55 protein-coding genes and 2 tRNA genes (1 of these 57 only partly in view) are annotated in these 55,974 nt (G+C 62.7%); 32 read left to right on the forward strand and 25 right to left on the reverse strand.

What is annotated here, in order from left to right; translation table 11 throughout:
* A partial coding sequence (locus tag ACZ6YA_RS21480; protein ID WP_465899247.1) for a hypothetical protein occupies positions 1-844 on the forward strand: 844 nt, incomplete at its 5' end.
* Complete coding sequence (locus ACZ6YA_RS21485; RefSeq protein ID WP_465899249.1) at positions 841-1,215, forward strand: hypothetical protein; 375 nt, start codon at positions 841-843, stop codon at positions 1,213-1,215. The genes ACZ6YA_RS21480 and ACZ6YA_RS21485, both read left to right, overlap by 4 nt.
* Before the next feature lie 453 nt (positions 1,216-1,668).
* Here the strand turns inward: ACZ6YA_RS21485 and ACZ6YA_RS21490 are convergent, their stop codons facing one another.
* Positions 1,669-2,010 carry a hypothetical protein gene (locus tag ACZ6YA_RS21490; RefSeq protein ID WP_465899251.1) on the reverse strand — a complete coding sequence of 114 codons (342 nt, stop codon included), beginning with the start codon at positions 2,008-2,010 and terminating at the stop codon, positions 1,669-1,671.
* Positions 2,011-2,302: 292 nt separating this feature from the next.
* Here ACZ6YA_RS21490 and ACZ6YA_RS21495 point away from each other — a divergent pair, with 292 nt between their 5' ends.
* From ACZ6YA_RS21495 to ACZ6YA_RS21535, 9 genes are all read left to right on the forward strand, one after another.
* Positions 2,303-4,024 carry a tetratricopeptide repeat protein gene (locus tag ACZ6YA_RS21495; RefSeq protein ID WP_465899253.1) on the forward strand — a complete coding sequence of 574 codons (1,722 nt, stop codon included), beginning with the start codon at positions 2,303-2,305 and terminating at the stop codon, positions 4,022-4,024.
* 4 nt (positions 4,025-4,028) lie between these two features.
* The gene (gene lolB / locus ACZ6YA_RS21500) at positions 4,029-4,646 is read left to right on the forward strand and encodes a lipoprotein insertase outer membrane protein LolB (RefSeq protein WP_465899255.1); all 618 of its coding nucleotides are present in this window, start codon (positions 4,029-4,031) and stop codon (positions 4,644-4,646) included.
* 3 nt (positions 4,647-4,649) lie between these two features.
* Entirely contained in the window at positions 4,650-5,510 is an 861-nt protein-coding gene (gene ispE, locus ACZ6YA_RS21505) for a 4-(cytidine 5'-diphospho)-2-C-methyl-D-erythritol kinase (RefSeq protein ID WP_465899257.1), read from the forward strand.
* Positions 5,511-5,529: 19 nt separating this feature from the next.
* Positions 5,530-5,604, forward strand: a tRNA-Gln gene (locus ACZ6YA_RS21510).
* A 48-nt stretch (positions 5,605-5,652) separates the two neighbouring features.
* Positions 5,653-6,594, forward strand: a complete 942-nt coding sequence (locus ACZ6YA_RS21515) for a ribose-phosphate pyrophosphokinase (protein ID WP_003247410.1) — start codon at positions 5,653-5,655, stop codon at positions 6,592-6,594.
* A 118-nt stretch (positions 6,595-6,712) separates the two neighbouring features.
* Positions 6,713-7,309: a 50S ribosomal protein L25/general stress protein Ctc gene (locus ACZ6YA_RS21520; protein ID WP_465899259.1), complete on the forward strand. Its 597-nt coding sequence runs from the start codon at positions 6,713-6,715 to the stop codon at positions 7,307-7,309.
* A gap of 76 nt (positions 7,310-7,385) precedes the next feature.
* A complete protein-coding gene (gene pth, locus ACZ6YA_RS21525) occupies positions 7,386-7,970 on the forward strand; it encodes an aminoacyl-tRNA hydrolase (RefSeq protein WP_028631692.1) in 585 nt (194 codons plus the stop codon).
* A 22-nt stretch (positions 7,971-7,992) separates the two neighbouring features.
* Positions 7,993-9,093, forward strand: coding sequence for a redox-regulated ATPase YchF (ychF, locus tag ACZ6YA_RS21530; protein ID WP_465899261.1), 1,101 nt, complete (start codon positions 7,993-7,995; stop codon positions 9,091-9,093).
* A 209-nt stretch (positions 9,094-9,302) separates the two neighbouring features.
* Positions 9,303-10,535, forward strand: a complete 1,233-nt coding sequence (locus tag ACZ6YA_RS21535) for an MFS transporter (RefSeq protein ID WP_465899263.1) — start codon at positions 9,303-9,305, stop codon at positions 10,533-10,535.
* Between the two features lie 116 nt (positions 10,536-10,651).
* Here ACZ6YA_RS21535 and ppk2 read toward each other — a convergent pair whose 3' ends face one another.
* From ppk2 to ACZ6YA_RS21550, 3 genes are all read right to left on the reverse strand, one after another.
* On the reverse strand, positions 10,652-11,470 hold the full coding sequence (ppk2, locus tag ACZ6YA_RS21540; protein ID WP_465899265.1) for a polyphosphate kinase 2: 819 nt from the start codon (positions 11,468-11,470) through the stop codon (positions 10,652-10,654).
* Positions 11,471-11,521: 51 nt separating this feature from the next.
* Positions 11,522-12,142: an isochorismate family cysteine hydrolase YcaC gene (gene ycaC / locus ACZ6YA_RS21545; RefSeq protein WP_465899267.1), complete on the reverse strand. Its 621-nt coding sequence runs from the start codon at positions 12,140-12,142 to the stop codon at positions 11,522-11,524.
* A gap of 185 nt (positions 12,143-12,327) precedes the next feature.
* Complete coding sequence (locus ACZ6YA_RS21550; RefSeq protein ID WP_465899269.1) at positions 12,328-14,088, reverse strand: autotransporter domain-containing protein; 1,761 nt, start codon at positions 14,086-14,088, stop codon at positions 12,328-12,330.
* A 229-nt stretch (positions 14,089-14,317) separates the two neighbouring features.
* On the opposite strand from ACZ6YA_RS21550, the gene ACZ6YA_RS21555 reads away from it, so the two are divergent.
* The 5 genes from ACZ6YA_RS21555 (at position 14,318) to ACZ6YA_RS21575 (ending at position 19,992) form a co-directional block, all read left to right on the forward strand.
* Positions 14,318-15,004, forward strand: coding sequence for a response regulator transcription factor (locus ACZ6YA_RS21555; RefSeq protein WP_465899271.1), 687 nt, complete (start codon positions 14,318-14,320; stop codon positions 15,002-15,004).
* A 108-nt stretch (positions 15,005-15,112) separates the two neighbouring features.
* Positions 15,113-15,502, forward strand: a complete 390-nt coding sequence (locus tag ACZ6YA_RS21560) for a YybH family protein (RefSeq protein WP_465899273.1) — start codon at positions 15,113-15,115, stop codon at positions 15,500-15,502.
* A 92-nt stretch (positions 15,503-15,594) separates the two neighbouring features.
* Positions 15,595-17,097 carry a purine-cytosine permease family protein gene (locus tag ACZ6YA_RS21565; RefSeq protein WP_465899274.1) on the forward strand — a complete coding sequence of 501 codons (1,503 nt, stop codon included), beginning with the start codon at positions 15,595-15,597 and terminating at the stop codon, positions 17,095-17,097.
* A 13-nt stretch (positions 17,098-17,110) separates the two neighbouring features.
* Positions 17,111-18,541 (forward strand): aldehyde dehydrogenase family protein, encoded by a 1,431-nt coding sequence (locus ACZ6YA_RS21570; protein ID WP_465899276.1) that lies wholly within the window; start codon positions 17,111-17,113, stop codon positions 18,539-18,541.
* A 233-nt stretch (positions 18,542-18,774) separates the two neighbouring features.
* Entirely contained in the window at positions 18,775-19,992 is a 1,218-nt protein-coding gene (locus tag ACZ6YA_RS21575; protein WP_465899278.1) for a DUF3422 domain-containing protein, read from the forward strand.
* 27 nt (positions 19,993-20,019) lie between these two features.
* Here the strand turns inward: ACZ6YA_RS21575 and ACZ6YA_RS21580 are convergent, their stop codons facing one another.
* The 3 genes from ACZ6YA_RS21580 to ACZ6YA_RS21590 all read right to left on the reverse strand — a co-directional run bounded on the left by ACZ6YA_RS21580 (position 20,020) and on the right by ACZ6YA_RS21590 (position 24,304).
* Positions 20,020-22,419 (reverse strand): DUF3772 domain-containing protein, encoded by a 2,400-nt coding sequence (locus tag ACZ6YA_RS21580; protein WP_465899280.1) that lies wholly within the window; start codon positions 22,417-22,419, stop codon positions 20,020-20,022.
* A gap of 56 nt (positions 22,420-22,475) precedes the next feature.
* Positions 22,476-23,525 (reverse strand): bifunctional DNA-binding transcriptional regulator/O6-methylguanine-DNA methyltransferase Ada, encoded by a 1,050-nt coding sequence (ada, locus tag ACZ6YA_RS21585; RefSeq protein ID WP_465899281.1) that lies wholly within the window; start codon positions 23,523-23,525, stop codon positions 22,476-22,478.
* A gap of 152 nt (positions 23,526-23,677) precedes the next feature.
* Complete coding sequence (locus ACZ6YA_RS21590) at positions 23,678-24,304, reverse strand: DNA-3-methyladenine glycosylase family protein (RefSeq protein WP_465899283.1); 627 nt, start codon at positions 24,302-24,304, stop codon at positions 23,678-23,680.
* A 174-nt stretch (positions 24,305-24,478) separates the two neighbouring features.
* Here ACZ6YA_RS21590 and ACZ6YA_RS21595 point away from each other — a divergent pair, with 174 nt between their 5' ends.
* Both ACZ6YA_RS21595 and ACZ6YA_RS21600 read left to right on the forward strand, forming a co-directional pair.
* Positions 24,479-24,994: a sigma-70 family RNA polymerase sigma factor gene (locus ACZ6YA_RS21595; RefSeq protein WP_465899285.1), complete on the forward strand. Its 516-nt coding sequence runs from the start codon at positions 24,479-24,481 to the stop codon at positions 24,992-24,994.
* Complete coding sequence (locus ACZ6YA_RS21600; RefSeq protein ID WP_465899287.1) at positions 24,981-25,937, forward strand: FecR domain-containing protein; 957 nt, start codon at positions 24,981-24,983, stop codon at positions 25,935-25,937. The genes ACZ6YA_RS21595 and ACZ6YA_RS21600 overlap by 14 nt, the downstream gene beginning before the upstream one ends.
* Positions 25,938-25,943: 6 nt before the next feature.
* On the opposite strand, the gene ACZ6YA_RS21605 is transcribed toward ACZ6YA_RS21600, so the two are convergent.
* Complete coding sequence (locus ACZ6YA_RS21605) at positions 25,944-27,104, reverse strand: MFS transporter (protein ID WP_465899289.1); 1,161 nt, start codon at positions 27,102-27,104, stop codon at positions 25,944-25,946.
* A 329-nt stretch (positions 27,105-27,433) separates the two neighbouring features.
* A complete protein-coding gene (locus tag ACZ6YA_RS21610) occupies positions 27,434-28,645 on the reverse strand; it encodes an MFS transporter (protein WP_465899291.1) in 1,212 nt (403 codons plus the stop codon).
* Positions 28,646-28,822: 177 nt separating this feature from the next.
* On the opposite strand from ACZ6YA_RS21610, the gene ACZ6YA_RS21615 reads away from it, so the two are divergent.
* Together ACZ6YA_RS21615 and ACZ6YA_RS21620 are read left to right on the forward strand one after the other, a co-directional pair.
* The gene (locus tag ACZ6YA_RS21615; protein WP_465899293.1) at positions 28,823-29,755 is read left to right on the forward strand and encodes a FecR family protein; all 933 of its coding nucleotides are present in this window, start codon (positions 28,823-28,825) and stop codon (positions 29,753-29,755) included.
* A 95-nt stretch (positions 29,756-29,850) separates the two neighbouring features.
* Positions 29,851-29,927, forward strand: a tRNA-Met gene (locus ACZ6YA_RS21620).
* A gap of 54 nt (positions 29,928-29,981) precedes the next feature.
* Here ACZ6YA_RS21620 and ACZ6YA_RS21625 read toward each other — a convergent pair.
* A complete protein-coding gene (locus ACZ6YA_RS21625) occupies positions 29,982-30,593 on the reverse strand; it encodes a LysE family translocator (protein ID WP_465899295.1) in 612 nt (203 codons plus the stop codon).
* A gap of 118 nt (positions 30,594-30,711) precedes the next feature.
* Between ACZ6YA_RS21625 and ACZ6YA_RS21630 the strand changes: the two genes are divergently transcribed.
* The gene (locus ACZ6YA_RS21630) at positions 30,712-31,626 is read left to right on the forward strand and encodes a LysR substrate-binding domain-containing protein (RefSeq protein ID WP_465899297.1); all 915 of its coding nucleotides are present in this window, start codon (positions 30,712-30,714) and stop codon (positions 31,624-31,626) included.
* Here ACZ6YA_RS21630 and ACZ6YA_RS21635 read toward each other — a convergent pair.
* Entirely contained in the window at positions 31,566-32,147 is a 582-nt protein-coding gene (locus ACZ6YA_RS21635; protein WP_465899298.1) for a D-Ala-D-Ala carboxypeptidase family metallohydrolase, read from the reverse strand. The two genes, ACZ6YA_RS21630 and ACZ6YA_RS21635, sit on opposite strands and share 61 nt — an antisense overlap.
* A gap of 68 nt (positions 32,148-32,215) precedes the next feature.
* On the opposite strand from ACZ6YA_RS21635, the gene ACZ6YA_RS21640 reads away from it, so the two are divergent.
* Entirely contained in the window at positions 32,216-33,370 is a 1,155-nt protein-coding gene (locus ACZ6YA_RS21640) for a hypothetical protein (RefSeq protein ID WP_465899300.1), read from the forward strand.
* A 131-nt stretch (positions 33,371-33,501) separates the two neighbouring features.
* Here the strand turns inward: ACZ6YA_RS21640 and rimI are convergent, their stop codons facing one another.
* Together rimI and ACZ6YA_RS21650 are read right to left on the reverse strand one after the other, a co-directional pair.
* Positions 33,502-33,957, reverse strand: a complete 456-nt coding sequence (rimI, locus tag ACZ6YA_RS21645; protein ID WP_110996186.1) for a ribosomal protein S18-alanine N-acetyltransferase — start codon at positions 33,955-33,957, stop codon at positions 33,502-33,504.
* Positions 33,954-34,742: an energy transducer TonB gene (locus tag ACZ6YA_RS21650; RefSeq protein ID WP_465899415.1), complete on the reverse strand. Its 789-nt coding sequence runs from the start codon at positions 34,740-34,742 to the stop codon at positions 33,954-33,956. The genes rimI and ACZ6YA_RS21650 overlap by 4 nt, the downstream gene beginning before the upstream one ends.
* 292 nt (positions 34,743-35,034) lie before the next feature.
* Here ACZ6YA_RS21650 and mksB point away from each other — a divergent pair, with 292 nt between their 5' ends.
* Genes mksB through mksF form a run of 3 tightly spaced genes read left to right on the forward strand, consistent with a single transcriptional unit; the run spans position 35,035 to position 39,837 of the window.
* Complete coding sequence (mksB, locus tag ACZ6YA_RS21655) at positions 35,035-36,312, forward strand: Mks condensin complex protein MksB (protein ID WP_465899302.1); 1,278 nt, start codon at positions 35,035-35,037, stop codon at positions 36,310-36,312.
* The gene (mksE, locus tag ACZ6YA_RS21660) at positions 36,302-37,009 is read left to right on the forward strand and encodes an Mks condensin complex protein MksE (protein WP_465899304.1); all 708 of its coding nucleotides are present in this window, start codon (positions 36,302-36,304) and stop codon (positions 37,007-37,009) included. The genes mksB and mksE overlap by 11 nt, the downstream gene beginning before the upstream one ends.
* Positions 37,006-39,837 carry an Mks condensin complex protein MksF gene (gene mksF / locus ACZ6YA_RS21665; protein ID WP_465899306.1) on the forward strand — a complete coding sequence of 944 codons (2,832 nt, stop codon included), beginning with the start codon at positions 37,006-37,008 and terminating at the stop codon, positions 39,835-39,837. Before mksE ends, mksF begins: the two co-directional genes overlap by 4 nt.
* 141 nt (positions 39,838-39,978) lie before the next feature.
* Here the strand turns inward: mksF and ACZ6YA_RS21670 are convergent, their stop codons facing one another.
* The 5 genes from ACZ6YA_RS21670 to rplU form a co-directional block, all read right to left on the reverse strand.
* Entirely contained in the window at positions 39,979-40,440 is a 462-nt protein-coding gene (locus ACZ6YA_RS21670) for a CreA family protein (protein WP_465899308.1), read from the reverse strand.
* Positions 40,437-41,555, reverse strand: coding sequence for a glutamate 5-kinase (proB, locus tag ACZ6YA_RS21675; protein WP_465899310.1), 1,119 nt, complete (start codon positions 41,553-41,555; stop codon positions 40,437-40,439). The genes ACZ6YA_RS21670 and proB overlap by 4 nt, the downstream gene beginning before the upstream one ends.
* An 87-nt stretch (positions 41,556-41,642) precedes the next feature.
* Complete coding sequence (gene cgtA / locus ACZ6YA_RS21680) at positions 41,643-42,869, reverse strand: Obg family GTPase CgtA (protein WP_465899312.1); 1,227 nt, start codon at positions 42,867-42,869, stop codon at positions 41,643-41,645.
* A 188-nt stretch (positions 42,870-43,057) separates the two neighbouring features.
* Positions 43,058-43,315, reverse strand: a complete 258-nt coding sequence (rpmA, locus tag ACZ6YA_RS21685) for a 50S ribosomal protein L27 (protein WP_008092023.1) — start codon at positions 43,313-43,315, stop codon at positions 43,058-43,060.
* Positions 43,316-43,353: 38 nt separating this feature from the next.
* Positions 43,354-43,668 carry a 50S ribosomal protein L21 gene (rplU, locus tag ACZ6YA_RS21690; RefSeq protein ID WP_003247466.1) on the reverse strand — a complete coding sequence of 105 codons (315 nt, stop codon included), beginning with the start codon at positions 43,666-43,668 and terminating at the stop codon, positions 43,354-43,356.
* A gap of 245 nt (positions 43,669-43,913) precedes the next feature.
* On the opposite strand from rplU, the gene ACZ6YA_RS21695 reads away from it, so the two are divergent.
* From ACZ6YA_RS21695 to ACZ6YA_RS21705, 3 genes are all read left to right on the forward strand, one after another.
* Positions 43,914-44,882 (forward strand): polyprenyl synthetase family protein, encoded by a 969-nt coding sequence (locus ACZ6YA_RS21695; RefSeq protein WP_465899314.1) that lies wholly within the window; start codon positions 43,914-43,916, stop codon positions 44,880-44,882.
* A gap of 172 nt (positions 44,883-45,054) precedes the next feature.
* Entirely contained in the window at positions 45,055-45,396 is a 342-nt protein-coding gene (locus tag ACZ6YA_RS21700) for a zinc ribbon domain-containing protein YjdM (protein WP_400797914.1), read from the forward strand.
* A gap of 81 nt (positions 45,397-45,477) precedes the next feature.
* Positions 45,478-45,723, forward strand: coding sequence for a PA4570 family protein (locus ACZ6YA_RS21705; RefSeq protein ID WP_400797917.1), 246 nt, complete (start codon positions 45,478-45,480; stop codon positions 45,721-45,723).
* Between the two features lie 26 nt (positions 45,724-45,749).
* On the opposite strand, the gene ACZ6YA_RS21710 is transcribed toward ACZ6YA_RS21705, so the two are convergent.
* The 5 genes from ACZ6YA_RS21710 to ACZ6YA_RS21730 all read right to left on the reverse strand — a co-directional run bounded on the left by ACZ6YA_RS21710 (position 45,750) and on the right by ACZ6YA_RS21730 (position 50,501).
* Entirely contained in the window at positions 45,750-46,367 is a 618-nt protein-coding gene (locus tag ACZ6YA_RS21710; RefSeq protein WP_465899317.1) for an FKBP-type peptidyl-prolyl cis-trans isomerase, read from the reverse strand.
* An 85-nt stretch (positions 46,368-46,452) separates the two neighbouring features.
* On the reverse strand, positions 46,453-46,758 hold the full coding sequence (locus ACZ6YA_RS21715; protein WP_387528970.1) for a DUF6482 family protein: 306 nt from the start codon (positions 46,756-46,758) through the stop codon (positions 46,453-46,455).
* A 191-nt stretch (positions 46,759-46,949) separates the two neighbouring features.
* A complete protein-coding gene (locus tag ACZ6YA_RS21720; RefSeq protein ID WP_016501546.1) occupies positions 46,950-47,438 on the reverse strand; it encodes a TIGR00645 family protein in 489 nt (162 codons plus the stop codon).
* A 121-nt stretch (positions 47,439-47,559) separates the two neighbouring features.
* Positions 47,560-47,898, reverse strand: a complete 339-nt coding sequence (locus ACZ6YA_RS21725; protein ID WP_003247487.1) for a PA4575 family protein — start codon at positions 47,896-47,898, stop codon at positions 47,560-47,562.
* Positions 47,899-48,062: 164 nt separating this feature from the next.
* Positions 48,063-50,501 carry a Lon protease family protein gene (locus ACZ6YA_RS21730; RefSeq protein ID WP_465899319.1) on the reverse strand — a complete coding sequence of 813 codons (2,439 nt, stop codon included), beginning with the start codon at positions 50,499-50,501 and terminating at the stop codon, positions 48,063-48,065.
* A 252-nt stretch (positions 50,502-50,753) separates the two neighbouring features.
* Here ACZ6YA_RS21730 and ACZ6YA_RS21735 point away from each other — a divergent pair, with 252 nt between their 5' ends.
* From ACZ6YA_RS21735 to ACZ6YA_RS21750, 4 genes are all read left to right on the forward strand, one after another.
* Positions 50,754-51,242 (forward strand): DUF3015 domain-containing protein, encoded by a 489-nt coding sequence (locus tag ACZ6YA_RS21735; protein WP_465899321.1) that lies wholly within the window; start codon positions 50,754-50,756, stop codon positions 51,240-51,242.
* Positions 51,243-51,318: 76 nt separating this feature from the next.
* Positions 51,319-53,172: an Lnb N-terminal periplasmic domain-containing protein gene (locus ACZ6YA_RS21740; protein ID WP_465899323.1), complete on the forward strand. Its 1,854-nt coding sequence runs from the start codon at positions 51,319-51,321 to the stop codon at positions 53,170-53,172.
* 194 nt (positions 53,173-53,366) lie between these two features.
* Positions 53,367-53,723: a hypothetical protein gene (locus ACZ6YA_RS21745; RefSeq protein WP_465899324.1), complete on the forward strand. Its 357-nt coding sequence runs from the start codon at positions 53,367-53,369 to the stop codon at positions 53,721-53,723.
* 68 nt (positions 53,724-53,791) lie between these two features.
* On the forward strand, positions 53,792-54,289 hold the full coding sequence (locus ACZ6YA_RS21750) for a GreA/GreB family elongation factor (protein ID WP_465899325.1): 498 nt from the start codon (positions 53,792-53,794) through the stop codon (positions 54,287-54,289).
* Here the strand turns inward: ACZ6YA_RS21750 and gdhA are convergent.
* Both gdhA and ettA read right to left on the reverse strand, forming a co-directional pair.
* A complete protein-coding gene (gdhA, locus tag ACZ6YA_RS21755) occupies positions 54,286-55,626 on the reverse strand; it encodes an NADP-specific glutamate dehydrogenase (RefSeq protein WP_465899326.1) in 1,341 nt (446 codons plus the stop codon). The genes ACZ6YA_RS21750 and gdhA overlap by 4 nt on opposite strands.
* 320 nt (positions 55,627-55,946) lie before the next feature.
* Positions 55,947-55,974, reverse strand: partial view of an energy-dependent translational throttle protein EttA gene (gene ettA, locus ACZ6YA_RS21760; RefSeq protein WP_346614845.1) — the final stretch only. It continues 1,640 nt past the right edge of the window; only the last 28 of its 1,668 coding nucleotides appear in the window; the start codon falls outside the window, past its right edge — the gene reads right to left on this strand; the stop codon is at positions 55,947-55,949.

Here is a 55,974-nt window from a genome sequence, read left to right on the forward strand (position 1 = left end):
CAAAAGTGGTGAACTGGTGATCATGGGTGACTGGTCTACACCTTCCTGCACCAGCCAGGAGGCGTTTTTGATGTCGAAGGCTGCGGTTGCGCATATTGGTCTCATGCGCAGCGGGCAAGGGGCTGATGAGTTTTTTTTGGAGAATTTTGAGTTATTGAAGAGCCTGCTTGCCCATGCCTCTATGGGTGCAGGCGTGGTCAGCGATGGTTGGAGTAAATACCTGAAGGCGATTCAAGACACGTTACTTGAAATTGAACAGCTGCATCAGGAATACATGAGTGCAGGCACGATTAAAGCACGCGATCAATTCTATGCTAAGCGTGCGTCGCTCTTTGCTAGGCTGGATGAGCAGTTGAGCAAAATGGCAGCGTTTGGTGCCGGCTTGCGAAACAAAGGGTCTATAAAAAGGACTCTTGGCATCTCCACGAAAAGCTATTTGCATACAGGGGAAATTGCGGGGTATGCAGATAAGGTTGCCGGGGTGGGCAAAACTGCACGCCTGATCAAAAATGGCAGCTATATCGGCGTTGCACTCGGCGTGGCTGCTACGGGGCTGGAAATTCAGAGGGCCTGTACCTTGGGGCGAGAAGAGGAATGCAGCAAGGCGAAATTCGTCGAGGCCACGGCATTGGCGGGTGGATTAACGGGCGCCAGCGCTGGCGGCTTTGTTGGTGCGCTGATTGCGAAACCAGTGTGCGTAGCTCTCGGCATTCCCAGTGCTGGCACGGGCACACTTGTTTGCGCCGTTGTGGTAGGGGCCATAGCAGGTAAATACGCTGGTGATTACGGATCAGATAAAGGCAGGGAATACGGCGAAATACTATATCAAGAGAACCTTAAATGAATGCAATTGAACCCGAAACAATAGTTCTTTTTATTCTTGTCCCTATGGCAGTTACGCTCACCATTCAGTGCTACATCGCGCATAAGGACATTGAGCGCTTTGAATCTTATCTACCAAATTGCAAATATATAACGGACAACAAAAACATTTACAAAAATGCCGGCCTGCCAGGTAAGCTGATGCGAACAGGCTCGATTGCAATTGTTCTGGCGATTCCTAGATTATTTATATGGAGAGGGATCGCCCAAGCACAAGAAGTCAAAGACTTCCCACTGCGCGAGCGTTACATCCTGCTTTCCCTGCTGACCCTGCAGATCACGCTTTTCGTAGCACTTATGCTTTCGGATCTTCTCTCCAAACTTGGCCCCTAGCTCTTTCGCTTGAGGTGTAGCGGGCGAAGCCTTGGGAGATGCTAGTGGGAAAATTGGAAGCTGTGGAGACAAACACACCATCGATGGTAATTTCATCCATCATACTGTCCTCGCTATTCATGAGCACCGGCGGGCTTTGCAAAGCCTCATGGTTTTGCCGACTATGCCTGCGGCGGCGTAGAGTGAGCGGTTTCCTTGTACGAATTTGCAGTTTGTTAGCTGGGACTCGCAGGCTTTAGAACAACCACCGTTCGCTATCGTCGTGATCGGCAGGGCTCGGCACGGGATTTGCGCGCCCATGAAATCGAGCGCCACGCGCGGCGCATCGCGGATAAATCCGCTCCTTGTAGGTTGCAACGTGCCATGGCCTGATAGGCCATAGTTGTCGGCCTCGTCGGTACGGCGCGATTTCAAGGGCGCTATGCTTCCAGCAAGCACAACGCCCCCCCTTCGTCAAAGCTCGTTAGGCCCCACTCGCAGCGCCTTCAGACTAAGCTCAGCTCCCGCTTTCACAGCTTCAAACTGAGCAGTAACGGCATCCTTCACAATGGCTTCACCAAGATCGGTGAGTTCTTGCTTCTTCACATATTCCACGCTGAGGTACAGCAGGTGCATCGCAACATCCATTGAATTTTGGAAAGACAGCAAGGTGTTGTTCGCGCCTAACTCATCAACCACCTTGTCCCAGCGACGATCTGATTCGTCCTGCAGATTGAGAAATTCTTGCCTGGAAACCTTGTCATCCGCGTAGATTTCGTTCAGCAACTCTTCCAACGATTTTGAAATATTTACCACGATAGACCTCTTGTTGAATGGCGTTGGGGCCCTCACCTTAGCGAGGCCATGTGCATGAAGACATGGGCAGATGCTGCTATAGGTGCGCGATAATTTTCATACATCCACTTGAAAGTTGACTCCTCTATCGCGTTGCCGTAAGTCGATGCCTAGCTTTGCCCGAACCTCTCTTCCACCCCGCTGTCCGATCCATCGCCACCCACGCCGTAAACCACGACCTTCGCAGGTGGGTTTGCCCCCGCGCTTGTGTCATCATGCTCCGACCGCCGGTAAGCCTTCTAAGCCTCTTTATATGAACAGACCCTACGCACTGCTGCTTGCTTTCGCCCTGCTCCAGGGCTGCCAGAGCCTGGCCCCGCAAAGGGCCGAGTCTCCCGTTGCCGATGCCGCCAAGGCTGAGGCCGAGAAGCCCGTGGTGTATGGGTCGTTCAAACAGGACACGCTGTACAGCCTGCTGGTGGCAGAGCTGGCCGGCCAGCGCAACCGCTTCGACATCGCCCTGGCCAACTACGCCGACCAGGCCGAGAAAACCCAGGATCCCGGTGTATCCGAGCGTGCCTACCGCATTGCCGAATACCTCGGCGCCGACGAGCCGGCCCTGGACAGCGCGCTGATCTGGGCGCGCAACGACCCGCAGAACCTCGACGCCCAGCGTGCCGCCGCCATTCAACTGGCGCGTGCCGGCCGCTATGACGACTCCATGACCTACATGGAAAAGGTGCTGCAGGGCCAGGGTGACACGCACTTCGACTTCCTCGCTCTGTCGGCGGCCGAAACCGACCAGAGCACGCGCGACGGCCTGATGCAGAGCTTCGATCGGCTGCTGGTCAAGTATCCGGACAACAGCCAGTTGGTGTTTGGCAAGGCGCTGCTGCTGAACCAGGACGGCAAGGCCGAAGAAGCGCTTGAGCTGCTCGAAGCGCACCCGGCGCAAAACGGTGAGATTGCTCCGATTCTGCTTCGCGCCCGCCTGCTCCAGGCCCTGGACCGTGGCCCGGAAGCCTTGCCGCTGCTGCGCGGTGCCATCCGCGACAACCCGGACGACAAACGCCTGCGCCTGACCTACGCGCGCACCCTGGTCGAACAGGACCGCATCGCCGATGCCAAAAGCGAGTTCATCAGCCTGGTCCAGCAGCACCCCGACGACGACGAACTGCGTTACTCCCTGGCCCTGGTGTGCCTGGAGAACAAGGACTGGGACGAGGCTGAAAGCTACCTGCGCGAGCTGATCGAGCGTGACAGCAATGTCGACGCCGCGCACCTCAACCTCGGCCGTATCGCCGAAGAGCGCCACGACCCGGCCGGCGCCCTGCGCGAGTATGCGCTGGTCGGCCCAGGCCCCGACTACCTGCCAGCGCAGTTGCGCCAGGCCGATATCCTCATCGCCAACGGCCGTGGCACCGAAGCGTCGCGCATGCTTGCCGAAGCCCGCGAAGCGCAGCCGGATATCGCCATCCAGCTGTACCTGATCGAATCGGAAAGCTACAGCAACAACAACAAGGACGCCCAGGCCAACCAGGTGCTGCAGCAGGCCATCCAACGCTACCCGGATGACCTCAACCTGCTCTACACCCGCGCCATGCTGGCGGAAAAACGCGATGACCTGCCGCAGATGGAAAAAGACCTGCGCGCCATCATCGCCCGTGAGCCGGAAAATTCCATGGCCCTGAACGCCCTGGGTTACACCCTGGCCGACCGCACTACCCGCTACACCGAAGCCAAGGCGCTGATCGACAAGGCCTACCAGCTGACCCCGGACGACCCGGCAATACTCGACAGCAAGGGCTGGGTCGCCTATCGCCTGGGCAACCTGGACGAAGCCGAAAACTACCTGCGCCAGGCCCTGCAGCGCTTCCCTGACCATGAAGTGGCCGCCCACCTGGGTGAAGTCCTCTGGGCCAACGGTAAGCGCCGTGAAGCCCGCCAGGTCTGGGCCAAGGCCTTCGAAACCCAGCCCGACAGCCCTATCCTGCGCAAGACCGTCCTGCGCCTGACCGGATCCGAGACCCTTTAACGCCATGTTCCTGCGCCATTGCATCACCTTTACCCTGATTGCCCTGCTGGCCGGCTGTGCCGGCTTCGGTAGCCGCGAGGCCCTGCAGGGCCAAGGCGACCCACAGCAGTGGCGCGCCCATAAAGAGCAGTTGAGCAGCCTCGATGGCTGGCAGATCAACGGCAAGGTCGGCATCCGCGCCCCGCGCGACTCCGGCAGCGGCACGCTGTTCTGGCTGCAGCGCCAGGACTACTACGACATCCGCCTGGCCGGGCCATTGGGCCGCGGTGCCGCCCGCCTGACCGGCCGCCCCGGCGGCGTGGTGCTGGAAGTGGCCAACCAGGGCCGCTACGAAGCCACCAGCCCTGAATCCCTGCTGGAACAACAGCTGGGCTGGCAATTGCCGGTGTCGCACCTGGTCTGGTGGGTGCGCGGCCTGCCCGCCCCCGACAGCAAGAGCAAGCTGACCCTGGACGGCGACAGCCGCCTGGCCAGCCTCGACCAGGATGGCTGGCAGGTGCAGTACCTGAGTTACACCGAGCAGAACGGTTACTGGCTGCCCGAGCGTTTGAAGCTCCACGGCAAGGACCTCGACGTGACCCTGGTGGTCAAGGACTGGCAGCCACGCCAGCTGGGGCACTGATCGATGCAGACGCTCACCCTGCCAGCCCCGGCCAAGCTCAACCTGTGGCTACACATCATCGGCCGCCGCCCCGACGGCTACCACGAGCTGGAAACCGTGTTCCAGTTTCTTGAGCACGGCGACGAACTGACCTTTGCCCTGCGTGAAGACGGGGTGATCCGCCTGCACACCGACATCGCGGCAGTGCCCCACGACAGCAACCTGATCGTGCGCGCCGCCCGCAAGCTGCAGGAACAGTCCGGCACCGCGCTTGGCGCCGACATCTGGCTGACCAAGGTGCTGCCCATGGGCGGCGGCATCGGCGGCGGCAGTTCGGATGCCGCCACTACGTTGCTGGCACTGGCGCACTTGTGGCACCTGGACTGGGATGAAGATCGCCTGGCCGCATTGGGCCTGACCCTGGGTGCCGACGTGCCGGTGTTTGTCCGTGGCCATGCGGCGTTCGCCCAAGGTGTTGGCGAGCAACTGACCCCTGTCGACCCGGCCGAACCCTGGTATGTCGTACTGGTGCCGCAAGTGTCTGTCAGCACAGTAGAAATTTTTTCACATCCACAGTTGACACGTGATTCCCTCCCCCTTAAGATGCGCCCCGTTCCCGAGGGAAACAGTCGAAATGACTGCCAACGGGTGGTTGAGCAGAGTTACCCAGAAGTTCGCAACGCGCTGAATTCTCTAGGCAAATTCACTGAAGCTCGGCTAACCGGAACTGGAAGTTGTGTGTTTGGGGCCTTCCCAAGCAAAGCCGAAGCTGATAAAGTTCTGGCCCTTCTTTCAGCGACCCAAACAGGGTTTGTGGCGAAAGGAAGCAATGTTTCGATGTTGCATCGCAAGCTGCAAAGTCTGGTCAAGAAGTCGAGTGCATAGCGCTCGCAGCAACAGATACAGGGGCGTCGCCAAGCGGTAAGGCAGCAGGTTTTGATCCTGCCATGCGTTGGTTCGAATCCAGCCGCCCCTGCCATTTTCCTTATACTCATCCAGGTATACCCTCAGCCTCCAGGTACTGCGCGTGTCCAAGATGATGGTCTTTACGGGGAACGCTAACCCCGATCTGGCTCGGCGTGTCGTACGTCAGCTGCATATCCCTCTCGGTGACGTCTCTGTCGGTAAATTCTCCGACGGCGAGATCAGCACTGAGATCAATGAAAATGTCCGCGGTAAAGACGTCTTCATTATTCAGCCGACTTGTGCCCCGACCAACGATAACCTGATGGAACTGGTAGTGATGGCCGACGCCTTCCGCCGCTCCTCAGCCTCCCGAATCACCGCCGTGATTCCTTACTTCGGATACGCCCGCCAGGACCGCCGTCCGCGTTCGGCACGTGTAGCCATCAGCGCCAAAGTTGTCGCTGACATGCTCACTGTCGTGGGTATCGACCGTGTACTCACCGTCGACCTGCACGCTGACCAGATCCAGGGTTTCTTCGATATCCCGGTCGACAACATCTACGGTTCGCCCGTGCTGGTCGACGATATCGAAGACCAGCGTTTCGAGAACCTGATGATCGTCTCCCCGGACATCGGTGGTGTCGTGCGCGCACGTGCCGTCGCCAAGTCCCTGGGTGTCGACCTGGGTATCATCGACAAACGCCGTGAAAAGGCCAACCACTCCGAAGTGATGCACATCATCGGCGACGTCGAAGGGCGCACTTGCATCCTGGTAGACGACATGGTCGATACCGCCGGCACCCTGTGCCACGCGGCCAAGGCCCTGAAAGAACACGGCGCGGCCAAGGTGTATGCCTACTGCACGCACCCTGTCCTGTCGGGCCGTGCGATCGAGAACATCGAGAAGTCGGTACTGGACGAGCTGGTGGTGACCAACACCGTTCCGCTGTCCGCCGCTGCTCAGGCCTGTGACCGTATCCGTCAGCTGGATATCGCACCGGTCGTTGCCGAAGCGGTCCGCCGCATCAGCAATGAAGAATCGATCAGTGCGATGTTCCGCTAAGCGGAACGCGTATTGATGTGAAGCGCCCCGCCCCAACATGTGTTGGGGCGGGGCTTTTTTGCCATCCCCGTTGGCGCTGGTCGCAAACGCCCTCGGGGGGCTATTTTGGAGAAACAAAATGACTGATTTCATTCTGAACGCCCAAGCGCGTACTGACCTGGGGAAAGGTGCGAGCCGCCGCCTGCGTCACTCGCTGAGCATCCCAGCCGTTGTATACGGTGGCGATAAAGAAGCTCAATCCCTGACCATCGTGGCCAAGGAAATCGCCAAACTGTTCGAAAACGAAGCTGCCTTCAGCCACGTTATCGAACTGAACGTCGACGGCGCCAAGCAAAACGTCGTGGTCAAGGCCATGCAGCGTCACCCAGCCAAAGGCTTCATCATGCACGCCGACTTCGTTCGCGTCGTTGCTGGCCAGAAGCTGACCGCCAAGGTTCCAGTTCACTTCGTCGGCGAAGAAGCCCCGATCAAGAAAGGCGGCGAAATCTCGCACGTTGTTGCCGAGATCGAAGTTTCCTGCGAAGCCAAAGACCTGCCTGAGTTCATCGAAGTCGACCTGGCCAACGCTGAAATCGGCTCGATCATCCACCTGTCGGACCTCAAAGCTCCGAAAGGCGTAGAGTTCGTTGCTCTGGCCCACGGTGATGACAAAGCTGTTGCCAACGTTCACGCACCACGCGTTGCTCCAGAAGCTGAAGCAGGCGCCGCTGAGTAATCCACTCGCGCGCCGGTGTTGACCGGGTTACAGTGCCGCGCACCGTAACCCACCAACTCCAAGGAAGAGCCCCTACGTGACCGCCATCCAGTTGATCGTCGGCCTGGGTAACCCCGGCCCCGAATACGAACAGACCCGGCATAACGCAGGGGCTCTTTTCGTTGAACGCATTGCCAGCGCCCAGCGCGTTTCGCTGGCTGCTGACAAAAAATATTTCGGCCTGACGGCTAAATTCAGCCATCAGGGCAACGACGTTCGTCTGCTCATCCCCACCACCTACATGAACCGTAGCGGCCAGTCCGTGGCGGCCTTGGCCAATTTCTTCCGCATCAAGCCGGAAGCGATCCTGGTGGCACATGACGAACTCGACCTGCCTCCGGGCGTTGCCAAGCTCAAGCGCGGCGGCGGCCATGGTGGGCACAACGGCCTGCGCGACATCATCGCGCAGCTCGGCAACCAGAACGACTTCCACCGCCTGCGGCTTGGCATCGGCCACCCGGGTGACGCCAAACTGGTCTCCAACTTCGTCCTGGGTCGCGCGCCGCGCGCCGAGCAGGAGAAGCTCGACGCCAGCATCGATTTTGCCCTCGGCGTGCTGCCGGACGTGCTTGCCGGCGACTTCGCCAAGGCGATGCGCGAGCTGCACAGCCAAAAGGCCTGATTTCCTAGAGAGGGGAATACCCATGGGTTTCAATTGCGGCATCGTCGGCCTGCCCAACGTCGGCAAGTCCACCCTGTTCAACGCCCTGACCAAGTCTGGCATTGCGGCGGAAAACTTCCCCTTCTGCACCATCGAGCCGAACAGCGGCATCGTGCCGATGCCCGACGCGCGCCTGGCGGCGCTGGCGGAGATCGTCAAGCCTAACCGCATTCTGCCAACCACCATGGAATTCGTCGACATCGCAGGCCTGGTCGCTGGCGCCTCGAAAGGTGAAGGCCTGGGCAACAAGTTCCTCGCCAACATCCGCGAAACCGACGCCATCGCCCACGTGGTGCGCTGCTTCGAAGACGAGAACGTGATCCACGTTTCCAACAGCGTCGACCCCAAGCGCGACATCGAGATCATCGACCTCGAGCTGATCTTCGCCGACCTCGACAGCTGCGAGAAGCAACTGCAGAAAGTCACCCGTAACGCCAAGGGCGGCGACAAGGATGCCCTGGCGCAAAAGGCCATCCTTGAAAAACTGATCCCGCACTTCACCGAAGGCAAGCCGGCACGTAGCCTGATGAAGAACATGGCTGACGACGAAAAGGCCGTCATCCGTGGCTTCCACCTGCTGACCAGCAAGCCGGTGATGTACATCGCCAACGTCGCTGAAGACGGTTTCGACAACAACCCGCACCTGGATGTAGTCAAGGCCATCGCCGAGGAAGAAGGCGCGGTCGTGGTGCCGGTCTGCAACAAGATCGAAGCCGAAATCGCCGAGCTCGACGACGGTGAAGAGAAGGACATGTTCCTTGAGGCTCTGGGCCTGGAAGAGCCAGGCCTGAACCGCGTGATCCGCGCCGGTTACGAGCTGCTCCACCTGCAGACCTACTTCACCGCCGGCGTGCAGGAAGTACGTGCCTGGACCGTGCGCGTCGGCGCTACCGCGCCTCAGGCCGCTGGCGTGATCCACACCGACTTCGAAAAAGGCTTCATCCGCGCTGAAGTGGTGGCCTATGACGACTTCATTCAGTTCAAGGGTGAAAGTGGTGCGAAGGAAGCCGGTAAATGGCGTCTGGAAGGCAAGGATTACGTCGTCAAAGACGGCGATGTAATGCACTTCCGCTTCAACGTATAACTGCAGCAACTACGCGGCGCCCCCTTCGCGGGCAAGCCCGCTCCCACAGGTAGAGCGCCAAGCTGTGGGAGCGGGCTTGCCCGCGGAGGGGGCGCCGCTGTTTTTACGCTGGACACGCGGTCAGCACCACAACCCTACAAAGGCCTATAATCCCTCCTGATTCAAGCGGGATAACCGAAGCGCTGCCTCGAAACCCGATGGTCTGACCTATGCCGGTCAACCGTCGGGGCCTGCAGGTCCGGACCACGACCGGCCTGCGTTTCGGAGGCAACATGAACGCGCGTATCTGGCTTCTGGCCCTGGCGACCTTCGTCACGGGCATGGCAGAAAACATCACCGTTGGCATCCTGCCGACGCTTGCCCAAGGGTTGATCGTACCGCTCGGTATCGCCGGGCAACTGACGACGGCCTTCTCACTCGGGTTTGCCATTGCGGCCCCGTTCTGTTCCCTGCTCACTCGCCGTTATCCACTGCGCACGCTGCTGTGCACGGCGCTTGCGCTGTTCGCACTGTTCAACCTGATTGCCGCCCTGGCACCTGGCTATACGGTGTTGCTGGCGGCCCGCATTGGCATGGCCGCAACGAGTGCGCTGACCTGCCTGATCTGCACCTTGATGGCCACACGCATGGTGGAACCGGCGCTACGCGGCCGTGCCATTGGCGTGATTTTCATGGGTATCAGTGGTTCGCTGGTATTGGGTGTCCCGCTCGGAATGCTGCTGAACGACACGCTAGGCTGGCGTGGGGTGTTCACTGGACTGGTGTTGCTGGCCATAGCGGTTTTGTTCACCGCCCAGCACGCTCTGCCGCAACTGCAGGACAGCGAGCGCATCGCGCTCAATAGCTACCTGAATCATCTCCGGGACCGACGCCTGGTTTGCGCACAGCTGATTTCTGTCCTGATGATCGCAGGGCATTTCACCCTGTTCGCTTATCTGGCCCCGTACGCGCAGCACATCGCCCGGATACCCGAACAATGGCTGCCGTTGTTGTTCGCCGCCTTTGGTATTGCGGGGGTTGCTGGTGGATACCTCGGTGGCTGGCTAGCCGATCGGCTGGGCGCTCGCTGTGCGGTGCTGATCACCCCCCTGCTCTACCTCGCGACACTCCTGGGTGTTGCCTGGGGCAGCACGACAGCGACGCTGTTCCTGCCGATGATGATGGTCTGGGGCTGCGTCAGCTGGATGATTTCCCCGGTGGTACAAAGCTACCTCGCCACGCGCGGGGCGGATAGCGTGCAAGCGGGGATGAGTCTGAACCTGTCGGCAATGCACGTCGGGGTCGGTTTGGGGACGGGTGTCGGTGGATGGGTGATAGGCCTTGGGGCATTGAGTTCGACACCTTGGGCGGGTGCACTGCTGACCTTGATGGCAGTCGTCTTGGCTGTTTACTGTACCAGCGGCTCCAGGCCGTATTCATTGACTCCTCAATCCGAGGCTTAGCAAATACCCGTGGGAGCGGCTTGAGCCGCGATCAGGGGCACGCCGGTACCCTCCATCGCGTCGCTCGCTTCGCGGCTAAAGCCGCTCCCACGCGGATAAGCCATGCCGATACCCGATCAAAAGCGCTCTTCAACCACTTTGAAGGGATAGGCCACTGCCTTGTACTTGCCGATTTTGCCGCGCTTGGGCAGCTTCACCACTTCATCACGGGTAATGTCCTTGTACGGCACCCGCGTCAGCAAGTGGCTGATGATGTTCAGCCGGGCGCGTCGCTTGTCGTTGGAATGCGCCAGGAACCAGGGTGCCCAGGACGAATCCGAAGCGGTGAACATTTCGTCGCGGGCGCGAGTGTAATCATCCCAGCGGGTGTAGGACTTGAGGTCCATGGGCGAAAGTTTCCACAGCTTGCGGCCATCGTTGATGCGGTCCTGCAGGCGACGGGTCTGCTCGTCGGCGCTGACTTCCAGCCAGTACTTGATCAGGATGATTCCCGACTCGACCATCAACTTTTCCAGCAACGGCACCACTGTAAGGAACTTGCTGGCCTGCTCGTCCGTGCAGAATCCCATCACCCGCTCGACACCGGCGCGGTTGTACCAACTGCGGTCGAAGATCACCACTTCGCCGGCGGCTGGCAGGTGGTTGAGGTAGCGCTGGGCGTACATCTGGGTCTTTTCCCGCTCGGTCGGCGCCGGTAGCGCCACCACACGGAACACCCGCGGGCTGACCCGTTCGGTGATGGCCTTGATGGTGCCGCCCTTGCCGGCACCATCTCGGCCCTCGAACACGATGCATACCTTCAGGCCCTTTGCCACCACCCATTCCTGCAGTTTCACCAGCTCGACATGCAGGTGCTTGAGCGACTTCTCATAGGCCTTGCCGCCCAGTTTCTCCGCAGGTGCTTGCAGGTCTTTTTTCCGGGACGACTTGGCCATGACACGCTCCTGAAGGCGAAGAAACAGTCAGTATGGTCGAACCCTGAGGTTTTACTTCGCCAGCTTGTCGTAGCTGGTCATCAGATTGCGGTAGTCGGGAATGTGGTTGGAGAACAACGTGCCCAACCCTTCGACATCATTGCGCCAGTCGCGATGCAGTTCACAGGCCACGCCGAACCAGGTCATCAGTTGCGCCCCTGCGGCCTCCATGCGCCGCCAGGCCGAATCGCGGGTGAGTTCGTTAAAGGTGCCTGACGCATCGGTTACCACAAACACCTCAAAGCCTTCTTCCAGTGCCGAGAGCGCCGGGAAGGCCACGCAGACTTCAGTGACCACGCCAGCGATCAGCAACTGTTTCTTGCCGGTAGCCTTCACGGCCTTGACGAAGTCCTCGTTGTCCCAAGCGTTGATGTTGCCGGGGCGGGCAACATAGGGGGCGTCGGGGAACTGCGCCTTGAGCTCGGGCACCAGCGGGCCGTTGGGGCCGGTTTCGAAACTGGTGGTGAGGATGGTCGGCAGCTTGAAGTACTGGGCCAGGTCGGCGAGGGCCAGCACGTTGTTCTTGAAGCGATCAGGGTCTATATCACGCACCAGCGACAGCAGGCCGGTCTGGTGATCGACCAGCAGGACGGCAGCGTTGTTCTTGTCCAGACGCTTGTATTGGAAGGCCATGACAGATCTCCTTGCTTACGGGTAGGGAGTTTCAGCGTAGGCAAGGATGAGGGGTGAAAGAGACCGTCAGTCGGTTCGCTTGCTGAACGCCCAGCGCCCTGCTCGGAAGCGCAGTGGTTGCATTTACCCGCATGCAGCCAGCTGTGACACCAGGCCACAGATGGCTGCTGATCAAGGGATAGCAGTCAGAATTGGTAGCCGAGGGATAGGCTTGCCCCGTTGTTGGAGGCGCCCCCGCCTTGAGCACCCTGCACGTCGACGGTGGTCTTGAAAGCCCCTTGAGACGCGCTCAGCGCCAGGCCGGCGGTGAAGCTGTCGCGCGCGGCATTGGCTGAACGTTGCGCGAAGCGAACGCCTTGTAGCTCGGCCTGGGCGCGGGACGTAGCGCCTGTCAACGCACGGTTGTGCCCAAGTTCCAGCTCCGGCGTCAACAGCCAGTCACCGACCCGCAGGTTGCGCGAGGCCTTGCCCCCTGAAACCAGCGAGGTGCGTTTTTGGGTCTGCTCGTTCACATTCAAGGCCAAGTCACTGCCCCTCTCGCGCACTTGGCTCAACTTGGCCGTGGTCACGTTCAGCCCTATATGAGGCTCAAGTGCCCAACCATCGATGTTCCAGCGATAGCCCGTGCGCAGCGCGCTGCTGAACTGGTTGGCGGTGCCTTTGCCCTTCGCGGTGCCAAAGCCTGCCTGCTTGCGCTTGCCGGTAGTCTCGGCATGGCTACCGGTAAGGTTGACAGCCAGGTAGGGACCAGCGTCGAAGCGGTCGAAAGCGTGCTGAACGCCAACGCCCGCCTGCGCCATATCCAACAGCAACTGCCCCCCGGCACTGCCGATCTTCGCTTCGGTCATGGCCAGCGAGCCTGCGAGCTGGGTGTTTGCGGACAGCGCGTGGGTCAAACCCAGCACCAGGCCAGTGGTGCGCTCATTGCTACTTTGAATGCCCTGACGCTCATCGTTCTTCTGCGAAGACGACAAGCCGCTCACCCACACACTTGAGCTACCAGGGGCCACCCCGTGACCCAGTTCGCGGAACATCAGGCGATCAAGGGAAGTGGTTTGGCGGCTCAGGTACGACAGGCCATCGGCGTACACCTGGCCGCCCGCCGTACGTTCCAGGCCGCCCAGGTGGCCACGCTCCAGGCTTGCCTGCAACCAGTCGTTGTACGCGCCCGCACGCAACGCGATCGGCGTGTCACGCAGCGCGTTCAATGCCTGGGTGGTCTGCAGTGCATTGCCGTGCTGGCGCTCCTGGGTCGGCAGGTCGACCGAGGCCAGCGTCAATGCCACCCCCTGCGGGGAAAAACGCAGGTCGTGACGCAAGCCCTGCTCACGTAGCCCAGGCAGCTGCTGCAAGGCATCGTAACCGCCCTGCACGCGGGCCCCGTCAGTGGTCCGCAGAAGCCACTGGCCACCGGTGACAGGCCGGTCGTTCCTGCTCGTCAGCTCTAAGGTACCGCCCAACTGGCCGAATGCCTCAACGCCCCGAAGCCACAGGGTATGGCCCAGCCCTACTTCGGTACGGGTGGTGCTGCCACTGGCCAGTGTCAGCTCGCGGGTAAATACCGGTGCACCGAATATTCCGGTTTCCAGCGTACCCTCGATGTGGGTGGCGGCGTTGAGCACTCCCCAACCGCCCAGCAGGCCAGCCCTGCCAACCTGCAGCTGGGGCCCCGACAGGCTGCCAACGACTAACAATTGGCCACCGTTGACATGGCTGGCCAGCCCGAACGTGTTGTTCCCAGCCAACAGCAATCGGCCGTCCTCAACGGTGACCGTGGCAAAGCGGTGGTTGCCGGTCACCCCCAGAAAGCCGTTCCCGGTCTTGACCAGCTGACCATCGGCAGCGTTGGCCTCGGCAGCAAGAGCAGTCAGCGAGACCGCCATGCCAAGTGGCAGGATCCGTTTGCACCAGCGGTCTCGGCGCTGGGGCTGGTTGATCAAATTCATAAGCCTTCTCCTACATCGGTATCGGAAATGCGCCGCTGAACCCGTGGCGCTTTGACCGGAATACTTCCCAACGCAGCGAAAACACTTTCAGGGCAGGGCTACGCCTTCGGCCTGGAACACAACTTCTCGCCGCAAAAACTGGAAGTCTTCGGGCGTCCAAACCTACAAGCGAGCTTCTTAAAGGAAGGTTTAGGCAGCCTGGATGGCCGCCGGTGGGGAGGTACAGAGGATGACGCATCTTCACGTTTTGGTGGCGACCGCCGACCGAGCACTTGCAATGGCCCTTATCGACTATCTCGACACAGCAGGCATCAGCTGTGACTACGGGCACAACACCAGGACAAGCCTCGCACTACTCGGCGAGCTGAACTATGACGTCATCATCCTGGACGCCGCACTGCAGAGCCGGGGATGCTCGTACCTTTGCCAGCACCTGCGCAGTACTGGCGAACAACGCCCCATCCTGGTGCTCAGCCGGGATAACAACCTGTCGGAACGAATCGCACACTTTACCGCCGGGGCTGACGACTGCCAGCTCACCTCGTGTCCCCTCGAAGAACTCAAGATGCGCTTGATCGCACTCAGCCAGCGGAGGAGCGGCATAAGCCGTCGCCTCATAGTGGGTGAACTGGAGCTGAACCTCGACAGCCTGCAAGCCAGGTGCGCGGCCCGGTACCTGAAACTTTCACCCATCACTCGCATACTGCTTGAGACCCTGCTTCGTGCCGCACCTGCATGCGTGTCCCGGGAACGCCTGGAGCGTGCTGTTTGGGGTGACAGCCCTCCCGATGGCAACACGCTCAACGTTCATCTGCACTACTTGCGCAAAGCGATCGGCAGTGCGTGCAACCACTGTCTGATCGAGACAGTTCGTGGCAGCGGTTTTCGTCTGATCGATACTCACCCCAAAAACTAGATGGTTTTGAATTTTCTAAACTAATTATTTCCCCCTAGCGATTTTTCTCCCCGCCGCTCCCCACCAGAATCGCTTCACCACAATCACAATAACCGTGAGGCCACTCCCGTGGACCAGACACTCCAGGTACGGCAGGCTGCCGCCGACCTCGTCAAAGCCTTCGCCAGCAACGACACCGCCCGCTACTTCGCCTGTTTCAGCGAAGACGCCACCTTCCTCTTCCACACCCTGCCGCAACCGCTGCTGTCGCGCCGCGCCTATGAAAACCTGTGGTCACAGTGGCAGGCCGAAGGCTTTGCCGTGCTCGGCTGCGCGTCAAGCAATGTTCAGGTGAGCCTGCAGGGCGAGGTGGCGATCTTCATGCACGATGTCGCCACGCACATCCGTATCGCCGGTGAAGAACACCAGCTGGCCGAGCGCGAGACCATCGTCTTCCGCCGCCACGGCGAGCGCTGGCTGGCTTGCCACGAGCACCTGTCAGTGGTCACCGCAGCCTGATTTCCTTTACGCGGCCCTGCCGCCCTGCCATCGCACCCACAAGAGGGCCCGCGCACTGCGCCGGCCTACAACAACCGCGCTGGAGCATCACCATGAGCCACTCGACCGGTATCGAGACCAATGGCGTCGAACAGATCCCTGACGATCAACGCGACGCCGCCCCGCTGGACCTGTTCCGCCTGATCTTCGGCGGTGCCAACACTTTTGCCACCGCCGTGCTGGGCAGCTTCCCGGTATTGTTCGGGCTGTCGTTCCAGGCCGGGGTCTGGGCGATTCTGCTCGGCGTCGGCGTCGGCGCGCTGATCCTTGCCCCCATGGGCCTGTTCGGCGCGCTCAACGGCACCAACAACGCGGTATCGTCGGGCGCGCACTTTGGCGTGCACGGGCGCATCGTCGGCTCGTTCCTGTCGCTGCTGACGGCCGTGGCGTTCTTCTCCTTGTCGGTTTGGAGTTCGGGCGACGCCCTGGTCGGCGGTGCCAAGCGCCTGATCGGGCTGCCGGAAACCGACTTGACCCTGGGCCTGGCCTACGGCCTGTTCGCCATCCTGGTGCTGGTGGTGTGCATCTTCGGCTTTCGCTTCATGCTGTGGGTGAACAAAATCGCCGTATGGACGTCGAGCCTGCTGTTCCTGCTCGGCATCGTCGCCTTCGCCGGGCCGTTCGATGCGGGCTATGCCGGCAGTGTGAACCTGGGCCAGGCCGGCTTCTGGGCGGCGTTCGTCGGTGCGGCGATCCTGGCCATGAGCAACCCGGTGTCGTTCGGCGCCTTCCTCGGCGACTGGTCGCGCTACATCCCGCGGCAAACGCCGAAGGCGCGCATCATGCTGGCGGTGATCGCCGCCCAGGCCGCAACCCTGATCCCGTTCCTGTTCGGCCTGTGCACCGCCACCCTGGTCGCGACCCACGCGCCGGACTACATCGCCGCCAATAACTACGTCGGCGGCCTGCTGGCCGTGGCGCCGAGCTGGTTCTTCCTGCCGGTGTGCCTGATTGCGGTGATCGGCGGCATGTCCACCGGCACCACCGCGCTGTATGGCACGGGCCTGGATATGTCCAGCGTGTTCCCGCGCCTGCTCAGCCGCGCCGGGGCCACCCTGCTGATCGGCGTGATGGCGATTGCCTTCATCTTCATCGGCCGCTTCACCTTTAACCTAGTGCAGAGCGTGTCGACATTCGCTGTGCTGATCATCACCTGCACCAGCCCGTGGATGGTGATCATGATCCTCGGCCTGATCACCCGCCGCGGCTTCTACCACGCTGACGACCTGCAGGTGTTCACCCGTGGCCAACGCGGTGGCCACTACTGGTTCCTGCATGGCTGGAACTGGCGCGGCATGGGGGCGTGGGTCCCCAGCGCGGTGGTCGGCCTGTGCTTCGTCAACCTGCCGGGGCAGTTCGTCGGCCCACTGGGCGACCTGGCCGGCGGCATCGACCTGAGCCTGCCGGTCACCTTGGGCCTGGCTGGCGTGCTGTACCTGCTGCTGCTCAACCTGTTCCCTGAACCTGCTGGCGTGTATGGCCCCAACGGCCCGCGCTGGGTGCGCTGCAAAAGCACCCCGCACACGCCGGTGCTGACCCCTGCCGAAATGGCCTGACTGGATACCGACCATGACCTCTTCCCACTACATCGCCGGCCGCTGGGTCGAAGGCCAGGGCAGCGACTGCATCAGCGTCAACGACCCCGCATTGGGCGTGCCCTTCGCCGAACTGATGGCTGCCAGCGTGGCTCAAGTTGACCAGGCCGTGGCGGCGGCGCGTGAAGCCCTGCCCGCCTGGAAACAGACCAGCGCCAGCGAGCGAGCGGCCTACCTGCGCGGTTTCGCCGAGCAACTCGGGCAGCGCCGTGAAGCGTTGATCACTCTGCAGATGCGCAACAACGGCAAACCGCGTCACGAGGCCGAAATCGACCTCGTCGACGCCATCGCCACGTTCGGCTACTACGCCGAGTTGGCCGAGCATCTGCCTTCAAAAAACCGTGATGTGCCGCTGGCGGCACCCGGCTTCACTTCGCGCACCCGCCTGGAACCGGTGGGTGTGGTCGGCCTGATCGTGCCCTGGAACTTCCCGCTGGTCACCAGCGCCTGGAAGCTCGCCCCGGCCTTGGCCGCAGGCTGCACCGTGGTGCTCAAACCGTCGGAAATCACCCCGCTGATCGAACGGGCCTACGGCGAGATTGCCGATGCCCTGAGCCTACCCGCCGGCGTGCTGAACATCGTCAACGGCAAGGCCGAAACCGGCGCGGCACTCAGCAGCCACAATGGCCTGGACAAACTGTCGTTCACCGGCAGCAACAGCGTCGGCAGCCAGGTGATGCGCAGTGCGTCGGCGCAGTGCCGGCCGGTGACGCTGGAGCTCGGTGGCAAGTCGGCGATCGTGGTGTTCGATGACTGTGATGTGGACCAGGCGGTGGAGTGGATCGTCGCTGGGATCAGCTGGAACGCCGGGCAGATGTGCTCGGCCACCTCGCGGCTGCTGGTCCAGGACGGGATTGCCGATACGCTGCTGCCGCGCCTGCAGCAAGCCTTGCAGACGTTGCGCGTGGGTAACCCGCTGACTGAAGAAGTGGACATGGGCCCGCTGACCAGCCAGGCGCAGTGGTTGAAGGTGGCCAGCTACTTTGCCACGGCGCGTGAAGAGGGCCTGCAATGCCTGGCCGGCGGCAAGGCGCTGGAGCATGACGGTTGGTTCGTCAGCCCGACGTTGTATACCGATGTGCCGGTGGATAGCCGCCTGTGGACTGAAGAAATCTTTGGGCCGGTGCTGTGCGCGCGTCGGTTCTCGACGGAAGCACAGGCGATTGCCGAAGCCAACGACAGCCGCTTCGGGTTGGTCGCCACCGTTTGCTCAGCCGACCTTGAGCGTGCCGAGCGTGTGGCTGATGCGCTGGAAGTCGGGCATGTGTGGATCAACTCGGTGCAGGCGGTATTTGTCGAAACATCGTGGGGCGGGACCAAGGGCAGTGGGATCGGGCGTGAGCTTGGGCCTTGGGGGTTATCGGGGTATTTGTCGGTGAAGCATGTGACGCGGTGTTTGGGGTGAGCCTGCCTTAACATTTTTGGTGCCTGTGAGATCGAGCGCCGCCCGCGCGGCGCTTCGCGGGCAAGCCCGCTCCCACAGAATTCGCAGCGCTACGATCCCTGTGGGAGCGGGCTTGCCCCGCGAAGAAGCCCGCACAGATTGCACAAAAGCCACAAAAGCACGTGACTTTCCACTCGCCCCGCCAAGTCCCACTCCCTGGTACCCCCACAATCACAACACCAGGCCGGACCACCATGCACCCTCAACGCACCGCCTTGCACAACGAGTTGCACGCCCGCCCGTCGCTGTATTTCGACGGCCCCGCGCACGTCTTCCACCTGGCCCTGCTGGGCGGCGATGCGGCCTGCGCTGCCTTGTTGCAACGCTGCTGCCCGCAGGCGGCTGATGTCGAGGCAGCCCAGGGCATTACCTGCCTGGATGGCCACCCCTTCAAATGGGAACGTCACACCGAATTCTTCACGCTGACGCTGGTGGTGCCCTGCTCGGCAACCGACACCGAATGGCACGCGCTGCCGCCGGTACTGGCGGACGCCATTGCCCCGCAGGCCGCCCAGGTGATCAACTCGGTGCAGGTACTGGTGCGCGGCGAGCAGGGCCTGGATGTGCCCCACTATGGCTTCAAAGACCCCTGCGGCTCGTGTGTCGGCGGTGGCGATGCGGCGGTGTGGAGCGATTTTCGCCTGACTACCGACGGCACCAACCGCTTCCTGTTCATCAACCGCCGCCTCAACGCCTATCGCCAGGGCCGGATGATCCGCCGCCTGCTGGAGATCGAAACCTACCGCATGATGGCCTCGCTGACGCTGACCACGGCCAAGGCCCTGAGCCAGGAGCTGGACGCCTTCGACAAGACCCTGGTGAGCCTTTCCGAGCGCAGCGCCGGGGGCGATGGGCATGACTCCAAAGGCCTGCTCGACGCCATCGCCCACCTGTCACGGCTGGTGGTCAGCCACACGGTGAAAACCCGCCACCGCTTCGGCGCCACCCAGGCCTATGCGCAGCTGGTCTTCGAGCGTTTGGGCGAATTGCGCGAAAGCCACGTGGGCGATTGCCAACGCCTGGGGGTGTTCATCGAACGCCGCTTCAAGCCGACCGTGCGCTACTGCGCGGCCACCGAGCAACGCCTGGAACAGCTGGCGAAGAACGTCGCCAACCTCGGCGACCTGCTGCAGGCGCGGATACAGGTGGAGATGGAAGAACAGAATGCCGGCATCCTGCACAGCCTCAACGCCCGCGCCGATGCCCAGGTGAAAATTCAGCGGGCGGTGGAGGGGCTGTCGATCATCGCCATCACCTACTACCTGCTGAACCTGTTCAAGCTGCTGTATGGCGGGCTGAATGTGCTGGGGTTGGGGCTGACGGCGCGCGATGCCCTGATGGGCATGGCGCCGCCAGTGTTGCTGGTGCTGCTGGTGATCCTGTTGCGGATCAGGCAGGCCAAGCAGCATTGAATGTGGGGGCTGCTCAGCAGCCCCACTTCACGCTGGCTCGTCAGCCGGGCGCGAACCTTCCTGCACCAGCACCATGCTTTGCGGCGAAGACAGGGCAATGCCTTCATCGCGCAAGCGGCCTAGAATGGTGAACAGCAGATCGCTGCGCGCCCCCGACACCTGCCGCGGCCCCGCCACGTAACCACTGACACTGATCACCATGCCGCTGGCCGTCAGGTCCTTGAAGGTCACCGAAGCCGCGGGCGCATCGAGAATCGACTCATGCTCGTGATAAGCCGCCAGCAATAGATCGCGCACCTGGTTGGCATCGGTTTCCAGCGGCAGGGTCAAGGTAATGCCCACCACGCCCAAGGCATTGCCCATGGTCACGTTGCGCACGTTCTGCGAGATGAACTGCGAGTTGGGCACGATCACCGTGGAACGGTCGGACATCTGGATCTCGGTGGCGCGCACGTTGATCCGGCGAATGTCACCCTCGACCCCGGCCAGGCTCACCCAGTCCCCCACCTTGACCGGCCGCTCGGTGAGCAGGATCAGGCCGGAGATAAAGTTCTGCACGATCTGTTGCAAGCCGAAACCGATACCCACCGACAGCGCACTGACCACCCAGGTCAGGCTGGTGAGGTTGATGCGCAGGGTCGACATCACCAGCATGGCCAGGAACAGGAAACCCAGGTAACCGACCAGAGTCACCAGCGACGCACGCATGCCGGCGTCCATGTCGGTTTCCGGCAGCAGACGCTCGCTCAGCCAACGCTTGAGCACGCGGATGCCGAGCATGCCGCCGAACAGCATCGCCACGGCCAGCAGTATGTCGCCCGGCACGATGTTCAGGTTACCCAGGAACTTGCCACCGGTACCGTCCCAGTCGGCCAGGCTCAGCAGCAACTCGCCCGGGCTGGTGCCCGACGGCATCAGCGCCAGCATCACGGCCAGGAACAGCAGCACCGTGCGGCCGATACCGGTCAGGATGGTGCTGGCCTGCGCCTGATGGCGTGGTGCCAGGCCCAGTGTCGAAGCCAGCGCCAGGCCGCCGGGCTGGCGCGGTGACAGCAAGGTTTCGAAGAGGTCACCGATAAAGGTGGTCAACAGGTAGGCGCAGGTGGCGACCACGCTGATCCACAGCAGCTTGGCAGTGAGGAAGTAGGCCAGGGTCAGGTAGCCGGCCAGCAGCGTCAGCAGGATCAGGCCAACCCACACCACGACCACGAACGGGATCAGCCCGGCCAAGCCGGTCGGGCGCTCCAGTTCATGGGCGCGCAGGGTGCGGCGGTAGCGGACGATCGCTGCCGTGAAGATCGCCGCCACCACCAGCGCCGTCAGGCCGTTGGTCGCCACGGTCAGCGCCAGGCTGGTGCCGATCACGCTGTTGATGCGCTCCATGGTCAGCATCACCATCAGCGCCAGGGCCAGCAACTTGGGGAACCAGCCCAGAGCGCTGGCCACTTCGTCATGGATCGGTGGCAGGCGCCAGGACGGGCGCTGGAGCATCAGCATGGCGCGGCCCAGGCCGGTGATGAAGGCGCTGAACACCACCAGGGTGAGGAAGTGGTTGGTCAGGCTGGCCATGTCGGAGCCCAACTCCGCGCTGCTCTCCAGGCCCCAGCGCAACAGCGACACGGATCCGGCGATGGTGCCCAGGGTGGCCAGGCTCACGCTCAAGGCCAGGGCGCTGCGGCGTAAGCGGCCCTCCGGCAGCCAACGGATCATGGCGTCGGCCAGCAGGTTTTCGAACACCCGGCGCACCAGCGTCCACACCAGGATCGCCGCGATCAGGCTGCTGATGAAGAACCAGCGGTGTTCGGCGCTGAAGGCGCTGGCGACAGCATCGGCCGCCTCGCCGCGCAGGTCGCGCAGGCGCATCACGTCGTCTTCGGTGGGGCGGATCAGCGATTGCCAGAACGCCGGGCTCAACGGGGTGGCGGCGCGGCTGGTGACCTGCGAGTTGAACTGGCTGCGGCGCAGGTTGACGATTTGCGTGGACAGGTCGCGGGCCGACTGGGTCAGTTTGGTGGCCTGGTCCTGCTCGGCAAGCACCGCCTTCTTCTGCGCTTCGAGATCCTTGCGTTGCAAGGTGAGGCTCGCGGCTTCGTCCGGTTGCACCGGACCGATGACCTTAAGCTTGTCATCAAGCTTTTCCACATCCGCCGTGCGCACCGCGCTCAACGCGTCGGCCTGGCGCTGCACTTGCACGGCCGCCATGCGCAGCTGCGAGAGCAGATCGTCATTGGCGTTGCTGGTGACCCCCTGACGAATCTGATCGAGCCGATCGCTCAACTGCTCGATGCTGGCGTTTTCGTCCAGCACCGGGAGTTCGCCACCTGCAAGAGTGGACGCGGGCGTGGGCGCCGACCAGGCGGGTGCGGCGAGCGCCAGCATCAGGGCCATGATTCCCAGGCAATAACGGGCAAGGCTTACACGCCTCATCGAACATTCCTCTTTACAACTCGATTTGGCGGAGGATTCTACGCGGCTTATGGCAATCAGGAGAGTGCCGTTTCTCGCGCCAACAATTGCTGCTTGCGTTCAACGCCCCAACGGTAGCCGCTGATGTCGCCGTCACGGCGCACCACCCGATGGCAGGGGATGGCCACGGCAATGCGGTTGGCCGCGCAGGCCATGGCCACGGCACGCACTGCCTTGGGCGCACCAACGCGTTCGGCGATGTCGGTGTAGCTCACTCGGCTGCCCACCGGCACCTCGCGCAGCGCTTGCCAAACCCGCTCCTGAAACGCGGTGCCCTGCACGTCCAGGGGGAGGTCCAGGCCTAAAGCGGGGGCTTCGACAAAACCCACGACTTCGGCGACCACGCGCTCGTACTCGGCATTGCCGCCGATCAGTTGGGCCTTGGGGAACTGGTCCTGCAATTGTTCGAGCAGTGCTTGAGGGTCGTCGCCCAGCAAGATCGCGCAGATGCCTTTGGCACTCTGTGCCACCAGGATCGCCCCCAGTGAGCACTGGCCCACTGCGAAATGGATGGCCGCTCCCGCGCCACCGTTGCGGTATTCGCGTGGGCGCATGCCCAGCCGTTGGTCGGCGCTTTCGTAGAAACGGCTGTTGGAGTTGTAGCCGGCCTCGAAGATGGCGTCGGTCACCGAACGTTGCCCGTTCAGGCTTTCACGCAGGCGCTCGGCGCGAAAGGCAGTGGCGTAGGCCTTGGGGGTGAGGCCGGTTTCGGCCTTGAACAGGCGGTGCAAGTGGAACGGGCTGACGGCCAACTGCGCGCCGAGCTGGTCGAGGCTGGGAGCGTTGTCACAGGTTTCGAGCAGACGGCAGGCGCGGGCTACCAAATCGGAGCGGCGCTTGGGCGTGGTCTTGACCTGGCAGCGCAGGCACGGGCGATAGCCGGCTGTTTCGGCGGCGGCGGCGTCGGTGAAGAATTCGACGTTTTCGCGCTTGGCCATGCGCGACTTGCAGCCGGGCTGGCAGTAGATGCCGGTGGTGCGTACGGCGTAGATGAAGTGACCGGCGGCGTTGCTGTCGCGGGTTTGGACGGCTTGCCAGCGTTGATCCTTGGTGGTGTACGCGTTCATCGCGGTGTGCCTCAACTCATTGCTGTGCCAATACCGGCCCTTTCGCGGGACGAGCCCGCTCCCACAGGATATCTATAGAACCCAATGACAGTGGAGAACCTGTGGGAGCGGGCTTGCCCCGCGAAAGGGCCGGCAAAGCCACTGCATAAACATCAGGCCCGCCACAGGTACCAGGCCGCCACCGTCCGATGCGGACTCCAGCCGCCGCCCAACGACCGCATCTGCGCCGGTGTCGGCGCCTTCTCCAGCCCTTTGAGCCGACGATATCCTTCACGCACGCCAAAATCGTCCACTGGCAGGATATCCGAGCGCTCCAGGCTGTAGATCAGCAGCATTTCCACAGTCCAGCGCCCTACCCCACGCAAGGCAACCAGCCTCTCTATCAAGGCCTCGTCAGCCATGCTCAACGCTTCTTCGCGGCCAGGCACCGCGCCGTCCAAAGTAGCCTGGGCTATCCCCCGTACAGTGGCCAGCTTGCTCGCCGAAAAGCCACAAGCACGCATCGTCTCCGGCGCCAGCGCCAACAATTGCTGCGGTGCAGGAAACCCGTCGCCAGGAAACAACGCCAGCAATCGCCCAAGAATCGCCTCGGCCGCACGCGCATGCAGCTGCTGATAGGCAATCGCCCGCACCAATGCCTCATAAGGCTCGCGCCCCGGCGTCGCACGATGCAGGCACGGCCCGGTAGCGGCAATATGCCGCGCCCAGTCAGGGTCCAGCGCGGTCAGGTAATCGGTGGCATCGCGGTAGGCGCCAGGCGAGAGGTCGGCGAGGATCATGCGGGGCTCCATTGGGGTCAATGCAAGTCCAGCTTAACCCACCCGCCCCTCTAGAAAATGCCGGATCTTGCGCAGCTAATTCCTGGTATGCCATTGCCCCGGATCATCATCCCCGCATAGAATTGAGAACTATTCACAAACGCACACGTTTCACGGGGTCAGGCCTTCGCTACGATGCAGATCAACGACACGCTCAAACCGGCCGAGGTCGCCCTGCTCTATCAGTCCCATCACGCCTGGCTGCGTGGCTGGCTGCGCAGCCGGGTAGGCTGCCAGGAACACGCCGCCGACCTGGCCCAGGACACCTTCGTGCGCCTGCTGCGGGCGCGCCAGGTTTCGCCGCTGAAAGAACCACGCGCCTACCTGAGCAGCATCGCCCGTGGCCTGATGATCGACCAATTCCGCCGCCGCGCCCTGGAACGCGCCTATCAAGAGAGCCTGGCGCACCTCCCCGATGGAGACGTGCCCAGTGAAGAACACCGCCTCCTCATCCTCGATACCCTCGAACGCCTCGAAGACGCCCTGAACCGGCTCAAACCACGCGCCCGCCAGGCCTTTCTGCTGGCCCAACTCGATGGGCTGAGCATGCCGCAGATCGCCCTGCGCCTCGACGTTTCACGCGCCACTGTCGAACGCGACTTGGCCAAGGCCCTGGGCATCTGCTACCGGTTGCGCTATGCCGAACTCTGATCGCGCCCCCGCGCAAGCCCAGGTCGACCAGGCCATCGAGTGGCTGGTGAAGCTGCGCTTCGATAGCCCAAATCCGGCAACCGAACAGCAATTCCAGCAGTGGCTGGCCCGTCATCCGCACAATGCCCAGGCCTGGCAACGGGTCAGCAACCTCAGCGACGAACTGGCCGGATTACCCAACGAGCTGAGCCGGCGCACCCTCGATGGCAGCCAGCGCCAGCGCGTCAGCCGCCGTGACCACCTCAAGCTGTTGGCGGTGCTGGCCGTGGGCGGCAGCCTTGGCTGGGCCGCGCGCGATCCTCTGGGCCTGCCTGCGCTGGTCGCCGACAGCAGCACCGACACTGGCGAGCGCCGCCAGCTGCAGGGCAGCGATGGCAGCCAGATCCAGCTCAACACGGCCAGCGCCATCGACCTGCATTACAGCGCCGAACAACGCGAACTGACCCTGCTGCGCGGCGAAGTCAGCCTGACCAGCAACCCCGACGACAACCGACCGTTTCAGATCAACACCCGTGTCGGGGCCCTCGGCACACAAGACGGCCAACTGCTGCTGCGTGAAAATGATCAGGGCCTGCTGCTGGCCGTGCGCGCCGGCGAAGTCACCCTGTTTCCGGCCTCCACTGCACCGCACCTGGTTCATGCGGGGGAGGTGCTGCAGGTGTCCCCCAGTGGCAGCTATCACCTCGCGACGCTGCAGGGCGACCCGTGGGGCTGGACCGACGGTGTGCTTAGCGTGCAGCAAATGCCGCTCGGCGAGTTCTGCGCGGAACTCGCCCGCTATCGCCCCGGGCTGCTGCGCTGCGCACCTGAGGTGGCCAAGCTGAAAGTGTCCGGCACCTACCAGCTGGGCGACACCGAACAAATCCTGCAATTGCTCGCCCGCAGCCTGCCGGTGCGGATCGACTACCGCACGCGCTTCTGGGTAAGCGTCAGCGCCGCCTGAGAAAAACTAGTCCGCCACCGCACGCAACTTGCCCACCCGCCGGTACGACTGGCGGGCAAAGCACACGAACAGCCCGGCCATGATCGCCAGCGCCATCGGCAAGCCATGCGGCGCCACGTCCATCGCCGCGCCGCTGACCAGCGGCCCGACCAGGCTGCCGACGCCCCACAGCAAGCCGACGCTGGCATTGGCGGTAACCAGGTCCTGGCCCTTGAAACGCTGCCCGATCAGCACCAGCGCCAGGGTATAGATGCCCCCCGCCACTGCGCCCAGCACCACCAGCAACGGCCACAGCAGCCAGGTCATCTGCAGCAGCCACGGCAAGGCGATGCCGATCGCCATCGCCACCAGCCCGCATACCAGGTGCAGCCCGGTGCGCTCGACCCGGTCGGCCAGCCAGCCCAGTGGCAACTGGAAGACCATGTCGCCAGCAAACACCACGGTTACCATCAACGCCGCAACGCCCACGGCAAAGCCATGGCTGGTGGCGTACACGGGTAGCAGCGACAGCACCACCGCATCGAAGAACGAGAAGAACAGCACCGCCACGCACAATGCCGGCGCGACGCGGAAGAAACCGGCCAGACCGAAGCTTTTCTCGCCCTCGTCACCGTGCTCCACGTGGTCGTTGGGCACCGTCAGCAGGATACACAGCAGCGCCAGGCCATAACAGAAGGTCACCACACCGGTGATCCACGGGCTGTTGGCACCGACCACGGCGAGCATCGCCGGGCCCAGCACCTGGAAGCCGGTGAAGCTGGTGGCGTACAGCGCCATGATCTTGCCGCGATTATGGTCGGGGCACAGTTCGTTGACCCACGACTCACCCAGGATGATCGCGACGCCCATGCCGATCCCCAGGCCCAGGCGCAACATGGCCAGCAGCCAGATCGAATCGAATGCCGTCTCCAGCAAGGCGATGCTCACGGTGCACAGACTGAAGCACAACAGGTAGATGGTGCGCCGGGTCAGGTGCCGACAGCAGGCGTCGACCATGAACGCCGAGAGCATCATGCCCGCAGCGGGGATGGCCGAAATGATGCCGATCTGTAAGGTGCCGGCGCCGGCCTCGTGCAAGCGCAACGACACCAGCGGCAGGCTGGCCCCCAAGCTGAAGCCGACCACCGACACGGCGAACAGAAGGCCCGCCAGCAAACGCATGTTCATGTACCACTCCCAGCAAACTGAAAAAGACGCGCGGATACGGGCGCCCACGCGCACGCCGGGAAGGCGAACGACGCAGGGGCGCAGGTCAGTTCAGAACAAGGTGTGGCGAGAAGGTAAAGGCAAACAACACGCTGCGGCGACGCTTGAGCACCGTGTCGCTCGGCCACGCACGACGCATGGCCTGGAGGGCAGGCTGGCGAGCGTGTGGGAGGGACTGGCTACGGCGCATTGCTTTGGCTGCTACGCAGGTGGTTGAAAAGAGCCGGCACTCTAGGCCAAGCCAGGTTGAGTCGTCAATTGCCGGGGGCTGCTTTGCAGCCCCATCAGTGTCAGCGCTTACCGGTATTTGGCAGAAACACCGCCAACACGCCGAACAACGGCAGGAACGAGCACAACCCATACACGTACTCGATACCGCGCAAGTCCGCCAGGTACCCCAGCAGCGCCGCGCCAATACCACCGAAGCCGAACATCAGGCCGAAGAAGACCCCGGCAATCATGCCCACGCTACCGGGCACCAACTCCTGGGCATAGACCACGATCGCCGAGAACGCCGAGGCGAGGATAAAGCCAATCACTACGCTCAATACGGTGGTCCAGAACAGGTCGGCATACGGCAACGCCAGGGTGAACGGCGCCACACCGAGGATCGAGAACCAGATCACCGCCTTGCGCCCGATGCGGTCACCGATTGGCCCGCCGAAGAACGTACCCGCCGCCACCGCCCCCAGGAACAGGAACAAGTGCAACTGCGAGCTGGCCACTGACAAGTCGAATTTCTCGATCAGGTAGAAGGTGAAGTAACTGGTGAAGCTGGCCATGTAGAAGTACTTGGAGAACACCAGCAGGCCCAGCACGATCAGCGCCGCGATCACCCGCTTGCGCGAGATGCCGTGGGTGGCCTGCACCGCCTTGCGTGCCTTGGCCTGGTTGAGGTGCTCGGTGTACCAGCGACGCAGCATCAAGGTCACGGCCAAGAACAGCAGCCCCGCTACACCGAACCAGGCCACATGGGTCTGGCCGAATGGAATGACGATGGCGGCCGCCAGCAACGGTCCGAAGGCGGAGCCTGTATTGCCGCCGACCTGGAAAGTCGACTGCGCCAGACCGAACCGCCCGCCCGAGGCCAGACGTGCAATCCGCGACGTTTCCGGGTGGAAGGTCGACGAACCGATCCCCACCAGCGCCGAGGCCAGCAAAATCATCGGGAAACTGCCGACGAAGGCCAGCATGATGATCCCCACCAGCGTGCACAGGGTACCGAGCGGCAGCAGATTCGGCGTTGGTCGACGGTCGGTGAAAAAGCCGACCCAGGGCTGCAACAGCGAGGCCGTGATCTGGAAGGTCAGGGTGATCATGCCGATCTGGGCGAAGCTCAGGTCGTAATTGGCCTTGAGCATCGGGTAGATCGCCGGCAGCACCGATTGGATCAGGTCGTTGATCAGGTGCGCCAGCGCGCAGAAGGTGATGATACGCATCACCAGCGGATTGGCTTGGCTTGCCGAACCGCTGCTGACGTTGGAGGTGCTGCTGATGGCCATGGGCTCGAGTTCCGTCCGCAGGTTTGGGATCCGATTATCAGGAAACAAATGGATACATAGCTATCTTTTTATCCCTTTGTCACTGCGTACTTGTAAATGGTTCTCAATATATTTAGCATCCTCTGACCAATTCCCCCGTAATCGTTGGGCGAAAACGCCCTTTCGCGAGCACACCCCATGAGCCCGATGCCCGCCACGCAGACCCAGGCCGACCCTGAGCAGGAAGCCCTGGAGTGGTTCTCCCGCCTGCGCCAACCCGGTTGCGACGAGCGCGAACGCCAGGCGTTCGCGCGGTGGTGCCAGGACCCGCTCAACGCGCACGCCTATGCCGAGCTCGAAGCCTGCTGGCAGCAACTGCAAGTGCCAGCTGCCCGGCCTCGACCACGTGTGTTCAGCGCCAGGCGCGGCCACCTGGGCAAGGTGTTGGCGCTGCTGTTCCTGTCAGGGCTGGCGCTGCTGGCGTATTTGTATTGGCCACTGATGCAGCGCCTGGGCAGCGAACTGCACACCGATGCCGGCGAACGGCGCAGCCTGCGCCTGGCCGACGGTTCCACCCTGCACCTGGACAGCGCCAGCGCAATGAATGTCGACCTGCGTGGGCGCACACGCCTGCTGCGCTTGGTGCAGGGCCAGGTGTATCTGGAAGTGATGCTCGACGGTCGCGCCATGGAAGTGCAGGTGAACGATGCACGCATCCAGGTCTTCGGCACCCGCCTGATGGTGGCTCGTCATGCCGACCATGACGAGCTGGTGGTGCTCAACGGCAAGGCCATGATCCTTCAGGGTGGCGACCAGCGCATGGTATCGGCGGGCGAACGGGTGACATTCACCGAAGCGCGAATCAACCCCGTGGAAAAAGTCGACGTTAAAACCGCCGATGCCTGGCGCACCGGCCAGCTGCGAGTTCGCGACATGCCCCTGGGCCAGATCATCGAACGCTTGGCCAGCTATCAGGGCCGTCGCGTCTGGCTGATGGAGCAACAGACGGCCTATCGGCGTGTGAGCGGTGACTTCAACCTCGACCGCCCCGGCGAAACCCTCGACGCGCTGGCTGCCGCGCAGCACTTGCAACTGCACGGCGTGCTCGGGCAGTGGCTGATCGTCCAATAAAATCGGGCCGGGCGGCTAAGTTTTTGAAAGCGTGCAAATTTTTTTTGAAATGAGTGTTGACACAGGGGCCTCACAAGCGAATAATGCGCGCCATCGGCTACATAGCTCAGTTGGTTAGAGCATAGCATTCATAATGCTGGGGTCCGGGGTTCAAGTCCCTGTGTAGCCACCAAACTTGAAAAGGGCTTACCGCAAGGTAGGCCCTTTTTTTTGCCTGCATAAAAGTTCAGCGCACGCCCGCCGCCGCAACCGCCAACCCCAGACCAATCAGCGCTACACCGATCACCCGATCGACCACCACCTGCCGCTCGATCATTGCCGAGCGCAACCCCGCACTGGAAAAGAACACCGCCACCAGGCTGAACCAGGCCCAGTGGGCAAACGACATGAATGCCCCATAGGCGAAGTCCAGGGCCAATGGCGTACCTGGCTGGACCACCTGCGTGTAAGCGCTGACTACAAAAAGCATGGTCTTGGGGTTCAAGGCGTTGGTCATGAAACCTGTGCGCAGCGCGGCCACCAGGCTCTTGCCAGAGACCGGCCCCGCAAGGCTCAAGCGGGTGGTGTTGGTCAACGACTGATAACCCAGATAGATCAGGTACCCCGCCCCGAGCACCTTCATTGCCAGGAACAGCGCCGGGCTCTGGCTGATGATCACCGCAATGCCCAACACCGTGTACAGCACATGCACCTGCACGCCCAGGGCGATACCTACCGCTGCGGCCAGCCCGGCCTTGCGGCCCTGTGCATAACTGCTGCGGGTCACCATGGCGAAATCGGCACCGGGGCTGATGACAGCCAGGAGAGTGAATAAAGCAACGGCCAGCAATTCGGTCACGGATAGAGCCTCTATAGACGATGCAAATGCACAGATGCGCCAAGTATCGAGGCCATACAGGATTCGGGAAATCGATTTATAGTGAATCAAATCCGCTAGTTTTCCTCACATAAAGCCCATGAAGCTGCCACCCCTCACCGCCTTCCGTTATTTCGACATCGCCGCCGAAACTGAAAGCTTCGTGCGTGCCGCCGAGCGCCTGCATGTCACCCACGGCGCCGTCAGCCGCCAGGTGCGCCTGCTGGAGGAACACCTGGGCATCGAGCTGTTCGAGCGGCGCAACCGGGCAATTTTCCTGACCCCGGCCGGCCGTGCCCTGCAAGGCACCACCCAAGCCATCTTCGAGCAACTCGAAAATGCGGTGCAGCGCCTGCAGCAACAGGAGCGCGATAACGTGCTGGTGCTGTCCTGCGAGCCGACCATCGCCATGCGCTGGCTGATCCCGCGCCTACCCCGCTTTCACGCCGCCCACCCGGACCTGCAACTGCACCTGGTGGCCGCTGGCGGGCCACTGGATTTCGCCCGCAGCGGTGTCGACCTGGCGCTTCGACGCGATGACTTCCATTGGCCGCCCGCATTGCACAGCCTGAAAATCTGCAACGAGTGGATCGGACCGGTCAGCCGCGACGCCGACATTGAGCTCGATGGCCGGCGCCTGCTGCATAGCGGCACACGGCCTGAAGCCTGGCCGACATGGTTACGCTTGAGCGGCCGCAAGGCGCGACACAGCCAGCGCAGCGACTACCAACACTTTTACCTGTCACTGCAGGCAGCCAGCGCCGGCCTTGGCCTGGCCATCGCCTCGGCGCTGATGGTGCGCGACGAGCTCGACAGCGGACAGCTGCACGCTCCGCTCGGCTTTTTGCGCGACGGCTCCGCCTATCACCTGCTGAGCCCGCAACCGCTGGACGACGGCGGCAAGCGCCAGCGCTTTGCCGAATGGGTCATTGGCGAAAGCCAGGCCTGCCTCGCTCAGCTGGGCTTGCTGCAGAACGACGAGCCGGCACTGCCGTCACCACCCCAGGTGCGGTAGCCCGCCGTGTCGAGATGGATACGGCCGGTCGGGTAGCGCCCCAGGCCCATGTTCCAGCCCTGGCCATGCTGCTGCCAGAAGCGGCACAGTGGATTGGGATCGGCCCAGGCCGGCAGCAGGATATCGACCGCGAAAGCACGGGTATGGGCACTGTCCACAGCGCCACCAGCGCAGCGGTTGAGGCTTGGATCGCGGTAGGCCGAGACCACTTCGAACTGACGCAGGATGCCCTGATCACCCAGCATTTTTACAAGCGCCAGCGTGGAGCGCACTTTCGGCCAGTTGCCGGGCGGCGGCACGGCGAAGGGCGAGGCCTTGCACAGCCGCCAGTCAGAAGCCGAGCGCAGCAACTGATGAATTGGCACCACGCCATACAGGCGGGCATCCACCAGCATCTCGCGAAAGGGCCTTGTCTGATGATCCCCCGCCCATTGCGCGAACATCCACAGGTCACGCTCATCGGCCTGCGCCGCGCCTGCGATCAACGCCACCGCCATCAAGCAGCCTTTGACACTTCTCATTCCCGCTCCCCCGCTCCAGTATGAGCACGCCCGCCTACCCTGGCGGTTCTGCTGACAAGGAGTTAAGCATGCACAAGATAGCCCTATCGAGCCTGGCCGCCCTCGCCTTCACCGGCGTTGTCGCCGCCGATGCCCGGATCGACCTGGGCGATGCCCAGCGCGTCACTCGCCTGTTCGCCTTCCCCAACAACTGTCATGTGATCTGCTTTCGCGACTGGACGCTGGAGCAAACCGTCGAGCATTACCTGACCCAGAGCGTACGCCGCGACGGCCACGCCAAAGCCCAGGTGCACGTGAGCCGCGACGCTGATCGGCTACACGCAACCATCAGCGACGTCCCGGCCAACTACGCCGAACCGCTGCGCAAGCTGCTCGACAGCGGCGAGCTGGCTTACCAGGGTGCCACCCAGCTGAACAAAGACGGTAAATGGTCCTATGACTGGTACCTGTTCCTGCCGCTGGGCATGGCCCTGCAGAACCGCCGCAGCATCGAGCTGCTGCACTTTCCGCCCGACTATTCGCTGACCCAGGCGCAAGACTACCTGCGAAGCAACACCACCGACCGCTGGGCCGAGCTGCTGACCTACAACGGTGTGGCAGCCGGCGACACCCCGGCCTACCAGACCATCATCGACATCGCCCCGATTGCCGCACCGGCCAGTGCGGGCGAAACGCTGAAAGAGACTTACAGCTACTTCAAGGACTACCAGGTGCGCATGGTCAAGGAGATGACCCTGCAGAACATCACCCAGCCCCTGCCAATGGTTGCCTTCGGCGCTCCAGTGCGCAGCTGGATCGAGCAGCAGTATGGGCCCAAGGTCGGTGTGCTGGGCCTGGTCAGCATCAGCCCGCAGGCAGGCGCCAAGGTACCGGTGCTGGGTGCCAACCACCCGAGCGCGATCTGGTATGCGGCGGACAAGAGCAACTACGACGGCGATCAGGACAAGGCCGACGCGGCGGGGCTGAAGATGATGGGGCAGGATTTGACGGCGGCCTGCTGGCAGGCTGGGATGGGGCGCAATCAGCGGGCCGATGCCAAGTTGACGCTCGACGCGTGCTCGACCAAGTGGCAAGTGACGCAGAAGAAGCAGACCTGCGAGCTGTTCTTGCGCACAGTGCGCAAGTACACGCCGGAGCAAGCGGCGGCCAAATGCAATACCAGGGTGGTTACGAGGTCGCTGAGGGATCTGCGTGCGCCAGTCGAGAGGCTTCAGGATCTTTGATTGATGCAGCCTGGGCCGGCCTCTTCGCAGGGCAAGCCCGCTCCCACAGTTACTCCACTGAACCTGAGGTCAGTGGTGCTCCTGTGGGAGCGGGCTTGCCCCGCGAAGAGGCCAGTTCAAGCAACGCGATGTCAATCTTCAAGCAAGGTGCAAGCCATCACCAGCGCATCCTCGCGCCCTCCCGCCACTGGGTAATAATCCCGCCGACGACCAATCTCGTTGAAGCCATACCGCTCATACAACCGATAAGCCGACTGGTTACTGGCCCGCACTTCCAGAAAGCACTCCCGCCCATTGAGCTGATACGCCCGCGCCATCAGGTGTTCGAGCAGTCGCAAGCCCATCCCCCGCCCCTGGCTCTCCGGCTTGACGGTGATATTCAGCAGGTGCGCTTCATCAATGATCACGTTGATCACGCCGTGACCCACCTGCTGCTGGCCATCGAACATCAACCACACTTCGTAGGATTTGAGCGCATCCTGGAAAATTCCGCGGGTCCAGGGATGGCTGAACGCGGCATATTCGATCTTCAGCACGGCATCCAGATCCGCCTCAGTCATCGGGCGGAAACTGATCGATTCACTCATTCAACGCTCTTCCAGCGCGCCATCAGCTGGCGCATCGCTTGCCAGACGTCCGCCTTGCGCTGCGGCTCGTCCATCAACAGTTCAAGGCCCGGCAGGGCCCAGGCATCGCCCAGGCCGTCGAGCTTGAGGACTTGGTAATAAGCCGTGTCATCAGCATTGGCGGCATGGCGCAGGGCCGGCACACCAATCAACCACAGCAGGGTACAGGGGGCTTCCTCCAACCGGGCCTGGATGAAGCCCTGGAGAAAATCACGTGCGGCCTCCGGGCCCTGGTCCATGTTGCCGCGCACCAGCAGCGGCCAGCGTACCGGCTCGCCGACGATCTGCGGCGCGTCGGGCAAGCCGGCGGCGCGCAGCATGTCCTTGAGCAGCAGGTAAGACGGGTCGCGGCTCTGAAACGGTTGGCCGGTGGCCAGCTCGACCAGCAGCAGGCAGCTGCCGGCACGCAGCAGTTGCAGCGAGAAACGCGGGGGCGGCACCAGCGCCGGGCGCGGCGCGGGGGGCTGTTCCTCGGCCTCGACCGGCTTGGCGGCAGGCTTGGCCGTGCTGCCCGGGCGCGGAATCTCGATTTTCGGCCGCTCGCCGGACCGCGCCTGCGGTGCGGCCGGCACATCGCTGCCAGACGGAGCGGTTGACCTGACCTCGAATGCGGCTTCCTCGACCGGCACCTGCGGCAACAGCAGCTCGGGGCGCGACGGGGCGGCGAACGGCAGTTCAGCGCGCGGCAGCCAATGCACCACTTGCATGGCGGAAAGGTAGGCGCGGCGGCGGGGCTCGGTCAGCAAGGCACGGGTATCCGGGGGGTTAGCACAATCGAGCATTCTAACGCCGTTGCGCAGCAAGCGCCGCAACAGGTCGGCAGAATTTTGTTGCCGGTTCCGGCCCTTTCGCGGGCAAGCCCGCTCCCACAGATATCTAGTCAGCCTTCGGACCTGTGGGAGCGGGCTTGCCCCGCGAAGCGGCCAGCAGATTCCCTACAAAACTCAAGGTTAACCCTCATTACAGACAAGGGGTGAAATCCTGCCCCCCGGATGCAGTACAATCGCCCCCTTTTTACTTGGCAACGAGTAGACGCCAATGATCGAACCCAAGCGCGTCCTGCGCGCCCTAGCCGAACACTGGGCCCTGATCGAGCCGCTGTGCGAGCGTTTCGACCAAGGCACCCTGAGCCTGGTGGAACTGCGTCAGCAACTGGGCCGCCAGCAAGTGGAAAGCACGCCGCAGGACATCACCCAGCTGCTCGACGTGTGGATCCGCCTGGATATCCTGGTGCCGGTGGCCAAGAGCCCGAACCGTTTCGAGCTCAACGCCCAGATCCACGATTTCCTCGCCTACCTGCGCCGCGAGCACCGCCTGGGCCTGTGCCTGGAGATCGAGGCCTACCTGCGCCACCTGGAGCGCCTTGCCGGGCACATCCAGGACGCCTTCGACAACCGCGACAGCGACGACCTGGCGCGCCAGCTGCGCCTGCTCGACATGCGCGTGCGCGACGTGCTGAAGAAGCTCGACAACGACGAACAGGCGCTGGTCGCCGTGGCCGAACGGGCCAAGACCAGCAACCGCCAGATTCCGTTGCGCCAGCGTTATGCCGAAGTGCTGGCGACCTGGGACGAATACGTCGAGCCGATGATCCAGCTGGTCAACGCCGACGGCGCCTTCGAACAAGGCGTGCGCAAGGTCGAGACCGTGTTGCTGAAATTGCTCGGTGAACAGGCGCGCCTTGGCCACCTGGTCGACGACGACATGCTCCTGCGTACCCACGCGCGCATCCTCGAAATGCAGACCAGCGCCCAGCTGACCCTGCGCCACGCCCGCGAGCTGTTGCTGCCGCTGCGTGAAGAAGCGCGCCGGCACAATGCCGTGACCCGCGGCGCCGCACTGGCCCTGTCGGTAATCCGCCGTAAAGGCATCGACGCCGTGCCGCACGCCGCCATGCCGCTGTTCACCCGCCCGCAGAGCACCTTTCTCGGTAGTGCCAGCCAGGTCGAGGCGTATGTCTACGCCCTCGCCCGCTTCGAGCCGAAACCGGCCAAGTTCCCCAAGGCGCACAAGACCCAGAGCGGTGCATTGCCGCGTGCGCCGCGCACGGTCAAGGAAATGCTCGAACGCTGCGAAAACGCCCTGCCGCTGCCCGACCTCATGGTCTGGCTGCTGGAGCAGGAGCCCGAAGGCGCCACCGACGAACTGCTGTACTGGTTCTCGCGCCTGTCACGCGAAAAACGCTTCAGGCGCGAACGCCTCGACCGCCGCGAATACACCACCCAGGAACACTTGGTCAGCCTGCGCTCGTTCGCCCTGACCTCCAGCCGCGAAGCGCCACCTGATAACAACGCGAGCCCAGCCCATGCATCTTGATCTTTCCGAACTGTCCCAGCTCGCGCCGATCTTCCGCGAGCTGTTCAAAGGGTTTCACGTCAGCCGCCGCGACCCGGAGCTGTACGCCCAGCTGTCGAACTTCCAGGACCAGTACCGCACCCTGTTCAAGGCCCTGGGCTTCGAGCTGGTGTGCGATACCCGCGGCTTCTACTACTTCGTCCCCGATCAGGCCGCCGCACAGGTCAACAAGACCGCCCAGCGTCTGTCGCTGTTCACCTTCATCCTGGTCGAACACCTGGCCGACCAGGGCCGCGACCCGATGGCCGTGCTCGACGGCGGCAGCATTGGCCGCGACGAGCTGCCATCGCTGCTGGACAAGTACCGCGACCTGTTCCTGCAGGCCGAAGTGCAGACCGTCGACGAGCTGGAAGAAAAGATCATGCGCCGCATGACCCAGCTCGGCTTCTCCCATGAAGAAGGCGGTATCTACCGCTTCCTGCCGCCGATGCACCGCTTCCTCGACGTGTGCCTGTCGGTGCAGCAGGACCGCGACCTGGCCGCCACGCTGCACAGCGACCTGCCGTTGCCAACCCCGGTGCTGGTCGAGGAAGAAAGCGCAGAAGAACTGGCGCGCACCGACGACCCGCTCGACCTGGCCCCTTTCGAGGCCGACGAAAGCGAAGAAGACGCCCTGGCCCGGGCCATCCGCGAAGAGCAACAGGAGATTGACGCATGAGCCAGGAACGCTACGGCATCCGCCGCTTCGCACTGCTCAACACCGCCGGCTACAGCCTCGGCCTGTTCCCCCTGGAGCACCCGCTGTCGGTCTACGGCGCCAATAACCTGGGCAAGTCCGCCTCGATCAACGCCCTGCAGTTCCCGATCCTGGCGCGCATGTCCGACATGAGCTTCGGCAAGTACAGCCTGGAACAGTCGCGCCGCTTCTACTTCGCCAGCGACACTTCGTACATCCTCTGCGAACTCAACCTGCCCCACGGCCCCCACGTGATCGGCGTGGTCGGTCGCGGCCCGGGCGGCGGTTTCGGCCACCAGTTCTTCGCCTACAAGGGCGAGCTGGACCTGGCCCACTACCAGAAGAACGACACCTGCCTGCGCCAGAAGGAGCTGTTCACCAACCTCGAGCGCCTGGGCCTGAAGGCCTATGAACTCAAGCCGGACGAACTGCGCAGGCTGCTGGTCGGTGGCCACACCTCGGTGCCGCTGGACCTGACCATGATCCCGCTGCGCTCGACCAGCGAGCAGAGCCTGAAGACCTTCCGCGCACTGTTCATCAACCTGCTGCACATGCGCGAAATCACCGCCGCCAAGCTCAAGCAGCTGTTCCTTGATGCCTTCGAGCACAGCCTGCGTTCGGGCAGTGTCGACTACATCGCCGCCTGCGAAGAAGCCTTCCGCGACGTGCGCCGCATGGAGCAGGACTACAACGCCCTGGTTGCCGCCGGCCCGTTGGTCGAGGCCCTGGCCGGCGGCGTGGCCCAGCGCGACATCCTGCGCGGCAAGCTGCATCGCCTTTCACCGCTGCTCGACAACCTGCTGGGCACCTGGCAGGAGTACGCCATGGCGCGCAAGGAAGAGCTGGTGATCCAGGCCGAGCACTTCCGTGGCGAGCAGGACCGCCTGCAGAATGACCAGCGCGGCGGCACCCAGGAGCTGATGCGCCTGGAGCGGGAAATCACCGGCATCCAGCGCTGGCTCGGCGAGCTGTCGGTGCTCAAGCACCGCTTCGCCCTGGTCGATGACGTCAAAGTCCTCGAACAGCAGTTGCTGGCGGCCAAGGACGCTCACGACGAACTGGCCGGCGCCCTGGCCCAGTCGCGACAGTTCTCCGCCGAAGACCTCGACGAGCGCGTGCGCGACCTGGAAAAGCGCGTGAAGCAGGTCAAGCAGCAGCTCGACCACGCCGACAACAACAGCTATGCCCGCCTGCGCGAAGAGTTCTCGCAGGCCGACGTCGACCGCCTGATGCGCCTATTCAACGGCGCACTGTTCAGCCTGCCGCTGGGCGACCGTGGCATCGAGCTGGACGACAGCGACCTGTGGGTGAAATCGCTGGAGGCCGTGCTCGACGGCTTCAAAGGTGAACGCTTCGAGGCACCGGGCATTTCCATCGATCTCTCGCACATCGACCCACCGGCGCTGCAGGCCCTGGCCGACCGCGCCGCCCTGCGCGACCAGAAGGACCGCCTGGAACGCGAGCTCAAGCAGCTCAAGACCCAGCAATCGGTGGCCGCCGACCGCACCGCCTCGAAGGCGCAAACCGAAGCCCTGTATCAGCAGGTACTGGATGCGCAGAAGGCCCTGGAAGACTACCGCCGCAGCGAAACCCTTGCCGCCGAAGAGCCTGAGAAACTGGAGCATCTGGCGCAGCTGGAAGCCGCCCAGGACGAACTCAAGCGCTCCAGCGATGCCTTCACCGAGCGCGTCCAGCAGCTGTCGGCCAAGCTGCAGCTGGTCGGCCGCCAGATCGGTGACCTGGAATCCAAGCAGCGCACCCTGGAAGACGCCCTGCGCCGTCGCCAGCTGCTGCCGGCCGACCTGCCGTTCGGCACGCCGTTCATCGAAGCGGTGGACGACTCCATGGACAACCTGCTGCCGTTGCTCAACGACTACCAGGACAGCTGGCAGGGCCTGCAGCGCGTCGACAACCAGATCGAGGCGCTGTACGCCCAGGTGCGCCTCAAGGGCGTGGCCAAGTTCGACAGCGAAGACGACATGGAGCGCCGCCTGCAATTGCTGGTGAACGCCTATGCGCACCGCACCGACGAGGCCTTGACCCTGGCCAAGGCGCGCCGCGCCGCGGTCACCGACATCGCCCGTACCCTGCGCAACATCCGCAGCGACTACGACAGCCTCGAGCACCAACTGGCCCTGTTCAACCGCGAGATCAACAAGCGCCAGGTGTCCAACCTGGAGAGCTTCCGCGTGGTACTGGCGCCGAACAAGGAAGCGCTCAAGCACATCGACCAGATCATCCACAGCGCCGGCCAGTACGAAGAAGGCGAAACCCTGTCGGTGTTCGACCTGACGCAGAGCTCGGAGCAGGATCACAAGAACGAAGAGGCCAAGGAATACCTGGCACGGCTGGTGGCGGCCAACCACAACCAGTTGGGTTTGAAAGACCTGTTCGAACTGGCCTTCGAGATCACCAAGATCAACAGCCAGCCGGTGATCCACGCCGACATCGACGGCGCGGCCTCCAACGGCACCACCATGACCATCAAGGCGCTAACCAACATGTACTTGTTGCTGCACCTGATGGACCGCGACCTGGCCGGGCGTATTCGTCTGCCGTACTACCTCGACGAGGCGGCGGACATCGACGAACGCAACCAGGCGGCGCTGCTGGAGACCAGCCTGCAGCTGGGCTTCGTGCCGATTCTGGCGAGCGTCAAGCCGCAGGTGTCGGCGCATGTGGCGATCGACCTGGAAGGTGGTAGTGGGCCGAATGGCATCTACATCGACGAGGCGGACTGGAAGTACATCAGCCGGCGGGATGTGGAAAAGGCGATCGTGCGGGAGGATCAGGCTGAGGAGTTGGCCTGATGCATTTAGGGCCGCTTCGCGGCCCTTTCGCGGGCGGTCCGACGTCTCGGCAAGCCCGCTCCCACATTTACAGCGGCGCTGCATAACCCTGTGGGAGCGGGCTCGACCCGCGAATGGAGGCCATAGGCCTCCCCTGCGGTGTCACTGATTCCAAGGCAGAATCGGAATCGCCGTCACCGCATTCTGCGGGCTGCCCTCGATCATGCGGTCGCTGTACACCAGGTACACCAGCGTATTGCGCTTCTTGTCCAGGAAGCGCACCACCTGCATGGTCTTGAACACCAGCGAGGTGCGCTCCTTGAACACTTCCTCGCCGTCTTTCAACTCACCCTTGAAGTTGATCGGCCCAACCTGACGGCAGGCAATCGATGCCTCCGCACGGTCCTCGGCCAAACCCAGCCCACCCTTCACTCCGCCCGTCTTGGCGCGCGACAGGTAGCAGGTCACCCCTTCGACCTTGGGGTCGTCAAAGGCCTCGACCACGATGCGGTCATTAGGCCCGACGAACTTGAACACAGTGGAAACCTGGCCGATTTCCTCGGCCCCGGCCAGCATCGGCAGGGCCAAGGCTGCTGCGGCAATCACCCGCTTGAGCAGGCTCATACCAGCACCAGATTGTCGCGGTGCACCAGCTCCGGCTCGGCACTGTAACCGAGCAGGGACTCGATGGCATCGGACGCTTGGCCGATGATCTTCTGCGCTTCCAGCGCACTGTAGTTGGCCAGGCCACGGGCCACTTCGATACCGTCCGGGCCGACGCATACGACCATCTCACCGCGGCGGAAGCTGCCTTGCACGGTCTTCACGCCAACCGGCAACAGGCTCTTGTTGGCCTGGCGCAGGGCCTGCACGGCACCGGCGTCGAGCACCAGGGTGCCACGGGTCTGCAGATGGCCGGCCAGCCATTGCTTGCGCGCTGCGAGCATGCCGCGCTCGGGCGACAGCAAGGTACCCAGGCGCTCGCCCGCCTTCAGGCGGTCCAGCACGCGCTCGATGCGGCCACCGATGATGATGGTGTGGGCGCCGGAACGGGCCGCCAGGCGCGCAGCACGCAGCTTGGTCTGCATGCCACCACGACCCAGGGCACCACCGGTACCGCCGGCCACCGCGTCGAGCGACGGGTCATCGGCACGGGCTTCATAAATCAACTGTGCTTCGGGGTTGTTGCGCGGGTCGGCATCGAACATGCCGTCGCGGTCGGTGAGGATCACCAGCAGGTCGGCTTCGACCAGGTTGGCCACCAGCGCAGCAAGCGTGTCGTTGTCGCCGAAGCGGATCTCGTCGGTGACCACAGTGTCGTTTTCGTTGATCACCGGCACCACGCCCAGATCGACCAGGGTGCGCAGGGTACTGCGAGCATTGAGGTAACGCTTGCGGTCGGACAGGTCGTCGTGGGTCAGGAGGATTTGCGCAGTGTGCTTGCCGTGCTCGCCGAAGCTCGACTCCCAGGCCTGCACCAGGCGCATCTGGCCGAGCGCGGCGGCGGCCTGCAGCTCGTTCATCGCGCTCGGTCGGGTGGCCCAGCCCAGCTGGCTCATGCCGGCGGCCACAGCCCCGGAGGACACCAGCACCAACTCCACGCCCGCTTCACGCAGTGCGACCATCTGCTCGACCCACACGGCCATGGCGCCGCGGTCCAGGCCCTTGCCATCCGCCGTGAGCAGCGCACTGCCAATCTTCACGACCCAGCGCTTGGCGCCAGTCACCTTGCTTCGCATCTTCTCTTCCAACCTATGTCGAATCCGTAGATACATTAGATACAAAAACGCCGCTCCAGAGAGCGGCGTTTAGTGTACTGCAACCGGTCAGTCGCGCACGTAAATGATTTCCGGGCCGTCTTCGTCGTCCTCGAAATCATCGTCCCAGGCGTCATCGTCGCCGATGTCGTGCACGCTCTTGACGCCAGTGCGGCGCAGGGTGCGGGCGTCGTCCAGGGCCTGCAGCTGGGCACGGGCTTCGTCTTCGATACGCTGGTCGAGCTCAGCGAGCTCCTGGGCGTAGGCCGGGTCGTTGGCCAGGCGGTCGGCGCGGTCTTCGATGTAGCGCATCAGGTCATGGCTGAGCTGCTCGGTGCCCTGCTTGGAGATGGCCGAGATCACGTAGACCGGGCCTTCCCACTGCAGGCGTTCGACCACTTCCTTGACCCGCTCGTCGCGCTCGTCGTCCATCAGCATGTCCGACTTGTTCAGCACCAGCCAGCGCTCACGGTCGGTCAGCGCCGGGCTGAAGCGGGTCAGCTCGTTGACGATCACTTCAGCGGCATCAGCCGGGCTGCTCTCGTCCAGCGGCGCCAGGTCGACCAGGTGCAGCAGCACGCGGGTACGCGCCAAGTGCTTGAGGAAGCGGATACCCAGGCCGGCACCGTCGGAGGCGCCTTCGATCAGGCCGGGGATGTCGGCGACGACGAAGCTCTTCCAGCGGTCGACGCTGACCACGCCCAGGTTCGGCACCAGGGTGGTGAACGGATAGTCGGCGACTTTCGGCTTGGCGGCCGATACCGAACGGATGAAGGTGCTCTTGCCGGCATTCGGCAGGCCCAGCAGGCCAACGTCGGCGAGGACCTTCAGCTCCATCTTCAGGTCGCGCTGGTCACCCGGCTTGCCTGGGGTGGTCTGGCGCGGCGCACGGTTGGTGCTGGACTTGAAACGGGTGTTGCCCAGGCCGTGCCAGCCGCCCTGAGCGACCATCAGTTTCTGGCCAGGGGTGACCAGGTCGCCGATCACTTCCTGGGTGGACGCGTCGATCACCGTGGTGCCGACCGGCACGCGCAGGAACAGGTCTTCACCCTTCTTGCCGGTGCAGTCGGTGCTGCCGCCGTTGGAGCCACGCTGGGCTTCGTGGTGACGGGTGTAGCGGTAGTCGACCAGGGTGTTGAGGTTTTCGTCGGCGACCATGTACACCGAACCGCCATCGCCACCGTCGCCGCCGTTGGGGCCGCCGTTCTCGATGAACTTCTCGCGACGGAAGCTCATGCAACCGTTACCGCCGTCACCGGCCTTGACCCGAATCGATACTTCGTCAACAAACTTCATTTAAACCGCCTCTCGCCTTCCGACGAGTTGAATACCTGAAAAACCTGAGGCTCTTGCAAAAATGAGCGCGGCGGCCCCGTACGACCGAAGAAACCCACGCCGGCAGCCCATACAAACAGCTTTGCAAGAGGCTCACCACAAACGAAAAAGCCCCGTCGCATGACGGGGCTTCTGGAGCGACGTCGCGATTAAGCGGCGACGATGCTCACGTAACGGCGGTTGAACTCGCCTTTCTTCTCGAACTTGATCACGCCTTCGATCTTGGCGAACAGGGTGTGATCCTTGCCCATGCCAACGCCGTAGCCGGCGTGGAACTGGGTGCCGCGCTGACGGACGATGATGTTGCCGGCCTTGACGACCTGGCTGCCATACATCTTCACGCCAAGGCGTTTCGATTCTGAGTCGCGACCGTTACGGGTACTACCACCAGCCTTCTTGTGAGCCATGGTTCAATTCTCCAAATAAATTCAGGGGATCTAGGGGATTAAGCCTGGATGCCGGTGATTTTGATCTCGGTGAACCACTGGCGGTGGCCCATACGCTTCATGTGGTGCTTACGGCGACGGAACTTGATGATGCGTACTTTGTCGTGACGGCCTTGCGAAACGACTTCGGCAACAACTTTAGCACCAGCGACGACTGGAGCGCCGATGGTGACTTCTTCACCGTTGGCAACCAGCAGAACGCGATCGAAGGTCACGGATTCGCCAGTGGCGACTTCCAGTTTTTCGATCTTGAGGAATTCACCTTCAGCGACTTTGTACTGCTTGCCGCCGGTAACGATTACTGCGTAAGACATGGGTATTTCTCCGATAATCCTGCTCACCCAGCGCTTTATATATTGAGTATTGGCTGGCATGGCTGCATGGGGCTGGAACGGCCCGCTGCAATTGCGTAAGGCAGGTGCTGCCCAGGAAGTTAGGGTGCGCGATTGTACGCAACACGGGATTCGCTTGCAAGTACCGCCCCCGCCGGCCGGGCACCGCGCCTTGACACCACGGGACCCGCGACCTAGCATGCCGCGCAACCTCACTGGAGCAGCCGATGCAACCCCAAACCTTCTACCGCGCGGTAGCTGACGATTTCAGCGCCGTCGACGAGATCATCAAGAAGCAGCTGACCTCGCGCGTGCCGCTGGTATCGAAGATCGGCGACTATATCACGTCCGCCGGTGGCAAGCGCCTGCGCCCCCTGCTAGTGCTGCTGTGCGGCAAGGCCCTGGGCCGTGAAGGCGACGACCTGCGCCTGCTGGCTGCGACCATCGAATTCCTGCACACCGCCACCCTGCTGCACGACGACGTGGTCGACATGTCCGGCATGCGCCGTGGCCGCTCCACCGCCAACGCCCTCTGGGGTAACGCACCGAGCGTGCTGGTGGGCGATTTTCTGTATTCGCGCTCGTTCGAAATGATGGTCGAACTGGGCTCGATGCCGGTCATGCAGATCCTCTCCAAGGCCACCCGGGTGATCGCCGAGGGCGAAGTGCTGCAGCTGTCGCGCGTGCGCGATGCCAGCACCACCGAAGAAGTGTACATGGAGGTCATCCGCGGCAAGACCGCGATGCTGTTCGAGGCCTCGACCCACAGCGCCGCCGCGCTGGCCGAAGCCAACCAGGAGCAGCGCGAGGCCCTGCGCACCTTTGGTGACCACTTGGGCGTGGCCTTCCAGCTGGTCGACGACCTGCTCGACTACAAGGGCGATTCCGAGACCCTGGGCAAGAACGTTGGCGACGATTTGGCCGAAGGCAAGCCGACCCTGCCGCTGATCTACACCATGCGCGAAGGCACGCCTGAGCAGGCGGCCCTGGTGCGTCAGGCAATCCAGAAGGGTGGCCTGGAAGACCTGGAGCAGATTCGTGTGGCGGTCGAAGCTTCGGGTGCGCTGGACTACACGGCGCAAATGGCTCGCGATTACGTGGCCAAGGCCATCGCCTGCCTGGAAGTGCTGCCGGCCAGTGAGTACCGGGATGCGCTGGTTGAGTTGAGTGAGTTTGCGGTAGCGCGTACGCACTGATAGACCGAGTCGTCTTTTTCGCGGGGCAAGCCCGCTCCCACAAGGTTGAGCTGAATGCCGACTAGGGGGGAGCGGGCTCGCCCCGCGAAGCTTTTAGGCACACAAAAACACTTCTCTGAAAAAACCTTATACAATATGGGCCTTTAACCGTCCGTCTGTTTAAGGAACTGAAGTGAGCACTCTGCCAGCCTGCCCAAAATGCAACTCCGAATACACCTATGAGGATGGCACTCAACTGATCTGCCCCGAATGCGCCCACGAGTGGTCGGCCAACGGCGAAGCCGATGCTGGCGGCGATGAAGTGGTGAAGAAGGATTCGGTCGGCAACGTGCTGCAGGACGGCGACACCGTCACCGTGATCAAGGACCTCAAGGTCAAGGGCTCGTCCCTGGTGGTCAAGGTCGGCACCAAGGTCAAGAACATTCGCCTGTGCGACGGCGACCACGATATCGACTGCAAGATTGATGGCATCGGCGCAATGAAGCTGAAGTCGGAGTTCGTGCGTAAGGTCTGATTACAAAATTCGCCAATTGGCACTTGCTATTCTGATAATAAGAATTATTCTCATTGGAACCGCTATCCAAGGAGAATAGCCATGACTTATCTGATCGACGCCTGGCTGGACCGCCCTCACCCCTACCTGCGCATTCTTCATCGGGAAACCGGTGAAGTGTGCGCGGTGCTCGAAGAAGAAGCACTGGACGAACTGCGCGACCAGGGAGACCTGGACCTGCATGGGTTGAATTCGAGCGAGCCGATCGTGCTCAAGGAGCTGGTGCGCAATCTGTTTCTGTTCTGCTATGCACGGGCGTTGCGCCCTGGGGGTACAGACTGGAACTGAGGCCGGCAGCGCCGGCCTCATCGGTATTACAGAACGTCGAGCAGCTCGACGTCGAACACCAGGGTGCTGTGCGGCGGGATGCTGCCGACGCCTTGCGCGCCGTAGGCCAGCTCGCTCGGCACGTACAGGCGCCATTTGCTGCCAGCGTTCATCAGCTGCAGGGCTTCGGTCCAGCCAGCGATCACACCGCCGACCGGGAATTCAGCAGGCTGGCCACGATCGTAGGAGCTGTCGAACACAGTGCCGTCGATCAGGGTGCCGTGGTAGTGCGTACGCACGTTGCTTTCGCGGGTCGGCTTGGCGCCTTCACCTGCGGTCAGCACTTCGAACTGCAGGCCCGAAGCCAGGGTGGTGATGCCATCGCGCTTGGCGTTTTCGGCGAGGAATGCCTTGCCGGCGCCAGCAGCGGCTTCAGCCTTGGCTGCAGCTTCGGCTTGCATGATGTCGCGGATAACCTTGAAGCTGGCCGACAGGTCGGCTTCGCTGACGCGGCTGTCGGCGCCGTTGAAGGCGTCGGTCAGGCCAGCCAGGATGGCGTCCAGGCTAACGCCCGGTGGTGGGTTGTCACGCAGCTGGCCGCCCAGCTGACGGCCGATGCCGTAGCTGACGCGGGTTTCGTCGGTGGACAGGTTGAGTTCGGACATGGTCGTGCTCCACTGCAGGGCGCAGTGCAGCCGCGCCCTTGATGAAAAGGGCGAGCAGCCTAGCACACTGGGAAGCTGCGAGCAGCTACCAGGCCGAACGCGGCGAAATCGGGACTTTCAGGTCTTCTTCCGGGTGTTGCCCCATGCCGCACATCTCGTCCTGAACGGACCAGTGCAACAGGTTCATCGACATCATCGGCAAGGGCTTCAACAGCTCACGCGCCTCTTCGACCGATCGCACCCGCAGGCGTTTGCCCTGGCTGTCATCGAGTGGTTGGGCGCGCCCGTTGACCCGGGCCTCAAGCAGGTAATCGCCGCCTTCAATGGCGATCAGGTTGAGTTCGTTGACATGGCCGGCCCTGGCCTCGGTATTGAGCTGATGCAGGTTCATGGGAGCACCTCGCTGCTGGAACCACGCATGAGTGCTCATTTTTTGTACAGGAAAGTGGATTACACAAGGCATTACTGACGCCGCTCGTCAGTTGAACCGAGATGGCCCCTTCGCGGGACAAGCCCGCTCCCACAGTTACACCACAGGGCTCGATGTGGGAGCGGGCTTGGCCCGCGAAGGGCCCGAGAAGGTTAATGCTTGGTCAGCTTGTCCAGGTAACCCATGCAAAACGCCGAAACCACGAAGGTCATGTGAATGATCACGTACCACATCAGGTAATCGGTGGAGATGTTCTGCGCATCCATGAACACCCGCAGCAGGTGGATGGAGGAAATCGCCACGATGGAGGCAGCGACCTTCATCTTCAGCGACGAGGAGTCCATCTTGCCCAGCCAGTTGAGTTTCTCTTTGCTGTCGTCGATGTCCAGTTGCGAGACGAAGTTTTCGTAGCCGGAGATCATCACCATGACCAGCAGGCCGCCGACCAGCGACATGTCGATCAGCGACAGGATCACCAGGATCAGGTCGGCTTCGCTCAAGGCAAAAACGTTGGGCAGGACGTGGACAACTTCCTGGAAGAACTTCAGCGCCAGGGCCAGCAGGCCGAGGGACAAGCCGAAGTAGATGGGGGCGAGCAGCCAGCGAGAGGCATACATCGCGTTTTCGAGAATACGTTCCATGGAGGGTTTTGAACTCGTCAGGTGACTGAAAAAGCGAGCGCGAGTATAGCCAGCCACCTGTGACAGCAAAAGCCTGCGGTCCATTGCCGCAGCCACCCTACATAAAATCGAGATAACTTATTCAGGTTTCGGGATGGAACTGATAGTCCCCCAGATTGCGGCACCGCTCGCCGTTGATCCTGCGCAATTGCGCCTGCAGGTGCAGGCACCAGATCTGCGGATCCTCGGCGACCTGATACCCATGCAGGGTCAGGCTGTCGACGATGGCATTGAGCACCGACTCGGCCACCAGCGGCCCATGGAAAGGCCCCTGGGCCTTGATGGCCGAAGGTTGCTCACCGGCCATGCCGGCGGCGAACAGCAAGGTCCACATGCCGTTGTCACCGGCCAGCGGACGAATGCTGCATTCGATACGGGTCACCAGGCCCAGGCACTGGCGGGTAAGGCTGAGGTTGCGCATGGCCGCGTCCCCCTCTGAAAAGCCCTGTTCAACCCGAAACGTTCGGGCTGTTTCCATCCTGAACCCTGCTGCCGTCCTTAAGTTCCAGCATAGAATAACGCTGTAAAAAGATGGAAAACCGGCGCTGAACGGTAGCACATGGCCGCCAGCGCCGTTTTATTGACTCAGGCCGGTTTAGCCTGGGCAATCACCTCTTCCAGGCGTTCCTTTTCCGCCTTTTCGATGTCTTCCTCGCTGATCATTTCGGCGATCTCACGCAGGCGCTCGACCACTCGGGCATTGACGCTGCCTTCGGTGAACAAACCCTCGTCGTTCAGCACACCGGCCTCTTCGCCCACCAGCAGGCTCAGCGCCTCGTCGGCCTGGCTCACCGCATAGACGTGGAACACGCCGTTCTCTACCGCCTGCAGGACGCGCTCGTCGAGCATCAGTGTGGCGACGTTGGCACGCGGGATGATCACACCCTGCTCACCGGTCAGGCCACGCGCTTCGCAGAGGCGGAAGAAGCCTTCGATCTTCTCGTTAACCCCACCCACCGCCTGCACTTCGCCGAACTGGTTGATCGAGCCGGTGATGGCGAAGCACTGCTTGAGCGGCGTGCGTGACAGTGCCGAGATCAGCGTACAGGCTTCACCCAGCGACGCGCTGTCGCCGTCCACGTAGCCGTAGGATTGCTCCAGCGCGATGCTCGCCGAAATCGCCAGCGGGAATTCCTGGGCGTAGCGGCTGCCCAGGTAACCGGTGAGGATCATCACCCCTTTGGAGTGGATCGGCTGGCCCAGGTTGACCTCGCGCTCGATGTCGACGATACCGCTGCCGCCCGGGTACACCGTGGCGGAAATACGCGCCGGCATACCGAACGCCGAATCACCGACTTCCAGCACGGTCAGGCCGTTGCACTTGCCGATGGCCGCACCTTCGGTGTCGATCAGGATGATGCCGGCAAGCATGTCGTCCAACACCCGTTGCGAGACACGCCCGGTACGCGTGGCCTTGGCCTTGAGCGCTCGTTCGATATGCCCGGCGTCGGTCTTCTCTTCACTGGCCAGTTGGCGGATGAAATCGGCCTCGCTGACCAGCTGGAACAGGTCGCCGATACGCGCCGAAAGGCGTGACTGGTTTTCCGCCAGGCGTGCACTGTAGGTGGCCAGGCGTGCCACCGCATCGCTGGTCAGCGGCGCCATGCCCTCTTCGTTGGTGCGGGTGCGCAACAGCTGGGCGAACTGCTCGAGGTTCTCGTCGACCATCGGCATGTCTTCGTCGAAGTCGACCAGCACCCGGAACATCTCCTGGAAGTCCGAATCGTGGTCTTGCAGCGCGTAGTACAGCTGACGCGAGCCGATGATCACCAGTTTGACGTTGAGCGGGATCATCTGCGGCTGCAGGCTGACGCTGGCGACGCGCCCCAGCTCACCGATCGGCGACTCCATCTTCAGCTTGCGCGACTGCAGGGCGCGCTTGAGCGCATCCCAGACGAATGGCTCGCCGAGCATCTTCTCAGCTTCGAGGATCAGGAAGCCGCCATTGGCGCGGTGCAGCGCGCCCGGGCGCAGCTGGCGATAGGAGGTGTACAGGGCGCCCTGGTCGGTGCTGTATTCGATGCGGCCGAACAGGTTGTCGTAGGTCGGGTGCGGCTCGAACACCACCGGTGCGCCGCCGGCGACGTGGTGACCGACCACCAGGCTGGGGGCGTACTGCTCTTCAAGCAGCTTGCGCGCCACGGCATCGGTCTTGCTGTCATCGACCAGTTGCTCGACCACGGTGCGCAGCAGGTTCAACTGCACCGATTGCAGGTAGGCGCACACTGCCGCGTTCTCGGCGTACTTTTCCGACAACGGCGCCAGCAAAGGCTGCAAGGCCAGGGTGATGGTTTCTTCGTTGAGCTGGCGCAGCTGGTTGTTCGACTCGCGCTTCCACTGCGGCAGGCTGGCCAGCTCTTCGTTGAGGCGCTCTTCGAGGAAGGCGATGTCCTCATGGAACTGCTCGCGGACCTCATCCGGCAGCTGGGCGAATTCGGCTTCGTCCAGCGCCTTGCCGTCGGCCATCGGGGTGAAGGCCACGTTGCTGGCGTCGCGGTACAGGGCCACGTCCTTTTCCAGCGAAGCCCGCTCGATCACATCGAGTGCACGGTCGTAGCGCTGGTTGAAGGCGCGGTCGATGGCGCCCTTCTTCTGCTGGTAGGACGGGTGCTCGAACACCGCCGGAAAGGTTGCCAGCAGGTTGTCGATCAAGCCACCCATGTCGCTGATGAACGCCGCCGCACTGCCCGACGGCAGCTCCAGCGCACGCGGCTCGCGGGTGTCATCGAAGTGGTTGACGTAGACCCAGTCGGCCGGGGTCTGCTGGCGCTTGCCCTCGGCCTTGAGGTAGCGCTTGACGAACGAGAAGCGCCCGGTGCCGGGCTCGCCCATCACATACACGTTGTAACCCGGGCGTGGCATCGCCACGCCGAACTGCAGGGCCTCGACAGCACGTTCCTGGCCCAGGACTCCGCGAAACGGCTCCAGATCGTCGGTGGTGGCAAAAGCAAACTGCTCGGGGGAGAAACGCCTGGTCAAAGCTTCAGGCGCGAGACGCAGGCGCGTAGCGACAGGATCGGGCATTGGGTGTCCTTACTTCGGCGGGGCAGATACGCAGCATTCTGGCGCTGCCCGCGCGCGCCTTGCAAGGCTCGGCAGGACTTTATGTCGCAGCGAGTGCGGCTTGATGCACAAGCAAATTTTTCGCAATCAACAACGCAACCTTTAGATCGTGCCTAAACTCCAAGCTGCGCGGGTGGGTGAAACGCTTTCCCGACTTGGCAACCGAGTTGCCAGAAACCCTGACCCTTGGTTAAGACAAATAGAGAAAAAGCTATGAAACGGATTCTTCTGGGTACTCTGTTCACCGTGGTCTCCCTCAACGCCATGGCCGAAGCGCCAGGTGGCCCGAACTGCGGCTGGGGCAACATGCTGTTCGAAGGCCAACGCGGCACCCCGGCCCACTTCCTGGCCTCCACCACCAACGGCACCTCCGGCAACGCCACCTTCGGCATGACCTCCGGCACCAACGGCTGCTCCACCAAGGCCTCGCTGACCTATGGCGGCAAGTCCTGGTTTGCCATGAATGGCATGATGAACGAGCTGTCCGAAGACATGGCCATGGGTCAGGGTGAAGCCCTCACCACCTATGCCGTGGTTCTGGGCGTAGCGCCGGAAGACCGCGTCTACTTCAACTCGGTCACTCACCAGCATTTCAGCCAGATCTTCAGCAGCGCCGACGCAACGGCTGAAACTGTCCACAGCAACACCCTGGCCGTACTGAAAAACGACCCACGCCTGGCCAAGTACGCAACTGAAGCCTAAGCGCAGGTATACCCGCCTCACTTACGAGGCGGGTTCTCACCTTTTTATCGGCATCGTTTAGAAGTAGTTGCCCGACATGCTCAAACGCCTTGCTTACCTGGCGCTGTGTGCCTGCGCCCCTGTTCATGCCGCGCCTGCGCTGGATGAAGGCCGTCTCCAGCAACTGGCCAACACCCCTTACTGGATTGCCCTGGGCCATTACGAAACCGCCAAGCTTGGCGGCTGGCGCAGCTACGTCGACGACCGCAAGTTCTTCCTCGCCGAAGACGGTGCGCACCACCCGGACCAGGAGCTGCGCGCCACGGTGCAAGCGCTTTATGCCCCGGCCAGCCTGGGCGACAAGCATGTCCAGTGCATCTTCCCCGCACGCACCCGCTGGTTGAGCGAGCAACTCGGCCTGCAAGGCCTGCCGCAGCCGGACTGCCAGGAATTCAAGACCTGGTACAAATCGATCGACCCGCACAGCGCGGCGCTGATCTTCCCGGCCGCCTACTTGAACAGCCCATCATCGATGTTCGGCCACACCTTGCTGCGCATCGACCAGTCCAACACCCGCAGCGACGACACCACGCTGCTGAGCTATGCGATCAACTTCGGCGCCTATATCGAAGGCAGCGACAACAGCATCCTGTATGCCTGGAAAGGCCTGATGGGCGGCTACCCCGGCCTGTTCGCGATGATGCCCTACCAGGAAAAACTGTCCGAATACCGCAGCCTAGAAAACCGCGACCTGTGGGAGTACCAGCTGGACCTCACCCCCGAAGAAACCGGGCGCATGGTCGAGCACGTGTGGGAGCTCAAGCAGGTCCAGTTCGATTACTTCTTCTTTGATGAAAACTGCTCCTACCGCCTATTGGAGCTGCTGCAGGTGGCCCGTCCGAGCCTGGACCTGACCTCGCATTTCCCACTGACCGCGATCCCCACCGACACGGTCAAGGCCGTCAAGCAGTCGGGGATGGTCGCCAGCGAAACCTATCGCCCTTCGCGCGAACGGGAACTGCTGGCCCGCGCCGAACCGCTGGACACCGAGGAGAAGCGCCAGGTGCTGGCCGTGAGTGCCGACACCGCACAGCTGCAAGGCCCTGGCTTCACGGCCCTGCCCCGCGACCGCCAGGCTCTGGTGCAGGATGCTGCGTACCGCCTGGAGCGCTACCGCGCCAACGGTCAGGAGCGCGACCCCGACCAGGCCAGGCGCAGTTTCGAGCTGCTGCGGGCAATCAACCTCAACCCGCCGCCGCCGCTGCAGATCGAGCGCCCCGGGCTGCCCGAAGACGGGCACGACTCGCGTACCTGGCAGCTCGGCGTCGGCACCCGCGAAGACCGCGCCTACGCCGAGTACGGCCTGCGCATGGCTTATCACGACCTCAACGACAACGCCTACGGCTTCCCGCTCGGCGCGCAGATCGAGATCCTGCAGCTGAAAGTGCGCCAGTACGAAGGCAACGACTGGCAGGTGCAACGCCTGGACCTGGCCACGATTCGCTCGCTGACACCCCGCAACGACCTGCTCAAGCCGTGGTCGTGGCAGGTTGCCGGTGGCCTGGAACGGGTGCCGGGCAAGCATGACGACGAGGTGCTGGTCAGCCACGTCAACGGCGGTGCGGGCGGCACCTGGCAACTGGCCGACGGGTTGCTGGGCTTCGCCCTGGGCACGGTGCGGGTGGAGCACCACAACGATTTCGCCCAGTTCATCGCCCCGGCGGCGGGCTTCAATAGCGGGCTGCTGTGGCGCAACGGGCTGGGCAACATGACGCTGGAGGCCAAAGGTGATTACTTTACCAATGGTGAAGTGCGGCGCAGCGTGAGCCTGAACCAGCAGTGGGAGATCAGCCAGAACCTGGGGTTGAGGCTGAGCGCTTCGCGGGAATTCAGTCACCTGGCCACGGCGCAGAACGAGGTGATGCTGGAGCTGAAGTGGTACCACTACTGAATGACGCCTGGACGGGCCCTTTCGCGGGGCAAGCCCGCTCCCACATGGACGGCGCTGATCCTTGTGGGAGCGGGCTTGCCCCGCGAAAGGGCCGGCACAAACTGGGAACCAAGCGACTCTTTGACACCGTTTTGACAGCGCCTCGACAACTGGCCACCTAGACTTCTCTGCATTACTCAGAGGGTCTTGTGGCCATGTCGCGGTATTGGTTTGGCGTGTGCTTTGCTTTGTTGCTGTCCGGTTGCGAAACCACCCACGAGCAGATGGTCAATCGTGGTTACCCCCCCGCCTTTGCCGACGGCTTCGAGGACGGCTGCAGCAGCGGCCGCCAAGCCGCCGGGCTGATGGTCGGCGACTTTCGCAAAAACGTGCCGCGCTACCTGCACGATCGCCAGTACGAAAGCGGCTGGGACGACGGTTTCCGCCAGTGCCACGCGATGCAGAACAGTGAAGAACAACGCCAGTACCACGAGCATTTCTGGGACGAGCGCGACCGCGAGTGGCAGCAGGAGAAGGACCGCGGCACCGCGCGTGCCTTCCACCCCGACTGAGTCGCAAACGGACATCCATTGAAACCCGCGACCTGCCACCATGGTCTCCAGCACAAGGAGGCCCCCACATGAGCCGAGCATTCGTCAACGAGGACCAGGCCGCCGCCCAAGCCGACCAACCGGTTGAGCGGCGCATCAGCGACCAGCCCAACTACGTCACTGCCAATGGCCTGCGCCAGCTGCAGCAACGTGTGAATGAACTCAGTGCCCTGCGTAGCGAACTTCAGGCCGAGGGCGAGCGAGGCGACAAGCAGCGCCTGGCTGACGCCGAACGTGATTTACGGTATTTCAGCGCCAGGGTACAGAGCGCGCAGGTGGTGCCTGCCGCGACCTCGAACAGCAAGGTACAAATTGGCAGCCGAGTGTCATTTGCCGATGAGCAAGGTCAGGAGCAACACGTGCAACTGGTTGGCGAGGATGAAGCCGATGCCAGCCGTGGGTTGATCAATTGGGCTTCGCCACTGGGGCGGGCGCTGTTGGGCGCCAGCCCCGGCGACGAGGTGTTGTGGCGACGACCTGCGGGGGATCAGTCGATCGAAGTCGTCGCCATCCAGGGTGATGCTTAGACCACGCCCTGGGCCAGCATGGCGTCGGCGACTTTGACGAAGCCGGCGATGTTGGCGCCCTTCACGTAGTTGATCTTGCCATCGGCCTCTTCACCGTAGTGCACGCAGGCATGGTGAATCGACTGCATGATGTGGTGCAGCTTGCTGTCCACTTCACCGGCAGTCCACAGCAGGCGCATGGCGTTCTGCGACATTTCCAGGCCCGACACAGCTACGCCGCCGGCATTGGAAGCCTTGCCCGGCGCGTAGAGGATGCCGGCCTCGATGAAGATATCCACAGCTTCCAGTGTGGTTGGCATGTTGGCGCCTTCGGCCACGCAGATACAGCCGTTGCGCAACAGGGTACGGGCGTCTTCAGTGTCCAGCTCGTTCTGCGTGGCACACGGCAGGGCGATGTCGCACGGCAGGGTCCATGGGGTCTGGCCCTTGCGGAATTCCAGGCCGAACTGGGCAGCCAGTTCGCTGATGCGGCCACGTTTGACGTTCTTCAGCTCCATCACCGCGTCCCACTGGGCGTCGGTCAGGCCGGCTTCGGCGTACAGGGTACCCTCGGAATCGGACAGCGAGATGACCTTGCCACCCAGGTCCATGACCTTGCGCGCGGCGTACTGGGCGACGTTGCCGGAGCCGGAGATGGCCACGCGGCGGCCGTCGATGCGCAGGTCCTGGCGCTTGAGCATTTCTTCGGCGAAGTACACGCAGCCGTAGCCGGTGGCTTCAGGGCGGATCAGGCTGCCGCCGTAGGTCATGCCCTTGCCGGTCAGTACCGAGGTGAACTGGTTGGCCAGGCGCTTGTACTGGCCGAACATGAAGCCGATCTCGCGGGCACCGACGCCAATGTCACCGGCCGGCACGTCGCAGTCGGCGCCGATGTGGCGGTACAGCTCGCTCATGAACGCCTGGCAGAAGCGCATGACTTCGGCATCGCTCTTGCCCTTCGGGTCGAAGTCCGAACCGCCTTTGCCGCCGCCCATGGGCAGCGAGGTGAGGGAGTTCTTGAAGGTCTGCTCGAAGGCCAGGAACTTGAGCACGCTCAGGGTCACCGACGGGTGGAAACGCAGGCCGCCCTTGTAAGGGCCGATGGCGCTGTTCATCTGGATACGGTAGCCGCGGTTGACCTGGACCTTGCCCTGATCATCGACCCACGACACGCGAAACAGCACGGCGCGCTCAGGCTCGACCATGCGCTCGAGGATGCCCGATTGCAGGTAGTGAGGGTTGGCTTCGAGAAACGGCCAGAGCGTGCGCAACACTTCTTCCACCGCCTGGTGGAATTCGGGCTGGCCCGGGTCGCGTTGCTTCATGCGCGCGAGGAAATTGTCGACAGATTCGATCATGGTAGACGTCTCACCAAGAGGGATTGGACTTATTGGTTTTTTTGATTTAGCTGGAATGTACCAAGAAGCAATCGCACTGGAATAGGGCGAAATGTCGTTTTTATGAAATTATTTGGTGCGTTTTATATAAATGTATACAAAACATTCTCGGCGGCGCTCCATTCGCGGGCAAGCCCGCTCCCACAGAAATCATGTAAAACCGGAGGCTTGCGCCGAACCTGTGGGCGCGGGCTTGCCCGCGAACGAAGCCAACACTGCCCTCTAGCCAGGCACAAAAATGGGGCCGCTAAGGGCCCCATTCTTGTGCAGCAGAAACTGGCTTACTGGGCCAGCTTCTTGTGCCGTACA

The organism is Pseudomonas sp. NPDC090752 (assembly GCF_055584805.1).

Coding starts and splice junctions, on each gene's coding strand:
- ACZ6YA_RS21550 (WP_465899269.1), bottom strand. CDS start 14,088: ATGAATTTGATCAACCAGCCCCAGCGCCGAGACCGCTGGTGCAAACGG.
- ppk2 (WP_465899265.1), bottom strand. CDS start 11,470: ATGGCCAAGTCGTCCCGGAAAAAAGACCTGCAAGCACCTGCGGAGAAA.
- ACZ6YA_RS21520 (WP_465899259.1), top strand. CDS start 6,713: ATGACTGATTTCATTCTGAACGCCCAAGCGCGTACTGACCTGGGGAAA.
- ACZ6YA_RS21575 (WP_465899278.1), top strand. CDS start 18,775: ATGCACCCTCAACGCACCGCCTTGCACAACGAGTTGCACGCCCGCCCG.
- ACZ6YA_RS21610 (WP_465899291.1), bottom strand. CDS start 28,645: ATGGCCATCAGCAGCACCTCCAACGTCAGCAGCGGTTCGGCAAGCCAA.
- proB (WP_465899310.1), bottom strand. CDS start 41,555: ATGCGAAGCAAGGTGACTGGCGCCAAGCGCTGGGTCGTGAAGATTGGC.
- ychF (WP_465899261.1), top strand. CDS start 7,993: ATGGGTTTCAATTGCGGCATCGTCGGCCTGCCCAACGTCGGCAAGTCC.
- ACZ6YA_RS21640 (WP_465899300.1), top strand. CDS start 32,216: ATGCACAAGATAGCCCTATCGAGCCTGGCCGCCCTCGCCTTCACCGGC.
- ycaC (WP_465899267.1), bottom strand. CDS start 12,142: ATGGCCTTCCAATACAAGCGTCTGGACAAGAACAACGCTGCCGTCCTG.
- ACZ6YA_RS21735 (WP_465899321.1), top strand. CDS start 50,754: ATGAAACGGATTCTTCTGGGTACTCTGTTCACCGTGGTCTCCCTCAAC.
- lolB (WP_465899255.1), top strand. CDS start 4,029: ATGTTCCTGCGCCATTGCATCACCTTTACCCTGATTGCCCTGCTGGCC.
- ACZ6YA_RS21570 (WP_465899276.1), top strand. CDS start 17,111: ATGACCTCTTCCCACTACATCGCCGGCCGCTGGGTCGAAGGCCAGGGC.
- gdhA (WP_465899326.1), bottom strand. CDS start 55,626: ATGATCGAATCTGTCGACAATTTCCTCGCGCGCATGAAGCAACGCGAC.
- ACZ6YA_RS21630 (WP_465899297.1), top strand. CDS start 30,712: ATGAAGCTGCCACCCCTCACCGCCTTCCGTTATTTCGACATCGCCGCC.
- ispE (WP_465899257.1), top strand. CDS start 4,650: ATGCAGACGCTCACCCTGCCAGCCCCGGCCAAGCTCAACCTGTGGCTA.
- ACZ6YA_RS21600 (WP_465899287.1), top strand. CDS start 24,981: ATGCCGAACTCTGATCGCGCCCCCGCGCAAGCCCAGGTCGACCAGGCC.
- ACZ6YA_RS21595 (WP_465899285.1), top strand. CDS start 24,479: ATGCAGATCAACGACACGCTCAAACCGGCCGAGGTCGCCCTGCTCTAT.
- ACZ6YA_RS21695 (WP_465899314.1), top strand. CDS start 43,914: ATGCAACCCCAAACCTTCTACCGCGCGGTAGCTGACGATTTCAGCGCC.
- mksF (WP_465899306.1), top strand. CDS start 37,006: ATGAGCCAGGAACGCTACGGCATCCGCCGCTTCGCACTGCTCAACACC.
- rimI (WP_110996186.1), bottom strand. CDS start 33,957: ATGAGTGAATCGATCAGTTTCCGCCCGATGACTGAGGCGGATCTGGAT.
- ACZ6YA_RS21670 (WP_465899308.1), bottom strand. CDS start 40,440: ATGAGCCTGCTCAAGCGGGTGATTGCCGCAGCAGCCTTGGCCCTGCCG.
- ACZ6YA_RS21635 (WP_465899298.1), bottom strand. CDS start 32,147: ATGAGAAGTGTCAAAGGCTGCTTGATGGCGGTGGCGTTGATCGCAGGC.
- mksB (WP_465899302.1), top strand. CDS start 35,035: ATGATCGAACCCAAGCGCGTCCTGCGCGCCCTAGCCGAACACTGGGCC.
- ACZ6YA_RS21710 (WP_465899317.1), bottom strand. CDS start 46,367: ATGTCCGAACTCAACCTGTCCACCGACGAAACCCGCGTCAGCTACGGC.
- ACZ6YA_RS21555 (WP_465899271.1), top strand. CDS start 14,318: ATGACGCATCTTCACGTTTTGGTGGCGACCGCCGACCGAGCACTTGCA.
- ACZ6YA_RS21730 (WP_465899319.1), bottom strand. CDS start 50,501: ATGCCCGATCCTGTCGCTACGCGCCTGCGTCTCGCGCCTGAAGCTTTG.
- rplU (WP_003247466.1), bottom strand. CDS start 43,668: ATGTCTTACGCAGTAATCGTTACCGGCGGCAAGCAGTACAAAGTCGCT.
- ACZ6YA_RS21485 (WP_465899249.1), top strand. CDS start 841: ATGAATGCAATTGAACCCGAAACAATAGTTCTTTTTATTCTTGTCCCT.
- ACZ6YA_RS21725 (WP_003247487.1), bottom strand. CDS start 47,898: ATGCGCAACCTCAGCCTTACCCGCCAGTGCCTGGGCCTGGTGACCCGT.
- ACZ6YA_RS21740 (WP_465899323.1), top strand. CDS start 51,319: ATGCTCAAACGCCTTGCTTACCTGGCGCTGTGTGCCTGCGCCCCTGTT.
- cgtA (WP_465899312.1), bottom strand. CDS start 42,869: ATGAAGTTTGTTGACGAAGTATCGATTCGGGTCAAGGCCGGTGACGGC.
- rpmA (WP_008092023.1), bottom strand. CDS start 43,315: ATGGCTCACAAGAAGGCTGGTGGTAGTACCCGTAACGGTCGCGACTCA.
- ACZ6YA_RS21605 (WP_465899289.1), bottom strand. CDS start 27,104: ATGAACATGCGTTTGCTGGCGGGCCTTCTGTTCGCCGTGTCGGTGGTC.
- ada (WP_465899281.1), bottom strand. CDS start 23,525: ATGAACGCGTACACCACCAAGGATCAACGCTGGCAAGCCGTCCAAACC.
- ACZ6YA_RS21495 (WP_465899253.1), top strand. CDS start 2,303: ATGAACAGACCCTACGCACTGCTGCTTGCTTTCGCCCTGCTCCAGGGC.
- ACZ6YA_RS21565 (WP_465899274.1), top strand. CDS start 15,595: ATGAGCCACTCGACCGGTATCGAGACCAATGGCGTCGAACAGATCCCT.
- ACZ6YA_RS21590 (WP_465899283.1), bottom strand. CDS start 24,304: ATGATCCTCGCCGACCTCTCGCCTGGCGCCTACCGCGATGCCACCGAT.
- ACZ6YA_RS21750 (WP_465899325.1), top strand. CDS start 53,792: ATGAGCCGAGCATTCGTCAACGAGGACCAGGCCGCCGCCCAAGCCGAC.
- ACZ6YA_RS21535 (WP_465899263.1), top strand. CDS start 9,303: ATGCCGGTCAACCGTCGGGGCCTGCAGGTCCGGACCACGACCGGCCTG.
- mksE (WP_465899304.1), top strand. CDS start 36,302: ATGCATCTTGATCTTTCCGAACTGTCCCAGCTCGCGCCGATCTTCCGC.
- ACZ6YA_RS21715 (WP_387528970.1), bottom strand. CDS start 46,758: ATGAACCTGCATCAGCTCAATACCGAGGCCAGGGCCGGCCATGTCAAC.
- ACZ6YA_RS21720 (WP_016501546.1), bottom strand. CDS start 47,438: ATGGAACGTATTCTCGAAAACGCGATGTATGCCTCTCGCTGGCTGCTC.
- ACZ6YA_RS21580 (WP_465899280.1), bottom strand. CDS start 22,419: ATGAGGCGTGTAAGCCTTGCCCGTTATTGCCTGGGAATCATGGCCCTG.
- ACZ6YA_RS21745 (WP_465899324.1), top strand. CDS start 53,367: ATGTCGCGGTATTGGTTTGGCGTGTGCTTTGCTTTGTTGCTGTCCGGT.
- ACZ6YA_RS21615 (WP_465899293.1), top strand. CDS start 28,823: ATGAGCCCGATGCCCGCCACGCAGACCCAGGCCGACCCTGAGCAGGAA.
- ACZ6YA_RS21705 (WP_400797917.1), top strand. CDS start 45,478: ATGACTTATCTGATCGACGCCTGGCTGGACCGCCCTCACCCCTACCTG.